The sequence below is a fragment of the Burkholderia sp. AU45388 genome, assembly GCF_030481585.1.
Classification (GTDB): domain Bacteria; phylum Pseudomonadota; class Gammaproteobacteria; order Burkholderiales; family Burkholderiaceae; genus Burkholderia; species Burkholderia sola.
On sequence record NZ_JAUJPV010000004.1, the window covers coordinates 115344 to 171894 of the forward strand.

50 protein-coding genes and 1 other RNA gene (2 of these 51 only partly in view) are annotated in these 56551 nt (G+C 67.7%); 25 read left to right on the top strand and 26 right to left on the bottom strand.

Annotated features, from left to right (window positions below):
- Window positions 1-143 carry the 3' portion of a CopD family protein gene (locus tag QZM72_RS10240; protein ID WP_301737999.1) on the top strand. 280 nt of this gene lie to the left of the window's left edge, so the window shows 143 of its 423 coding nt (coding positions 281-423); the start codon falls outside the window, past its left edge; its stop codon occupies window positions 141-143.
- A 93-nt stretch (window positions 144-236) separates the two neighbouring features.
- Here QZM72_RS10240 and QZM72_RS10245 read toward each other — a convergent pair whose 3' ends face one another.
- Complete coding sequence (locus QZM72_RS10245) at window positions 237-1085, bottom strand: MurR/RpiR family transcriptional regulator (protein ID WP_006753811.1); 849 nt, start codon at window positions 1083-1085, stop codon at window positions 237-239.
- 294 nt (window positions 1086-1379) lie between these two features.
- Between QZM72_RS10245 and edd the strand changes: the two genes are divergently transcribed.
- The 4 genes from edd to QZM72_RS10265 all read left to right on the top strand — a co-directional run bounded on the left by edd (window position 1380) and on the right by QZM72_RS10265 (window position 5977).
- Window positions 1380-3236, top strand: coding sequence for a phosphogluconate dehydratase (gene edd / locus QZM72_RS10250; protein ID WP_089466672.1), 1857 nt, complete (start codon window positions 1380-1382; stop codon window positions 3234-3236).
- Between the two features lie 19 nt (window positions 3237-3255).
- Entirely contained in the window at window positions 3256-3882 is a 627-nt protein-coding gene (gene eda, locus QZM72_RS10255) for a bifunctional 4-hydroxy-2-oxoglutarate aldolase/2-dehydro-3-deoxy-phosphogluconate aldolase (protein WP_301738000.1), read from the top strand.
- Between the two features lie 216 nt (window positions 3883-4098).
- Window positions 4099-5460, top strand: coding sequence for a GntP family permease (locus tag QZM72_RS10260; protein ID WP_089466674.1), 1362 nt, complete (start codon window positions 4099-4101; stop codon window positions 5458-5460).
- A gap of 13 nt (window positions 5461-5473) precedes the next feature.
- A complete protein-coding gene (locus tag QZM72_RS10265; protein WP_089466675.1) occupies window positions 5474-5977 on the top strand; it encodes a gluconokinase in 504 nt (167 codons plus the stop codon).
- A gap of 71 nt (window positions 5978-6048) precedes the next feature.
- Here the strand turns inward: QZM72_RS10265 and QZM72_RS10270 are convergent, their stop codons facing one another.
- Window positions 6049-6696: a TetR/AcrR family transcriptional regulator gene (locus tag QZM72_RS10270; RefSeq protein ID WP_089466676.1), complete on the bottom strand. Its 648-nt coding sequence runs from the start codon at window positions 6694-6696 to the stop codon at window positions 6049-6051.
- 276 nt (window positions 6697-6972) lie between these two features.
- On the opposite strand from QZM72_RS10270, the gene QZM72_RS10275 reads away from it, so the two are divergent.
- Entirely contained in the window at window positions 6973-8394 is a 1422-nt protein-coding gene (locus tag QZM72_RS10275) for an FAD-binding oxidoreductase (protein ID WP_089466677.1), read from the top strand.
- Window positions 8395-8471: 77 nt separating this feature from the next.
- Here QZM72_RS10275 and purB read toward each other — a convergent pair whose 3' ends face one another.
- Window positions 8472-9860, bottom strand: coding sequence for an adenylosuccinate lyase (purB, locus tag QZM72_RS10280; RefSeq protein ID WP_301738001.1), 1389 nt, complete (start codon window positions 9858-9860; stop codon window positions 8472-8474).
- A 267-nt stretch (window positions 9861-10127) separates the two neighbouring features.
- On the opposite strand from purB, the gene QZM72_RS10285 reads away from it, so the two are divergent.
- The 6 genes from QZM72_RS10285 (at window position 10128) to QZM72_RS10310 (ending at window position 16035) form a co-directional block, all read left to right on the top strand.
- Window positions 10128-11093 (top strand): LysR substrate-binding domain-containing protein, encoded by a 966-nt coding sequence (locus QZM72_RS10285; RefSeq protein ID WP_089466679.1) that lies wholly within the window; start codon window positions 10128-10130, stop codon window positions 11091-11093.
- A 276-nt stretch (window positions 11094-11369) separates the two neighbouring features.
- A complete protein-coding gene (locus QZM72_RS10290; RefSeq protein WP_011544584.1) occupies window positions 11370-12656 on the top strand; it encodes a Glu/Leu/Phe/Val dehydrogenase in 1287 nt (428 codons plus the stop codon).
- Between the two features lie 261 nt (window positions 12657-12917).
- Window positions 12918-13811, top strand: a complete 894-nt coding sequence (locus QZM72_RS10295; RefSeq protein WP_179233368.1) for a glutamate/aspartate ABC transporter substrate-binding protein — start codon at window positions 12918-12920, stop codon at window positions 13809-13811.
- Between the two features lie 84 nt (window positions 13812-13895).
- A complete protein-coding gene (locus QZM72_RS10300; protein WP_077179112.1) occupies window positions 13896-14636 on the top strand; it encodes an amino acid ABC transporter permease in 741 nt (246 codons plus the stop codon).
- The gene (gltK, locus tag QZM72_RS10305; RefSeq protein ID WP_089466681.1) at window positions 14636-15313 is read left to right on the top strand and encodes a glutamate/aspartate ABC transporter permease GltK; all 678 of its coding nucleotides are present in this window, start codon (window positions 14636-14638) and stop codon (window positions 15311-15313) included. Before QZM72_RS10300 ends, gltK begins: the two co-directional genes overlap by 1 nt.
- Window positions 15310-16035 carry an amino acid ABC transporter ATP-binding protein gene (locus QZM72_RS10310; protein WP_175876519.1) on the top strand — a complete coding sequence of 242 codons (726 nt, stop codon included), beginning with the start codon at window positions 15310-15312 and terminating at the stop codon, window positions 16033-16035. Before gltK ends, QZM72_RS10310 begins: the two co-directional genes overlap by 4 nt.
- Window positions 16036-16120: 85 nt before the next feature.
- Here the strand turns inward: QZM72_RS10310 and QZM72_RS10315 are convergent, their stop codons facing one another.
- On the bottom strand, window positions 16121-21397 hold the full coding sequence (locus tag QZM72_RS10315) for an autotransporter outer membrane beta-barrel domain-containing protein (protein WP_301738002.1): 5277 nt from the start codon (window positions 21395-21397) through the stop codon (window positions 16121-16123).
- 606 nt (window positions 21398-22003) lie between these two features.
- The gene (locus QZM72_RS10320) at window positions 22004-22918 is read right to left on the bottom strand and encodes a class II glutamine amidotransferase (protein ID WP_089466682.1); all 915 of its coding nucleotides are present in this window, start codon (window positions 22916-22918) and stop codon (window positions 22004-22006) included.
- A gap of 203 nt (window positions 22919-23121) precedes the next feature.
- Between QZM72_RS10320 and pyrC the strand changes: the two genes are divergently transcribed.
- The gene (gene pyrC, locus QZM72_RS10325) at window positions 23122-24186 is read left to right on the top strand and encodes a dihydroorotase (RefSeq protein WP_089466683.1); all 1065 of its coding nucleotides are present in this window, start codon (window positions 23122-23124) and stop codon (window positions 24184-24186) included.
- A 107-nt stretch (window positions 24187-24293) separates the two neighbouring features.
- Window positions 24294-24705, top strand: an RNA gene (gene rnpB, locus QZM72_RS10330) — RNase P RNA component class A.
- 67 nt (window positions 24706-24772) lie between these two features.
- Here the strand turns inward: rnpB and QZM72_RS10335 are convergent.
- Both QZM72_RS10335 and QZM72_RS10340 read right to left on the bottom strand, forming a co-directional pair.
- The gene (locus QZM72_RS10335; RefSeq protein ID WP_074801272.1) at window positions 24773-25237 is read right to left on the bottom strand and encodes an OsmC family protein; all 465 of its coding nucleotides are present in this window, start codon (window positions 25235-25237) and stop codon (window positions 24773-24775) included.
- 410 nt (window positions 25238-25647) lie between these two features.
- Window positions 25648-25944, bottom strand: coding sequence for a DUF1090 family protein (locus QZM72_RS10340; RefSeq protein ID WP_089466684.1), 297 nt, complete (start codon window positions 25942-25944; stop codon window positions 25648-25650).
- Window positions 25945-26255: 311 nt separating this feature from the next.
- On the opposite strand from QZM72_RS10340, the gene rplM reads away from it, so the two are divergent.
- The 3 genes from rplM to erpA all read left to right on the top strand — a co-directional run bounded on the left by rplM (window position 26256) and on the right by erpA (window position 27675).
- Window positions 26256-26684: a 50S ribosomal protein L13 gene (gene rplM, locus QZM72_RS10345; protein WP_009687896.1), complete on the top strand. Its 429-nt coding sequence runs from the start codon at window positions 26256-26258 to the stop codon at window positions 26682-26684.
- Window positions 26685-26694: 10 nt separating this feature from the next.
- Complete coding sequence (gene rpsI, locus QZM72_RS10350) at window positions 26695-27087, top strand: 30S ribosomal protein S9 (RefSeq protein ID WP_006476904.1); 393 nt, start codon at window positions 26695-26697, stop codon at window positions 27085-27087.
- Between the two features lie 216 nt (window positions 27088-27303).
- Window positions 27304-27675 (top strand): iron-sulfur cluster insertion protein ErpA, encoded by a 372-nt coding sequence (erpA, locus tag QZM72_RS10355; protein WP_006759918.1) that lies wholly within the window; start codon window positions 27304-27306, stop codon window positions 27673-27675.
- Between the two features lie 108 nt (window positions 27676-27783).
- Here the strand turns inward: erpA and QZM72_RS10360 are convergent, their stop codons facing one another.
- Window positions 27784-28932: an anhydro-N-acetylmuramic acid kinase gene (locus QZM72_RS10360; RefSeq protein WP_301738003.1), complete on the bottom strand. Its 1149-nt coding sequence runs from the start codon at window positions 28930-28932 to the stop codon at window positions 27784-27786.
- A 142-nt stretch (window positions 28933-29074) separates the two neighbouring features.
- Between QZM72_RS10360 and tyrS the strand changes: the two genes are divergently transcribed.
- Genes tyrS through QZM72_RS10375 form a run of 3 tightly spaced genes read left to right on the top strand, consistent with a single transcriptional unit; the run spans window position 29075 to window position 31460 of the window.
- Window positions 29075-30316, top strand: a complete 1242-nt coding sequence (tyrS, locus tag QZM72_RS10365) for a tyrosine--tRNA ligase (protein ID WP_301738004.1) — start codon at window positions 29075-29077, stop codon at window positions 30314-30316.
- The gene (gene dtd / locus QZM72_RS10370; RefSeq protein WP_006483442.1) at window positions 30313-30771 is read left to right on the top strand and encodes a D-aminoacyl-tRNA deacylase; all 459 of its coding nucleotides are present in this window, start codon (window positions 30313-30315) and stop codon (window positions 30769-30771) included. Before tyrS ends, dtd begins: the two co-directional genes overlap by 4 nt.
- 23 nt (window positions 30772-30794) lie before the next feature.
- Entirely contained in the window at window positions 30795-31460 is a 666-nt protein-coding gene (locus QZM72_RS10375; protein ID WP_301738005.1) for a histidine phosphatase family protein, read from the top strand.
- Window positions 31461-31519: 59 nt separating this feature from the next.
- On the opposite strand, the gene QZM72_RS10380 is transcribed toward QZM72_RS10375, so the two are convergent.
- From QZM72_RS10380 to QZM72_RS10425, 10 genes are all read right to left on the bottom strand, one after another.
- On the bottom strand, window positions 31520-32632 hold the full coding sequence (locus tag QZM72_RS10380; protein ID WP_301738006.1) for a ParB/Srx family N-terminal domain-containing protein: 1113 nt from the start codon (window positions 32630-32632) through the stop codon (window positions 31520-31522).
- 143 nt (window positions 32633-32775) lie between these two features.
- Window positions 32776-33726 (bottom strand): oxygenase MpaB family protein, encoded by a 951-nt coding sequence (locus tag QZM72_RS10385; RefSeq protein WP_301738007.1) that lies wholly within the window; start codon window positions 33724-33726, stop codon window positions 32776-32778.
- A 24-nt stretch (window positions 33727-33750) separates the two neighbouring features.
- Window positions 33751-34821: a Holliday junction branch migration DNA helicase RuvB gene (gene ruvB, locus QZM72_RS10390; protein WP_301738008.1), complete on the bottom strand. Its 1071-nt coding sequence runs from the start codon at window positions 34819-34821 to the stop codon at window positions 33751-33753.
- A gap of 108 nt (window positions 34822-34929) precedes the next feature.
- On the bottom strand, window positions 34930-35511 hold the full coding sequence (gene ruvA, locus QZM72_RS10395; RefSeq protein ID WP_021162490.1) for a Holliday junction branch migration protein RuvA: 582 nt from the start codon (window positions 35509-35511) through the stop codon (window positions 34930-34932).
- Between the two features lie 201 nt (window positions 35512-35712).
- Window positions 35713-36255, bottom strand: coding sequence for a crossover junction endodeoxyribonuclease RuvC (gene ruvC, locus QZM72_RS10400; protein ID WP_006476894.1), 543 nt, complete (start codon window positions 36253-36255; stop codon window positions 35713-35715).
- Window positions 36256-36409: 154 nt separating this feature from the next.
- Entirely contained in the window at window positions 36410-37975 is a 1566-nt protein-coding gene (gene purH / locus QZM72_RS10405; protein WP_089466691.1) for a bifunctional phosphoribosylaminoimidazolecarboxamide formyltransferase/IMP cyclohydrolase, read from the bottom strand.
- A gap of 44 nt (window positions 37976-38019) precedes the next feature.
- Window positions 38020-38253, bottom strand: coding sequence for a Fis family transcriptional regulator (locus tag QZM72_RS10410; RefSeq protein ID WP_006476892.1), 234 nt, complete (start codon window positions 38251-38253; stop codon window positions 38020-38022).
- A complete protein-coding gene (gene dusB, locus QZM72_RS10415) occupies window positions 38250-39317 on the bottom strand; it encodes a tRNA dihydrouridine synthase DusB (protein ID WP_069616741.1) in 1068 nt (355 codons plus the stop codon). The genes QZM72_RS10410 and dusB overlap by 4 nt, the downstream gene beginning before the upstream one ends.
- A 144-nt stretch (window positions 39318-39461) precedes the next feature.
- The gene (locus tag QZM72_RS10420; protein ID WP_089466692.1) at window positions 39462-40649 is read right to left on the bottom strand and encodes a UbiH/UbiF/VisC/COQ6 family ubiquinone biosynthesis hydroxylase; all 1188 of its coding nucleotides are present in this window, start codon (window positions 40647-40649) and stop codon (window positions 39462-39464) included.
- Window positions 40650-40686: 37 nt separating this feature from the next.
- Window positions 40687-42072: an aminopeptidase P N-terminal domain-containing protein gene (locus tag QZM72_RS10425; protein ID WP_301738009.1), complete on the bottom strand. Its 1386-nt coding sequence runs from the start codon at window positions 42070-42072 to the stop codon at window positions 40687-40689.
- A 187-nt stretch (window positions 42073-42259) separates the two neighbouring features.
- On the opposite strand from QZM72_RS10425, the gene QZM72_RS10430 reads away from it, so the two are divergent.
- Window positions 42260-42871 (top strand): glutathione S-transferase family protein, encoded by a 612-nt coding sequence (locus QZM72_RS10430; RefSeq protein WP_089467889.1) that lies wholly within the window; start codon window positions 42260-42262, stop codon window positions 42869-42871.
- 110 nt (window positions 42872-42981) lie between these two features.
- Here the strand turns inward: QZM72_RS10430 and QZM72_RS10435 are convergent, their stop codons facing one another.
- From QZM72_RS10435 to QZM72_RS10445, 3 genes are all read right to left on the bottom strand, one after another.
- On the bottom strand, window positions 42982-44601 hold the full coding sequence (locus tag QZM72_RS10435) for an FMN-binding glutamate synthase family protein (protein ID WP_301738010.1): 1620 nt from the start codon (window positions 44599-44601) through the stop codon (window positions 42982-42984).
- A 120-nt stretch (window positions 44602-44721) separates the two neighbouring features.
- Window positions 44722-45897: a tRNA 2-thiouridine(34) synthase MnmA gene (mnmA, locus tag QZM72_RS10440; protein WP_301738011.1), complete on the bottom strand. Its 1176-nt coding sequence runs from the start codon at window positions 45895-45897 to the stop codon at window positions 44722-44724.
- A complete protein-coding gene (locus tag QZM72_RS10445) occupies window positions 45894-46403 on the bottom strand; it encodes an NUDIX hydrolase (RefSeq protein ID WP_089466696.1) in 510 nt (169 codons plus the stop codon). Before QZM72_RS10445 ends, mnmA begins: the two co-directional genes overlap by 4 nt.
- Window positions 46404-46679: 276 nt before the next feature.
- Between QZM72_RS10445 and QZM72_RS10450 the strand changes: the two genes are divergently transcribed.
- Genes QZM72_RS10450 through QZM72_RS10460 form a run of 3 tightly spaced genes read left to right on the top strand, consistent with a single transcriptional unit; the run spans window position 46680 to window position 49608 of the window.
- The gene (locus QZM72_RS10450; RefSeq protein WP_301738013.1) at window positions 46680-47819 is read left to right on the top strand and encodes a Re/Si-specific NAD(P)(+) transhydrogenase subunit alpha; all 1140 of its coding nucleotides are present in this window, start codon (window positions 46680-46682) and stop codon (window positions 47817-47819) included.
- Window positions 47820-47830: 11 nt separating this feature from the next.
- Entirely contained in the window at window positions 47831-48157 is a 327-nt protein-coding gene (locus QZM72_RS10455) for an NAD(P) transhydrogenase subunit alpha (protein ID WP_012327914.1), read from the top strand.
- Window positions 48154-49608, top strand: coding sequence for an NAD(P)(+) transhydrogenase (Re/Si-specific) subunit beta (locus QZM72_RS10460; RefSeq protein ID WP_301738014.1), 1455 nt, complete (start codon window positions 48154-48156; stop codon window positions 49606-49608). The genes QZM72_RS10455 and QZM72_RS10460 overlap by 4 nt, the downstream gene beginning before the upstream one ends.
- An 88-nt stretch (window positions 49609-49696) precedes the next feature.
- Here the strand turns inward: QZM72_RS10460 and QZM72_RS10465 are convergent, their stop codons facing one another.
- A complete protein-coding gene (locus QZM72_RS10465) occupies window positions 49697-50617 on the bottom strand; it encodes a LysR family transcriptional regulator (protein ID WP_301738015.1) in 921 nt (306 codons plus the stop codon).
- An 86-nt stretch (window positions 50618-50703) separates the two neighbouring features.
- Between QZM72_RS10465 and QZM72_RS10470 the strand changes: the two genes are divergently transcribed.
- Complete coding sequence (locus QZM72_RS10470) at window positions 50704-51627, top strand: carbon-nitrogen hydrolase family protein (RefSeq protein ID WP_301738016.1); 924 nt, start codon at window positions 50704-50706, stop codon at window positions 51625-51627.
- A 103-nt stretch (window positions 51628-51730) separates the two neighbouring features.
- Here the strand turns inward: QZM72_RS10470 and QZM72_RS10475 are convergent, their stop codons facing one another.
- The 4 genes from QZM72_RS10475 to QZM72_RS10490 all read right to left on the bottom strand — a co-directional run.
- Window positions 51731-52417 (bottom strand): YafY family protein, encoded by a 687-nt coding sequence (locus tag QZM72_RS10475; protein ID WP_011544611.1) that lies wholly within the window; start codon window positions 52415-52417, stop codon window positions 51731-51733.
- Between the two features lie 73 nt (window positions 52418-52490).
- Window positions 52491-52895 carry a VOC family protein gene (locus tag QZM72_RS10480; protein WP_089466700.1) on the bottom strand — a complete coding sequence of 135 codons (405 nt, stop codon included), beginning with the start codon at window positions 52893-52895 and terminating at the stop codon, window positions 52491-52493.
- A gap of 386 nt (window positions 52896-53281) precedes the next feature.
- Window positions 53282-54586, bottom strand: coding sequence for a class I SAM-dependent RNA methyltransferase (locus QZM72_RS10485; protein WP_301738018.1), 1305 nt, complete (start codon window positions 54584-54586; stop codon window positions 53282-53284).
- A 193-nt stretch (window positions 54587-54779) separates the two neighbouring features.
- Window positions 54780-56551, bottom strand: partial view of a site-specific recombinase gene (locus tag QZM72_RS10490; RefSeq protein ID WP_301738019.1) — the 3' portion only. The gene runs 358 nt beyond the window's last position; only the last 1772 of its 2130 coding nucleotides appear in the window; its start codon lies beyond the right edge, outside the window; it ends in the stop codon at window positions 54780-54782.

Here is a 56551-nt window from a genome sequence, read left to right on the forward strand (position 1 = left end):
ATCACGCGTATTGCGGGCACCTGCTGAAGGTGTTCGAGCGCGGCGAGAACCGCCGCTCCGACAAGTGGTATCGCGTGTTCAACGAGCTGCCGGTGCTCGGCATGCTCGCGGCGGTCGCGCTGGTCGTGATCAAGCCGTTCTGAGCGGCGCGGCCGGCGAGTACGCCGCCATCGAATCATGTGCAACGGCGCCCCTTGAGGCGCCGTCGTTCGTTTACGCGCGGCGTTCCGCGACGGCTAGTCCTTCGTCGGGTCGTCGATGCGGCGCCGCGTGATCGCTTCCTTCGCGCGACCGACGCGCTCCATCAGCGCGGGCCCGCGCGACAGCGCGACGCCGACCGCGAGAATGTCGCCGATCGCGAGATGCGACATCCGCGACGTCATCGGCGAGAACACGTCCGTTTCCTCGGCGACGTTCGATGCGAGGCTCACGGTTGCGAGCTTCGCCAGCGGCGAATGGCTCTGCGTGATCGCGACGACTTTCGCGCCGCACGCGAGCGCGGAGCGCGCGGCGTCGACGATGTCGCGCGTGCGGCCGGTGTTCGAGATCGCGACGACGACGTCGTGCGGCCCGAGTAGCGCCGACGACATCGAGAACGTATGCGGATCCGAATACGCGACGCTCGGCACGCCGAGCCGGAAGAACTTGTGCTGGATGTCCTGCGCGGCGATGCCCGAGCCGCCGGCGCCGTAGAACTCGATCCTCGACGCGTTCGACAGCAGCGCGATCGCGTCGGCGACGCTGCCGGCGGACAGGCTGTTGCGCACCTCGATCAGCGCGCCGATCGTGCGGTCGAACACCTTGCCGATGATGCCGGGCGCCGGTTCGTTCGGCTCGACGTCGCGGTACACCGACGACACGCCCGGCGCGACGCTCTGCGCGAGCCGGATCTTGAATTCGCGAAAGCCGCTGCAGCCGAGCGCCTGGCAGAAGCGCGCGATCGTCGGCTGGCTGACGCCCGCGCGGGTCGACAGCTCGGTCATCGCGAGGTCGAGCACCTCGCGCGGCGCGGCGAGAATGTAGTCGGCGAGCTTGCGCTCGGACGGGCGCAGCTCGGCGCGGATCGCTTCAATGCGAGGCAGCATGGGACGGCACGTGGAAATCGGGTTCGGATGAGCGAGTGTATCGCAATCGAATTGTAGAAAATCTACATGAAAATACTAGCGCAATCGCAACGGTTTCGACGCAAAGTAAGCCACGCTAATTAGGGTTTCCACTGATTAAACCCTTGCTGGTGGCGGGAATAAGGGTTGCGTACGAATCGATCTGCATTGCATGCTTGTAGTTTTTCTACTAGACTGGCTGCGTTCGATCGACGAAGCTCGACCGTCCCCACGATTCCAACCGCCGGTGTCGGCCGGCATACAGGAGCGCCCAGCATGACGTCGCTGCACCCTACTCTGGCGAAGGTCACCGAACGCGTGATCGCCCGCAGCCAATCGACCCGTTCCGCCTATCTGCAGCGCATCGACGGCGCGCAAGGCAAGTTCCCGGCACGCGGCGCGCTGTCGTGCGCGAACCTCGCGCACGGCTTCGCGGGCCTCGAGGGTAACGACAAGTTCTCGATCAAGGCGATTCGCGAGCCGAACATCGGCATCGTGTCTTCGTACAACGAGATGCTGTCCGCGCATGCGCCGTACAAGGATTTCCCCGAAATCATCAAGGCGGCCGCGCGCGAGAACGGCGGCGTCGCGCAATTCGCGGGCGGCGTGCCGGCGATGTGCGACGGCGTCACGCAGGGCAACCCGGGGATGGAGCTGTCGCTGTTCTCGCGCGAGGCGATCGCGATGGGCACGGCGATCGCGCTCACGCACAACATGTTCGATGCGGCGCTCTGCCTCGGCATCTGCGACAAGATCGTGCCGGGCCTCCTGATCGGCGCGCTGCAGTTCGGCCACCTGCCGACGATCTTCGTGCCGGCCGGCCCGATGACGAGCGGCCTGTCGAACGACGACAAGGCGAAGATCCGCCAGCAGTTCGCGACCGGGCAGGTCGGCCGCGACGCGCTGCTCGAAGCCGAATCGGCCGCGTATCACGGCCACGGCACCTGCACGTTCTACGGCACCGCGAACAGCAACCAGATGCTGATGGAGCTGATGGGGCTGCACCTGCCGGGCTCGGCATTCGTTCATCCGCACACGCCGTTGCGCACCGCGCTGACGGCCGAGGCCGCGCGCCGCGTGCTCGACCTGACCGTCGAGCGCGGCCAGTACACGCCGATCGGCCATGTGATCGACGAAAAGGCGATCGTCAACGGGATCGTCGCGCTGCTCGCGACGGGCGGCTCGACCAACCACACGCTGCACCTCGTCGCGATCGCGCGCGCGGCCGGCATCCTGATCGACTGGAACGACTTCGACGAGCTGTCGGCGGTCGTGCCGCTGCTCGCGAAGATCTACCCGAACGGCAAGGCCGACGTGAACCATTTCCACGCGGCGGGTGGTGTCGCGTTCCTGGTGCGCAACCTGCTCGAAGGCGGGCTGCTGCACGAGGACGTGACGACGGTCGCCGGCAAGGGGCTCGCGCACTACACGAAGGAGCCGAAGCTGATCGACGGCAAGCTGGCGTGGGTCGACGGCGCGGCCGAGAGCCACGACACGAAGGTGCTGCGCGGCATTCGCGACCCGTTCCAGCCGGACGGCGGGCTGCGCCTGATGCAGGGCCGGCTCGGCCGCGGCGTGATCAAGATCTCGGCGGTCGCGCCCGAGCACCGCAAGGTGAAGGCGCCCGCGATCGTGTTCGACTCGCAGGAAGCCGTGCAGGCAGCGTTCGATCGCGGCGAGCTGAAGCGCGATTTCGTCGCGGTGGTGCGCTTTCAGGGCGCGCGCGCGAACGGCATGCCCGAGCTGCACCGTTTGACGCCGCTGCTCGGCGTGCTGCAGGATCAGGGCTTCCACGTCGCGCTGGTGACCGACGGCCGCATGTCGGGCGCGTCGGGCAAGGTGCCGGCCGTGATCCACGTGTCGCCGGAAGCGCTGCTGGCCGGCCCGATCGGCAAGGTGCAGACGGGCGACGTGCTCGTGATCGACGCGGATGCCGGCGTGCTCGACCTCGAGGTCGACGACGCCGAGTGGCGCGCGCGCCCGGTCGCGCAGCCGCAGCATCAGGCCGAGAACGAAGTCGGTTTCGGGCGTGAACTGTTCGGCGTGTTCCGCGCGGCGGCCGCACCGGCCGAGCAGGGCGCATCGGTTTTCGGGGCGCTGGTCGGCGAAACGGCCGCCAGCGTCGCCGCATGAATTTCAAGGAGCCAATTCAATGAAGACGATTGCTGAAATCGTGAAGCTGGGCCCGGTCATTCCGGTGCTCGCATTCGACTCGGTCGAGCAGGGCGAAAACGTGTCGCGTGCATTGCACGCGGGCGGCGTGAAGGTGCTCGAGATCACGCTGCGCACGCCGGCCGGCATCGAGGCGATCCAGCGCGCGAGCCAGCTCGCGGACGACATCGTCGTCGGCGTCGGCACGATCACGAAGCCCGAGCACTGCGCGCAGGCGAAGCGCGCGGGCGCCAAGTTCGGCGTGTCGCCGGGTTTGACGAAGGAGCTGCACCTCGCGGCGCTCGACGCCGGCCTGCCGCTGCTGCCGGGCGTGATGACGCCGAGCGACATCATCCAGGCGCTCGAATTCGGCTACGACATCGTGAAATTCTTCCCCGCGCAGCAGGCAGGCGGCGTGCCGATGCTGCAGGCGTTCCACGGGCCGTTCCCGGCGCTGAAGTTCTGCCCGACCGGCGGCATCACGGTCGACACCGCGCCGAACTTCCTGAAACTGCCGAACGTCGTGTGCGTCGGCGGCTCGTGGCTCACGCCGAAGGCCGCGCTCGCCGCGCAGGACTGGGCCGAAGTCACGCGCCTCGCGCAAGCGGCGAGTCAGCTGCCCCGTTAAGACTTGCATGAAATGAAGATCGCGCCCTCGGAAAGCAAGCGTTAGTGCTTGTTTTACCGAGGGTTTTTGCTGATGGAACCGGTTCTATCCGCAGGCCGCAAAGATAAGTAAAATTCAGCGTCCTGACGGGGGGTACCCCCGTGTTTCGGAGACCCGCATAGCCGGGCATACTCGCAACGACTCGCCCGGTTCGAACAATTCTAGGAGGAGTGCCACATGGGGGCCGTCCAAGGCAGCATGCTGCTCGTATTCACGCTGATCGCGATTGCCGCGCTGATCCTGATGATCGCGCGCTACAAGATCTACCCGTTCCTGGTGCTGATCATCGTTTCGCTCGGCCTCGGCCTCGTCGTCGGCATGCCGATGGACAAGATCGTCAAGTCGTTCGAAACGGGCACCGGCGGCACGCTCGGCCACATCGCGATCGTCGTCGGCCTCGGCACGATGCTCGGCAAGATGATGGCCGAATCGGGCGGCGCCGAGCGGATCGCGACCACGCTGATCGACTGGTTCGGTGAGAAGAACATCCACTGGGCGATGATGTTCGTCGCGATCATCGTCGGCCTGCCGGTGTTCTTCGAAGTCGGCTTCGTGCTGCTGATCCCGATCGCGTTCAACGTCGCGAAGCGCACCGGCAAGTCGCTGCTCGTCGTCGGCCTGCCGATGGTGGCCGGCCTGTCGGTCGTGCACGGGCTGATCCCGCCGCACCCGGCCGCGCTGCTGGCCGTCCAGCAATATGGCGCCGATATCGGCAAGACGATCGCGTTCGGCCTCGTCGTCGGCGTGCCGACCGCGATCATCGCGGGCCCGCTGTTCGCGCTGATGATCTCGAAGTTCGTGAAGCTGCCGGAAAACAACCCGCTCGCGTCGCAATTCGTCGATTCGAACGCGGAGGGCCGCCAGCGCGAACTGCCGAGCTTCGGCATCACGCTGTTCACGATCCTGCTGCCCGTCGTGCTGATGCTCGTCGGCAGCTGGGCCGACCTGGTGTTCACGCCGAAGTCGCTGCCGAACAACCTGCTGCGTTTTGCCGGCAATTCCGACGTCGCGCTGCTGATTGCCGTGCTCGTGAGCTTCTGGACCTTCGGCGCGAAGCAGGGCTTCAACCGCGACCAGATCCAGAAGTTCTGCGGCGAGTGCCTCGCGCCGATCGCCGGCATCACGCTGATCGTCGGCGCGGGCGGCGGCTTCGGCGGCGTCCTGCGCGACAGCGGGATCTCGCAGCAGATCGTCGAGACCGCGAAGCACGCGCACCTGTCGCCGCTGCTGCTCGGCTGGTTCGTCGCGGCGCTGATGCGTCTCGCGACGGGTTCGGCGACGGTCGCGATGACGACGGCCTGCGGCATCGTCGCGCCGATCGCGGCGGCGGCCGGCACGACGGTCAGCCCGGAGCTGCTGGTGCTCGCGACGGGCTCGGGCTCGCTGATCTTCTCGCACGTGAACGACGGCGGCTTCTGGCTGATCAAGGAATACTTCGGGATGACGGTCGGCCAGACGTTCAAGACCTGGTCGCTGCTTGAAACCATCATCTCGGTGCTCGGTCTCAGTTTTACGCTGCTGCTGAGCATGGTTCTGTAACAAGGGGTAGTCAATGATTCTGATCGCAATGGGCGTGTCGGGCGCGGGCAAGTCGCTGATCGGCGAAATGCTGGCGGAACGCCTGTCGTGCAGCTATACCGACGGCGACGCGTTTCACAGCGCGGCGAACAAGGAAAAGATGCACCACGGCATTCCGCTGACCGATGAAGACCGCTGGCCGTGGCTGCGCACGATCCGCGCGGCCATCGAGGAAAAGCAGCGCGCGGGCGAAACGGCCGTGTTCACGTGCTCGTCGCTGAAGCGCTCTTACCGCGACGTGCTGCGCGGCACCGACACCGACGTGCGGTTCGTGTATCTGAAGGGTTCGTTCGAGGTGTTGCAGGAGCGTCTGAAGAGCCGCACCGGCCATTTCTTCGATCCGTCGCTACTGACGAGCCAGCTCGACACGCTCGAGGAACCGGGCCCGGACGAGGCGATCGAGGTCAGCATCGAACTGACGCCCGAGCAGATCGTCGATCAGGTCATGCTGAAGATCGGCCTCGCGCATCAGCACTGAGCGCGGTTCGCGGTCGTCGTCATCGACAAGGCGCCTTCGGGCGCCTTTTTCGTGGGCGGCGCGGCCGCCGGTCAGGCCGTGCGTGCGCGTTGCGCGATGCCGTCGAGCAGCACGTCGAGCATCGTGTCGTGCACGACCGCCGGATCGAGCTGCGCGTACAGCGGGGCGGCCGACTTGACGAGCGGATGCGCGGCGTCGGACAGCGCGTGCATTTCCGCGAGCTCGACGTCGTTCGCGGGGCGGGTGAGGCCGCCCGCCTCGGCGGCGGCGAGGCCGATCACGCTCGCGTACCAGCCGACGCATACCGACGGCAGCGCCGCGCGCGGGATGCCGGCGTCGGTCAGCGCGCGATGCACGGCCTCGATGTGCGCGAGATCGGCCGGGCCGGTGCTCATGTGCCGCTGCAGCAGCGCGAACGCGGCCGGATAGCGCAGCGCGAGCGCACGGTACTGGCGCGCGAGGTCGCGCAGCCGTTCGCGCCACGGCAGTGACGGATCGACCGGCACGAGCGAGCGCGACAGCGCATTCGCGATCGCGCGGCTCAGGCCCTCCTTCGACTTGAAGTGATACAGCACGCTCATCGGGTCGCAGCCGACCGATTGCGCGAGCTTGCGCACGCTGAACGCCGCTTCGCCTACGTCTTCGAGCAGCGCGAGCGCGGCCGCGACGAGTGCGTCCTTGTCGAGGCCGCGCGGCCCTTGGGCGGGTTTGTCTTTCATCGAGGCAGGCTGGTATGCCGGCACGGCGCCGACTGTAATCTTGACGAAAGCTTATTCTACACTGTAGAATTATTTCTGCGGTGTAGAAATTGGGTGTCCCGGCACCTTTCAATACGTGCTTTCGCACAGTCCGGGATCCAGGCGGCACGAGCGCGCCGCCGTCAACACGGGCCGTCGCGCCCCTTTTCTCGTTGACACCCATGTGGAACCGGCTGCCCCCACCCGCGAAGCCAGCAGGCTCTTCGACAGGCGGCCCAAGACCATGCAAGTGCAATCATGACGTCCAACAACAAGCCCTTGATCCAGGGCGAAGCGCGTTTCGAGCAAACGCAACTGAACATCGAAAAAGACAACTGGAACTGGTGCGATCCGGCCCGCTACGAAGGCGGGCGCCCGGCCAACTGGTACGAGGCGTCGTTGTCGCGCCATGAAAACAGCGCGCCGCTCGCGCACGACGCCGTCTGCGACGTGCTCGTGATCGGCGCCGGCTTGCTCGGCGCATCGGCCGCGCTGCATCTCGCGGAAGCGGGCGTCGACACGATCCTCGTCGACAAGCATCACGTCGGCTCGGCCGCGTCGGGCCGCAACGGCGGGCAACTGACGCCCGGCCTTGCGCGCTGGGAAGCCGCCGACATGATCGAGAACCTGTCGCACGACGATGCGAAGCGGCTGTGGCGCTTCGCGTCGGCCGAGTCGATGGACCTGATCGACGGGATCGGCGCGCGCTACGTGCTCGATCTCGACCGCAAGCGCGGCCACGTCACGGCGGCGGTCCACCCGGGCCACATGAGCGCGCTGCTCGACGGCGCGGATGCGCGCCGTCATCTCGGCGACGCCGGCGTGACGCTCGTCGGCCGCCATCAGCTGCACGACGAATACGTGCGCTCGGGGCTGTATCACGGCGCGGCGATCGACGCGCTCGGCGGGCAGATCCATCCGCTCGCGCTGGTGCGCGGCCTCGTGCACGGCTTCCGTTTGAACGGCGGCGCATTGTACGAGGGCACCGAGGTGCTCGAACTCGACGAGACGCCCGCGGGCGTCGTCGCGACCACGCCGGGCGGCACGATCACCGCGCGCCGCGGCGTCGTGCTCGCGCTGCACAACACGACGTTCCGGCTGCTCGACGACGGCGCGGCGACCACGGTGCCGTTCTTCACGTACGTGAGCGTGACGGCGCCGCTCGACGTCGACGTCGCGACGCTGATGCCGGCCGGCATGCCGGTGTACGACACGCAGTTCCAGATCGACTACTACCGGCCGGTGCGCGGCAACCGTCTGCTGTTCGGCGGGCAGGGCACCGGCAGCTGCTGGGCGCAGCCCGACGTCAACGCGTATCTGCTGACGCGGCTGAACACGGTGTTTGCGCAGCACGACGGCCGCTTCGCGCTCGACTACTGCTGGAGCGGCGTCAGCGACTTCACGCTGAACGGCGCGACCGACAGCCGCAAGACCGACGGCCGCGTGCCGATGTACATGGTGCAGGGCTGGAGCGGGCACGGCGTCGCGCAGACGGTGCGGATCGGCAAGGCGATCTGCGACGATTTCGTCGGCCGCAACGACGATTTCTCGATGCTCACGAGCATCGACCATCGCGCGATTCCGCTCGGCCGGCAGTTGTCGCCGATCGCGATTCCCGCCGCGAAGGCCGCGATGAGCGTGATGAGCGCACTGAACCCGGGGCGGATGATCTCGTTCTGACCGGCTGCGTCAGGCAACAAAAAGCCCGATGCGAATCGCTTCGCATCGGGCTTTTTTGCGTCAGGCGACGGCGGCGCTTACGCGATCCGCTTCGCGAGTTCGACGGCCTTGCCGATGTACGACGCCGGCGTCATCGCGAGCAGGCGATCCTTCGCATCCTGCGGGATCGCGAGCGTGCCGACGAATTCCTGCAGCGCTTCGCGCGTGATGCCCTTGCCGCGCGTCAGTTCCTTCAACTGCTCGTACGGGTTCTCGATGCCGTAGCGGCGCATCACCGTCTGCACCGGCTCCGCGAGCACTTCCCAGCAGTTGTCGAGATCTTCGTTCAGGCGCTGCGGGTTTACTTCGAGCTTGTCGAGGCCGCGGATCAGCGAGTCGTACGCGAGCAGCGAGTAGCCGAGCGCGACGCCCATGTTGCGCAGCACCGTCGAGTCGGTCAGGTCGCGCTGCCAGCGCGACACCGGCAGCTTGTCGGCGAGGTGGCGCAGCGTAGCGTTCGCGAGGCCGAGGTTGCCTTCCGAGTTCTCGAAGTCGATCGGGTTGACCTTGTGCGGCATCGTCGACGAGCCGATTTCGCCGGCCTTCGTCTTCTGCTTGAAGTAGCCGACCGAGATGTAGCCCCACACGTCGCGGTCGAGGTCGAGCAGGATCGTGTTCGCGCGCGCCACGGCGTCGAACAGTTCGGCCATGTAGTCGTGCGGCTCGATCTGGATCGTGTACGGGTTGAACGTGAGCTTCAGGCGGTTCTCGATCACGTCGCGCGAGAACGCTTCCCAGTCGAATTCCGGATACGCGGACAGATGCGCGTTGAAGTTGCCGACCGCGCCGTTCATCTTGCCGAGGATCTCGACCTTCTCGATGCGCGCGATCGCGCGGGCGAGGCGCGCGGCGACGTTCGCGAGTTCCTTGCCGAGCGTCGTCGGGCTGGCCGGCTGGCCGTGCGTGCGCGACAGCATCGGCTGGTCGGCGTGCGCGTGCGACAGCGCGACGAGGCGCTGGTAGACCGTGCGCAGTGCCGGCAGGATCACGTGTTCGCGCGCGCCGGCGAGCATCATCCCGTGCGACGTGTTGTTGATGTCCTCGGACGTGCACGCGAAGTGGATGAATTCGCTCGCCTTCTCGAGTTCGGCCTGGCCCTTCACCGATTCCTTCAGCCAGTATTCGACGGCCTTCACGTCGTGGTTCGTCACGCGCTCGATTTCCTTGATGCGCGCGGCGTCGTGCGCGGTGAAGCGTTCGGCGAGCTGCAGCAGGAATTGCTCGGAGGCTTCCGAGAAGCGCGGGACTTCCGCGAAGCCGGCGCGCGACAGCGCGATCAGCCAGTGCACCTCGACGGTGACGCGGTGGCGCATGAAGGCGGCTTCGGAGAGCCAGTCGCGCAGCGCTTCGGTCTTGCTGGCGTAGCGGCCGTCGATGGGCGAGAGCGCGGTGAGGGCGAAAAGCGTATCGGGACGAGTGTCGGACATGATCGGGCAGGGCCTTTTGGGGCCGGGGCGAACGAGGGGAGGAGAATCCGGCATTTTACCATCGGCGCGCGTCGGTTCCGGCCGAACCGGTCCAGCCGCGCTTGCCGCGGGCACACGACGTCCGGGCGGTGCCGGGGCGGCGCGCGAACGGCGTGCCGGCGCTCGTCCACACAGGCGCTCCGGCCCGCGCGCCAAGCCGCCGGCCGGGCCCGCCCGCCGGTAGAATGCTGGCTTCTTTCCCGACCGCCGCCCGCCGCGCCCGCCTGCATGGAACTGAAATGGCTCGAAGACTTCGTCTCGCTCGCGGAAACGCGCAGCTTTAGCCGGTCTGCCGAGTTGCGGCACGTGTCGCAGCCGGCGTTTTCGCGGCGCATCCAGGCGCTCGAGGCGTGGCTCGCGACCGAGCTGATCGATCGTTCGGTGTATCCGACGCGGCTCACGCAGGCCGGACAGATCTTCTACGAGCAGGCACTGACGATGCTGTCGCAGGCGCACGAGGCGCGCACGCTGCTGCGCGGCCACGTCGGCGCGCCGGTGCCGACGATCGAATTCGCGGTGCCGCACACGCTGTCGCTCACGTATTTTCCGCGCTGGCTCGAGCGGATCGAGGCGAAGATGGGCCAGGTCCACACGCGCCTGCGTGCGCTGAACGTGCACGACGCGGTGCTGTCGCTCGTCGAGGGCGGCTGCGATCTCGTGATGGGCTATCACCACCCGAGCCACCCGGTCGCGCTCGACCCGGCCCGCTACGACATGCTGGTTCTCGGCAGCGAGCCGATTAGCCCGTTCTCGGCGCCCGGCCGCGCGGGCCGGCCGCGCCACACGCTGCCGGGCGCGGCCGACGCGCGCGTGCCGTACCTGTCGTATACGCCGAACGCGTATCTCGGCCGGATGACCGAAGTCATCATCGCGAACGCGCCGACGCGGCTGTTCCTCGATCGCGTGTACGAAACCGACATGGCCGAAGGGCTGAAGGCGATGGCGCTCGCGGGCCACGGCGTCGCGTTCCTGCCGCACAGCGCGGTCGACGATGCGGTCGCGGGCGGCCGGCTGATCCGCCTCGACCGGTCGGCGCGCGGCGGCGCGCATCCGTTCACGCTGACGATGGAGATCCGGCTGTACTGCGACAAGCTCGCGCTGCAGGGCGACGATCCGCGACAGAAGCTCGTGCGCGCGCTATGGGACGTCGTGCGCGACGAACTGCGCGAGACCGCCGGCGACACCGCCGGTTAACCGCCGGCGGTTAATCCGGCCGATCGGCTCACTCAACTGACGGCGAGCTTGCAACTTCTGTCGGACGGCTGTCCGGCGGCTGGTCCGCATCCACGCAATCGGATTTTTCACGAACGCGATGCGGGCCCGATCGCGGGCGTTCTTGCGCAAATCGACCGCCGATTTGCAAAAAATCGCGATCATGCAAGAAACGCATAATCGAATAAACAAACGGCATTGGATAAAAAAAACGGGTTTTTCGACAATGTGCGCAATCCGTTGAACGTTGGAGCTTCCATGTCTTCGCAACAGCAGTCCATCCCGTCCTACCTGCACGCCGACGATCTCGGCCCGTGGGGCAACTACCTTCAGCAGGTCGATCGCGTCGCGCCGTACCTCGGTTCGCTGTCGCGCTGGCTCGAAACGCTGAAGCGTCCGAAGCGCATCCTGATCGTCGACTGCCCGATCGAGCTCGACAACGGCACCGTCGCGCACTTCGAGGGCTATCGCGTGCAGCACAACGTGTCGCGCGGCCCGGGCAAGGGCGGCGTGCGCTACCACCAGGACGTGACGCTGTCGGAAGTGATGGCGCTGTCGGCATGGATGTCGGTGAAGAACGCGGCCGTGAACGTGCCGTATGGCGGTGCGAAGGGCGGCATCCGCGTCGACCCGCGCAAGCTGTCGCGTGGCGAGCTCGAGCGCGTGACGCGCCGCTACACCAGCGAAATCGGCATCATCATCGGGCCGAACACCGACATTCCGGCGCCGGACGTCAACACCAACGAACAGGTGATGGCGTGGATGATGGACACGTACTCGATGAACCAGGGCCAGACGTCGACCGGCGTCGTGACCGGCAAGCCGATCGCGCTCGGCGGTTCGCTCGGCCGCAAGGAAGCGACGGGCCGCGGCGTGTTCGTCGTCGGCTCCGAAGCGGCGAAGAAGAAGGGCCTGGAAATCGAAGGCGCGCGCATCGCGGTGCAGGGCTTCGGCAACGTCGGCGGCATCGCGGCGAAGCTGTTCCAGGAAGCGGGCGCGAAGGTGATCGCGGTGCAGGATCACACGGGCACGATCTACCAGCCGGCCGGCCTCGATTCGAACAAGCTGCTCGACCACGTCGCACGCACGGGCGGCGTCGCGGGCTTCGAAGGCGCGGAACCGATGCCGAACGACGAGTTCTGGACGGTCGAGACCGACATCCTGATCCCGGCGGCGCTGGAAAACCAGATCACCGAGAAGAACGCGGCGAAGATCCGCACGAAGATCGTCGTCGAAGGCGCGAACGGCCCGACGACGACGGCGGCGGACGACATCCTGAGCGCGAACGGCGTGCTCGTGATCCCCGACGTGATCGCGAATGCGGGCGGCGTGACCGTGTCGTACTTCGAGTGGGTGCAGGATTTCTCGAGCTTCTTCTGGACGGAAGACGAGATCAACCATCGTCTCGAGCGCGTGATGCGCGAAGCGTTCGCCGGCGTGTGGGCGGTCGCGGAAGAGCACAAGGTGACGGTGCGCACGGCGGCGTTCATCGTCGCGTGCAAGCGCATCCTGATGGCGCGCGAAATGCGCGGCCTCTACCCCTGATCGGACGTCCCTGGCCGGGCGCCCCTGACCGGGCGTCCCAGATCATCGATCATGAAAGATTCATGACGCAATCCACCCGATTGCGGATGTGAACCCTCGCGGGCGGTGCCGAATCCGGCACCGCCCGCGCGTGCATTTGGAGCGCCCGGAGCCGGGAGGACGGCTTCGCACAGGGCGATTCGTAGTGCGGTAAACAACCAGTACTTTCAAAAATATTACTTTGATACACTGGCGCGGGTTTTAGCCAAGGAGATGACCAAAATGAAATACCACAAGGCAGTCCTGATGGCCGCGGCGCTTTGCGCGTTCGCAAGCGGCGCGCATGCTCAGGAGACTGGCACGCTGAAGAAGATCAAGGATACGGGCGTGATCGCGCTGGGCCACCGCGAATCGTCGATTCCGTTCTCCTACTACGACCAGAACCAGCAGGTGGTCGGCTATTCGCGCGACTTCCAGATGAAGATCGTGGACGCGGTGAAGAAGAAGCTGAACCTGCCGAACCTGCAGGTGAAGAACATCCCCGTCACGTCGCAGAACCGCATCCCGCTCGTGCAGAACGGCACGGTCGACATCGAGTGCGGCTCGACGACCAACAACCTCGAGCGTCAGCAGCAAGCCGCGTTCTCCGACACGATCTTCGTGATCGGCACGCGCCTGATGACGAAGAAGGATTCGGGCGTCAAGGATTTCGCCGACCTGAAGGGCAAGACGGTCGTGACGACGGCCGGCACGACGTCGGAGCGCCTGCTGCGCAAGATGAACAACGACAAGCAGCTCGGCATGAACATCATCAGCGCGAAGGATCACGGCGATTCGTTCAACACGCTGGAATCGGGCCGCGCGGTCGCGTTCATGATGGATGACGCGCTGCTCGCGGGCGAGCGCGCGAAGGCGAAGCAGCCGGGCGAATGGGTGATCGTCGGCACGCCGCAATCGGAAGAGGCTTACGGCTGCATGATGCGCAAGGGCGACACCGACTTCAAGAAGGTCGTCGACGACGCGATCTCGCAAGTCGAGAAGTCGGGCGAAGCCGCGAAGATTTACGCGAAGTGGTTCGAGAACCCGATCCCGCCGAAGGGGCTGAACCTGAACTTCCCGCTGTCCGAGTCGATGAAGAAGCTGTACGCGAACCCGAACGACAAGGCGCTCGACTGACCGCACGGCCGTTGATGCAGAAATGACGCTCATGAAACGGAAGAGGCCACGCTTCTTCCGTTTCTTTTTGCTGGAGTCTTGCCCATGTCTTACCACTGGAACTGGGGCATCTTTCTGAGCCCCGTGTCGACCGGCGAGCCGACGACTTATTTCGGATGGCTGATGTCCGGCTTCTGGGTGACGATCGAAGTGTCGCTCGTCGCCTGGGTCATCGCGCTGATCGTCGGGTCGCTGTTCGGCGTGCTGCGCACCGTGCCGAACAAGTGGCTCGCCGCGATCGGCACCGTGTACGTGTCGATCTTCCGGAACATCCCGCTGATCGTGCAGTTCTTCGTCTGGTATCTCGTGATACCCGAGTTGCTGCCCGCGTCGATCGGCACCTGGATCAAGCAGTTGCCGCCCGGCACGCAGTTCTTTACCGCGTCGATCATCTGTCTCGGCCTGTTCACCGGCGCGCGCGTGTGCGAACAGGTGCGCTCGGGCATCAACGCGCTGCCGAAGGGCCAGCGCGCGGCCGGCCTCGCGATGGGCTTCACGCAATGGCAGACGTATCGCTACGTGCTGCTGCCCGTCGCGTACCGGATCATCGTGCCGCCGCTCACGTCGGAATTCCTGAACATCTTCAAGAACTCCGCCGTCGCGTCGACGATCGGCCTGCTCGATCTTTCCGCGCAGGCGCGCCAGCTCGTCGACTACACCGCGCAGACCTACGAGTCGTTCATCGCCGTGACGCTCGCGTACGTGCTGATCAACCTCGTCGTGATGGCGTTCATGCGCTGGATCGAAGGCCGTACGCGGCTGCCCGGCTACATCGGAGGCAAGTGATGCATCAGTTCGACTGGAGTAGTATTCCCGGCGCGCTGCCGACGCTGTGGTCGGGTGCGATCGTCACGTTCAAGATCACGCTGATCGCGATCGTGATCGGCATCGTCTGGGGCACGCTGCTGGCGCTGCTGCGGCTGTCCGGCGTGAAGCCGCTCGCGTGGTTCGCGAAAGCGTACGTGACGGTGTTCCGCTCGATCCCGCTCGTGATGGTGCTGCTGTGGTTCTTCCTGATCGTGCCGCAATTGCTGCAGGGCGTGCTCGGGCTGTCGCCGACGATCGACATCCGCCTCGCCTCGGCGATGGTCGCGTTCTCGTTGTTCGAGGCCGCGTATTATTCCGAGATCATCCGCGCCGGCATCCAGGCGGTGCCGCGCGGGCAGGTGAATGCCGCGTTCGCGCTCGGTATGAACTACGCGCAGGCGATGCGCCTCGTGATCCTGCCGCAGGCGTTCCGCGCGATGGTTCCGCTGCTGCTCACGCAGGCGATCGTCCTGTTCCAGGATACGTCGCTCGTGTACGTGATCAGTCTCGCGGACTTCTTCCGCACGGCCGCCAACGTCGGCGATCGCGACGGCACGACCGTCGAGATGGTCCTGTTCGCCGGCGCATGCTATTTCGTGATTTGCTCGTTGGCGTCTGCTCTCGTCAAGGGTCTCCAGAAAAAGGTCACAAGATGATTTCCATCAAGAACGTTTCGAAGTGGTACGGCCAGTTTCAGGTCCTCACCGAATGCACGACCGAGGTGAAGAAAGGCGAAGTGGTCGTCGTGTGCGGCCCGTCGGGCTCGGGCAAGTCGACGCTGATCAAGACCGTGAACGGCCTGGAGCCGTTCCAGCAGGGCGAGATCCTCGTGAACGGGCAGTCGGTCGGCGACAAGAAGACGAACCTGTCGAAGCTGCGCTCGAAGGTCGGGATGGTGTTCCAGCATTTCGAGCTGTTCCCGCACCTGTCGATCACCGAGAACCTGACGCTCGCGCAGATCAAGGTGCTCGGCCGCGGCAAGGACGAAGCGAACGAGAAGGGCATGAAGCTGCTCGATCGCGTCGGCCTGAAGGCGCATGCGCACAAGTATCCGGGCCAGTTGTCGGGCGGCCAGCAGCAGCGTGTCGCGATCGCGCGCGCGCTGTCGATGGACCCGATCGCGATGCTGTTCGACGAGCCGACGTCCGCGCTCGATCCCGAGATGATCAACGAAGTGCTCGACGTGATGGTCGAACTCGCGCAGGAAGGGATGACGATGATGGTCGTCACGCACGAGATGGGCTTCGCGAAGAAGGTCGCGCATCGCGTGATCTTCATGGACAAGGGCGCGATCGTCGAGGACGACCGCAAGGACGATTTCTTCTCGAATCCGAAATCGGACCGCGCGAAGGACTTCCTCGCGAAAATCCTGCACTGACGAGCGTTCGCGCGTTTTTTCGCGCGGCCATGCGAAAACCGCCCGGCATGCCGCCGGGCGGTTTTTTTTCGTCCGCCGCCGGGCGCTACCAGCTGTACCGGTAGCCGACCTGACCGACGATCCCGCGCCGGTAGTCGCCGCCGATGTTGCGCGCGATCTTCGCATTCGCGTACAGCTCGCCCGACTTGCCGAAGCCGGCGGTCACGCCGACGCCGAGCTCGTACCAGGTGCGCCCGAGATGCGTCGCGAACGGCGTGCCGCCGACGACGGTCTGCCCCGGCGACAGGAAGTCGTGCAGCACGTCGGCCGTGAAGTACGGCGTCGCGGCACTGCCGCCCGTGCTCGACTGGAGGTTCGGCCGGAAGATGCGCACGCCGACGCGGCCGCGCAGCGCATTGGTCGTCGTGCCCGATACGGCCGACACGTTGTCGTTGAACCCGTTCAGCTTCAGGTACTGATACATCAGTTGCGCCTGCGGCTCGACCGCGACCGGCAACGTGCCGATCGCGAACGGCTTGCCGACTTCCTGCGACAGCGCGACGCCGAAGCCGTTCTGCGATGCCTCGTTGCCGTAGCTGTCGCGATAGCGGTTGCCGTAGTGCGTGACCTGCCCGACGCTGTCGAAGTAGGTGCCGTCGGACAGGTAGCGGGTCCAGTAGCCGCCCACGCTCTGCGCGTGCATCTCGACCGAGCCGGTCGACGTCGACAGGTCGGGCGAGCCCGCGCGCGCCATGTCGTTGAAGCTCGCATTAGACACGCCGATGCTGGCCGTCACGCCCGCGTGCGTGCTGCCGGCGCCGTTCGGCGCCTGGTCGAGGGTCCAGTCCTTGCCGAACTGCGCGAAGAACGTGCGTTCGTCGGCCGAGAAGCGGCCTGCGTTCGCATCGAGGCTCTGGCCGCCGATGCGCCCCCACACGCCGTCGCGATTGCCGGGCTGCTGCTTCTCGACGTTGTAGATGTCGCCGACGCGCTCGTGCAGCTTGCCGAGCGTCGAGAAGCCGTAGTCGGCGTTCAGCAGCGGTGTCATCGCATAGCCGGAAACACCCGGACGATACGCGAGCGTGCCGCCGTTGCCATTCCCGTTGGTGCCGCCGTCGCCGCCGCCGGACGGGTGGATCGGGTCGCCGGGGTCGGTCTGGTCGAGCTGCGAACGCAGGTACCAGCCGTTCGCATCGCCTTGCCCGCCGCGATAGAGGCGGTACTCGTACGCGCCGGCTTGCACCGGGCCCGCGAGATGGAACGCCGACGCGGCGGTCGTGCCGCCGTTGGCCGTGACGACCACCGGAATCCCGTCGCCGGTCGTCTGCGCGCCGGTGCCGGCCGTGTTGGCGATCTTCAGGCCGGTCGTGCCGCTTGCCGTGCCGCCGTTCACGATCAGCCGGTCGGTCGGCGACGCGTCGGCGCCGAGATACGTGTTCAGCGCGATCGTGCCGCCGTTGCCGACGTAGCCGCCCGTCGTCAGCGTCTTGTAGCTGCCGGTCAGCGTCGGCGAGCCGGTCGGCGCGGCGAATGCGACGAGGCCCGCGTTGTTCAGGCTGCTCAGCACCGAGCTGCCCGTCATGCGCCACGTGCTCGTGCCGTCGACGCTCAGCGCGACCGGGTCGATCTTGCCGGTCAGCGTCGTGCCGTTCGCGAGGAACACGTTGCCGGTGCTCGATGCGTCGGAAACGATGTCGCCCGCGAGGTTCACCGCCGATGCGTCGAACGTCACGTTGCTGCCGTTGGCGAGGTCCAGCAGCGTGCCATTGCCGGCCGTCACGACCGTGCCGTTGCGCACCGCGATGTCGGCCGTGCCGCCGCGCGCGGCAAAGGCCGGCCCGGTCGCGGACGTCACGCTGCCGCCGTCGACGAGCACCGAACTGGTCGCGCCGTTCGCGAGCGTATCGGACGTCAGCACGCCGGCCGTCGCGCCCGCGAGCGTCGTGCCGGTCAAGGCGAGCACGCCGCCGCTGTTGGCGGTGGCGCCGTTGCCGGCCGCGCTGGCGAGCGACGAACCCGTATCGGCGATGCGGCCGCCGTTTTGCGCGACGACGCCGTCGGCCGCGGCGCCCGATGCGGAAATCTTCGCGCCTGACAGCAGCGCCGTCGCGCCGCCGTCCATGACGATTGCAGGGGCGTTCGTGCCGGTCGTCGCGACGGTCGTTCCGTTGGCCGCGAGCGTGGAATCGGCCCCCGACACGAACAGGCCGCGTGCGTCGGCGCCGCTGGTGCGGACGACCGTGGCCGCATCGGCCGCGATGCGCGCGCCCGCGCCGGTCGACGTGACGCCGGCGGCGCCGTTGCCGGTCGTGCCGATCTGCGTGCCGGACAGCGCGATCGTTGCATTCGCACCGAGGTTGTGAATCCCGCTGCCCGAGCCGCCGACCGCGATCGACGTCGCGCCTGCCGCGATGCCGCCGCCGGCGACCGTCGAGTCGATCAGCACGCCGTCGGCGCTGCCGTTCGCGATGACGGTGCCGGCGCCCGACAGCGCGACCGATGCGCCGGCGCCCGTCAGGCGTACGCCCGCGAGGCCGTCGTCGGCTTCGATGGAACCCGCATTGGCGAGCGTGGCCGACGCGCCCTGCACGAGCGCCCCCGTGCCGTTGGCGACGCGGATCGTCGACGCGTTGTTCACCGTGCCGAGCGTGCCGGCCACGACGCCCGTCGAGCCCGCGCCGGTCAGCAGCACCGTGCTGCGGTTCTCGAGCGTGCCGAGGTTCTGCGCGACGAAACCGGTCACGCCGGCGGTCGACGACGTGACGGCGGCATCGTTGGTCAGCGTCGTCGCGACCGGCGCGCCGGCGTTCGCACCGGCGAGGTCGTGCGCCTGGCCGTCCACCACGCCCGCGGTCGCGCCGGCCGCGTTCAGGTTGATCGTCGCGCCCGCGTCGATCGTGGCCGTCGCGCCGCCTTCCACGGCGATCGCGATGCCATTCGCGCCATTGACGTTGTAGATCGCGTTGCCGGTCGACAACGTGGTGCCGGCGTCGGTCGCGAGTACGCCGCGCGAGCGCTGGCCGTTGACGTCGGTCGTCAGCGTGCCGGCCGCCGACGCGCCCGTGTAGGTCGCGCCGCCCGCGACGCGGAACAGCGTCGATTCGTCGGTGTCGACGCTCAGATGCTGCGCGGCGACGTTGATTTTCGAGCCCGCGCCGTATGCATAGAAGCCGATCTGGTTCGTGCCGGACATGAAGGCCGGCACCGCGTTCGCGCCGACGTCGATCGTCGCGCCCGAGCGTGCGTGCACGCCGATCGCGCCGGTGCCGGTCAGGTTCAGCGCGCCGTCGAGCGTGGCCTTCGCGAGCGGCCCTTCGGCCCAGACGCCGTAGTTGCGCGTGTCCGACGCGGGGTCGAGGCCGCCGGCCACGTCGATCGTGCCGGTCGACGTCGCGGCCGCCGCGTTCGCGCCGGTGCCGACGACCATGATGCCGATGCCGTTCACGCCATTCAGCGTGATCGTGCCCGTGTTGGTCACGGTCGCGGCGGTGTCGGCCGCGAGCATGCCGACGTTGGCGAGCGGCGTGCCGGGCGCGGCGCCGTTGACGACGATCGCGCCCGCGTTGGTCAGCGTGCCGGCGCTCGAGCCGATGCTCGCCAGCGCGGCGCCGTTCTGCGTCTGCGAGCCGATCACGATCGTGCCAAGGTTGCTCGCGGTGCCCGACGCGCCGAGCAGGATGCCGTACGCGTGCGCGGACAGCGCGACGTCGTTCGCGGCTTCGGGGGAGGTGGGGGCGTACTGCGCGGCGCGGCCGAGATAGATCGTGCCGCCGGCTTCGTTCGTGAAGCTGCCGCCGGCCGCGAGGCCGCCGATCACCTGGCTGTCGAGCGTCGTCGCGTTGACGCCGACGTTGATCGTGCCGGCGTTCGACGCGCGCGCGCCGTCCGTCGCGGCCACCGCGTAGTTCTGCAGGTCGGGGCGGTTGCCGTCGAGCGTCCATGCGCCGACGTTCATCACGCCGTGGTTCACGAACGTGGTGCCCGCGCCGCCCGCATACACGCCGTTGCCCTCGGTGTACGCGTGGAAGCCGAAATTGTCGGGTGGCGTGCTGCCGCTCGTGTCGACGTTGTCGCCGGACGCGTAGCCGGACGAAATCACGCCGTTGTTGACGCCGCTCGCGCCGCTCAGAAGGCGTACCAGCGTGAAGTCGCCCGACAAACGGCCGTCGTTGACGAAGTGCGCGCCGTTTTCCGCGAGCACGGCCGAGCTCGAGTCGATCGTGTTGGTGCCGCGGAAGTCGATCTGGCCGTCCTTGCCGATGTGCAGCGTCGCGTTCGCGCCCGTGCCGTGCATCACCGACAGGTGATCGATCGGCAGCGTGTTCTTGTCGCCGGCGGATACGTTGTTCGCGTACTGGAAGGTTTGCTGCGAGAACGTGACGGCCTGGCCGAACGCGGTGTCGTACGCGGCCTGCGAGCCGAGCGCGCCGCTCTGGACCGAGCGCACGAGAAAGTCGTTGTAGGCGGCGAGCGATGCGGCGTCGGTGACGGTCCAGCGACTGCCGTCGAACGCGGTGAAGGTGCCTGCGTAGGCCGGCACGTCGAGCTGGAGCTGGCCGACCGGGCCGCCGCTGGCGAGATAGTCGCCGGTGCCGAGCCAGATCCGGTTGCGGGAATTCCAGTTGACGACGCTTTTTGCCGCACCGGTGCCGTCCGCGAAGGTCAGGTCGGTCTGCTTCGGTGCGATCGAGATCGCGTTGCCGGTCGCGTCGGGCGCATTCGCGGCATTGCCGATCGACACGTTCAGCGTGCCGCCGGTGCTGTCGACGGTGCCGATTCGCGTATTCACGTACTGGCCGCCGTTCACGTCGTGGTAAACGGGCACGGTGGTCGAGCCGGCCGTCGATGCGGTGAATTCGGCGGAGTTGTAGGTGGCGACCGACGTGTGGGCGGCCGTGATCGAGTCGGGCGTGCTGACGCTTTGCGTCTTGCCGCTGAGCGAGACCAGCGGCTGGTTCGGGTCGCCCGACACGATGGTCGCGCTGCCGAGCGGCGTCAGCGTATAGCCCGGGTCGCCGGGGACGCCCGTCCATGCGCCTGCCACGCCGACCGTTTCGCCGCCCGACACGGTCGTGGCGCCGGCCAGGTTGTCGTTGACGGTCGGGCTGAAACTGCCGAGTGCGCAGGTACCGCCACTCGCGACGGTCGCGCCGTCGCCGCACGTGGACGCGTGCGCCACGCCGGTCGACAGCGCGGCCAGCGCGGCCCCGAGCGCCGCGACGCGCAGCGGCGAGCGGCGTGCCGCGTGGTGCGCCCCCTTGCGCGCGGTGCGACTCGAGCCCGATTCGCTGCCCGAGCGCTTGCCGCGCGCCCGAGCCGTTTCCGCCACCGCGACCCAGCAGCCGGCGGCGTCGCTCCATATCGATCGAAATGAGTGATTCACGACATACCCCTCTTTCTTCTTTTGACGTGGCATTCGCCGCGATTCGGCGAATTCGCATTCCGCGGTGGGGAAATGATCCGAAGGGGCGTGCGGCGGCTATGGCAGCATGTCGCGCCAATCGTGTTTCGTTACACCGAGGATGGGGCGAGTCTACTGATTCGGGCGGCCGTCGATTATCGAGAAGCGGGAAACTGTAATGATGCGAACCGTAATGCGTGGTATTTTTGATTTGTGTGGTTGATCGAACCGAAAGCCTTGGTGGTGGCGGGCTTGAGGGGCTTTCGTTCAAAACCGGCAGAACTGCTGGAATCGGTGGGATAGCGCACGGTTCCGGCGGGTGAGGCGCGATAAAATGCGGACCCGGGATTTTCGTTTTAATTGACGGTTATTTTGTTCGCTTCGCCTTTTACTTATTTTCATTTGTAAATTAATAAAATCAAGCGAATGTTGCGTGGCGTCGATTCGTTGCGCCGGGCGGTGGGCGAAATGAAACCGTATTGGCCGGCGCGAGGCGATTTGCGTTGATGATGGGCCTCGTCGTCGCATCGTGCGACGCGCGCGGCAAGCAGAAAGCAAGCAGGAAGCGGACGCGGCCGATGCCGCGCGTCAGAAATCGATCGCGTCGTCGGAATCGACGTCGGCCGCGGTGGCGAGCGCTTCGCGCACCGCCGTGCGCGGCGCGGACGCCGACGCGTCGAGCGACGGGTTGCGCAGCTTCTCGAGCACGCGTTCGGGCACCGGAATCCGCATCCGCGCGGCGACGTCGCCGCACTGGAACATGATCAGCTCGCCCGGCTCGAATGCGGTCCAGACTTCGTTGTCGGTGAGCGGCTGCGTCGCGATCACCGCGACGCGATCCTCGGGCGTCGTGTATTTCGCGAAGTCGATCGACAGGTCTTCGTCGACGAGATGCGCGGTCGAGAACGGCCAGCGCCGCACGAGATAGTGCAGCCGCGTCGAGCAGTGCGCGAAGAGCGCCTGGCCGTTCGACATCAGGAAATTGAACACGCCGTGATCGGTGATGCCGCGCGTCAGTTCGCCGACCCGCTCGAACAGTTCGGGCAGCGGCGGCTGCGCACCCGGAAAGGCTTGACGCAGCCCCTGCATCAGCACGCAGAACGCCTGTTCGCTGTCGGTCGTGCCGACCGGATGGTAGACGCTGCCGTCCATGTCCGGCGCGTAGTCCTGCAGGTCGCCGTTATGCGCGAAGATCCAGTGCCGTCCCCACAGCTCGCGCATGAACGGATGGCTGTTCTCGAGGAGGATGTGCCCTTGCGTCGCCTTGCGGATGTGCGCGATCGTGTTCTTGGACTTGATGGGGTAGCGCTTCACCATTTCGGCGAGCGGCGACGTGGCCGATGCCTGGTGATCGACGAAGAGGCGACAGGCCTTGTCCTCGAAGAACGCGATGCCCCAGCCGTCGGCATGGTGATCGGTGAGCCCGCCCCGGGCCGCGAAACCTGTGAAGGAGAATGTGACGTCCGTCGGCGCGGCGCAGTTCATTCCAAGGAGTTGGCACATTTTACGTGGGGCGGCAGGCTGAAGCAGGGTAACGAACCGGGCGAACCCCGGTACAATGCGGCTTCTAGCATATCACCGAGCCCAGAGCGGTAAAAAGCGGATTCCGCTGGCCAAAGGCCCCGTGTTGCGGTTTGCCGTCAATCGGCCCGCGCACGCGCGTTCCGGCCCCGCCGTTCGCAAGCCCGTTCCTCACGACGCCTCCTATGACTGCCTCGAACGCTTCTTCCCCGGCGACGCTTTCGCTCGCCCGTCCCGACGACTGGCACCTGCACCTGCGCGACGGCGACATGCTCGCTGCCGTGCTGCCGCACACGGCCCGCCAGTTCGGCCGCGCCATCGTCATGCCGAACCTGAAGCCGCCGGTCACGACCACCGCGCAGGCGCAGGCCTATCGCGAGCGCATCCTCGCCGCGTTGCCGGCCGGGATGACGTTCGAACCGCTGATGACGCTGTACCTGACCGACAACACGCCGCCCGACGAAATCCGCCGCGCTCGCGAAAGCGGCTTCGTGCACGGCGTGAAGCTGTACCCGGCAGGCGCTACGACGAATTCCGACCACGGCGTCACCGATCTCGCGAAATGCGCGAAGACGCTCGAGGCGATGCAGGAAACCGGCATGCCGCTGCTCGTGCACGGCGAGGTGACCGATGCGTCGATCGACCTGTTCGACCGCGAAAAGGTGTTCATCGACCGCGTGATGACGCCGCTGCGCCGCGACTTCCCCGGCCTGAAGGTCGTGTTCGAACACATCACGACGAAGGACGCGGCCGACTACGTGCGCGATGCCGACGCGGCGCCCGGCCTGCTCGGCGCGACGATCACCGCGCATCACCTGCTGTACAACCGCAATGCGCTGTTCGTCGGCGGGATTCGCCCGCATTACTACTGCCTGCCGGTGCTCAAGCGCGAGACGCATCGCGTGGCGCTGGTCGAGGCCGCGACGTCGGGCAACCCGCGCTTCTTCCTCGGCACCGACAGCGCGCCGCATGCGCGCGGCGCGAAGGAAACCGCGTGCGGCTGCGCGGGCTGCTACACGGCGCTGCACGCGCTCGAACTGTACGCGGAAGCATTCGACACCGCCGGCGCGCTCGACAAGCTGGAAGGGTTCGCGAGCTTCTTCGGCGCCGATTTCTACGGGCTGCCGCGCAGCGCCGAGACGGTCACGCTGCGCCGCGAGGCGTGGGAACTGCCGCGCGAGATCTTCGCGGGCGATACGCCGGTCGTGCCGCTGCGCGGCGGCGAGACGATCGGCTGGAAACTCGCGTGAGCGGCGCGCCGCCGCGCGAACCCGGTCGCGTCGATCCGGCCGTGTTTCGCCGTGGCGGCGGCTCGCGCGCTGCCGACCGCGGCGCGCGGTGCTAGAATGCGCGTCGCAAAGCAGGCTAGGCAGTCGCGGCTTCGCCGCCTTCGGGCGCGCGGGGGCGAGGAAAGTCCGGACTCCACAGGGCAGGGTGATGGCTAACGGCCATCCGTGGCGACACGCGGAACAGGGCAACAGAAAGCAAACCGCCGATGGCCCGGCGCAAGCCGGGATCAGGTAAGGGTGAAACGGTGCGGTAAGAGCGCACCGCGGCGACGGCGACGTTCGCCGGCACGGTAACCTCCACCCGGAGCAATTCCAAGTAGGCAGGCGCGCATTTTCGGATGCAGGACGGGGCCCCCGTCTCGTCTGCGGGTAGGAAGCTTGAGCGCGTCAGCAATGGCGCGCCTAGAGGAATGACTGCCACGCGTTGCGCGCTTCGGCGCGCGGCGTGCACAGAATCCGGCTTATCGGCCTGCTTTGCCGTTCGAATGCGAAAGGGCCGGCGCTCCCTGCGGAGCGCCGGCCCTTTTTCAATGCGCGCGCCGTGCGGTCAGGCGGCGACGATGTCGAACGAATGCGTGAGTTCGGCCGTCTTCGCGATCATGATCGACGCGGAGCAATACTTGTCGTGCGACAGGTTGATCGCGCGCTCGACCGTGGCCGGGTTCAGATTGCGGCCGGTGACCGTGAAGTGGAAGTGCACCTTCGTGAACACCTTCGGATCTTCGCTCGCGCGCTCGGCCTTCAGCGTGACCGAGCAGCCGCTCACTTCCTGGCGGCTCTTCTTCAGGATCAGCACGACGTCATAAGCCGTGCAGCCGCCGGTGCCGAGCAGCACCATCTCCATCGGACGCGGCGCGAGGTTGTGGCCGCCGCCTTCGGGCGCGCCGTCCATCGTGACGAGATGCCCGCTGCCGGTCTCGGCGGAAAACGCCATGCCGTCCTGGCCCATCCAGCTTACTTTGCATTCCATGCTTGCACTCCAGCGTTGCCTGATTCGGATTCGATCCGGCATTGTAGCCCGCGGCGCAACGGTCGGCTGATGCGCTGCACGACGTGCAATGCCGGCGCCGCGCGAGCGGGGCGGCGAGCGGCGATTTCCTTGTTGAATTTAGGGGTTTTGCTCTAGGTGTGGGAGATTCCAGGTCGTGTGAGGCTTGCTTATGTAATTGATTTTAAATAGAAATTCAATCCTGTAAGCTCGCTCGCGGAGATCCCGTATCGTGGGATATGATTTCGCAATGCAAATTTTCTTGTGGAGTCGGTCGGGCATTCGTATAATGAGCCTCATTGGTTGTCGCGCTGCGGCAACCTCCGAATGTCTCCTCCACCCTCCTCCTAAGGTGGATTAAGCCCGAACCAGCCGTTCGGGCTTTTTTTCGTCCCATGCAAGCATCGGCGCGCGGCTTGCGCGCGCCGGCACCGTCACGCGGGCTGTCGCGCGGCCGGCTGAGAGCTCGCGTCCGGCGGCGTGCCGCGCGAGTCGGCCTCCGCAGCCGGTGCCTGGGCGGCCGGCGCGTGGCCGCGTGCGCAGAAGTGGCGGACGCGTTCGCGCACCGCGCGCAGGCGCACGATACGGTCTTCGGCATGGGCGGTTCGGGCTTCGGCGATGCGTGCATCGAGCGCGTCGAGCTTGGCTTCGCAGCCGGAGGCGGCGACGGCGGGCGCCGCGGCGGCCAGCAGGGCGGCCGCGAGGAAGGGCGTAAGTCGTTGTTTCATCATGCTGGTTTGTTGTTTTTCGGGTTCGGCCGGTCTGGCGCGGCAAGGTCATGTGCCGCGCGTCGAGGGGTGCCGCCTCAGGCGCTCGGTTCGCCTGGTTTGTCGGAGCACGACCGGATTTTGGCCCATTTCGGCCGCCGCGAACACGGGGCGTGGATTCTCTTTGACCACGCAGCCGTATTTCCTTTATAATTCAGGGCTTTTCCGCATTCATGCCCACGGAAAAAGAACAGGGAGAGCCTGCACCGCGCCTCGAAGCGCACACAGACAAGCAGGAAGAACACATCGGGCAAAGCATTTTTTTTGGATCGATCATGAAGACGTTTTCCGCAAAAGCCCATGAGGTGACGCGCGAATGGTACGTGATTGACGCGACGGATAAGGTTCTCGGCCGTGTTGCCAGCGAAGTGGCACGCCGTCTGCGCGGCAAGCACAAGCCTGAGTTCACCCCGCACGTCGACACTGGTGATTTCATCATCATCATCAACGCGAGCAAGTTGAAGGTCACGGGCAACAAGACGCTGGACAAGAAGTACTACCGTCACTCGGGCTACCCGGGCGGTATCTATGAAACGACGTTCGGCAAGATGCAGGAACGCTTCCCGGGCCGCGCGCTCGAGAAGGCGGTCAAGGGCATGCTGCCGAAGGGCCCGCTCGGTTACGCGATGATCAAGAAGCTGAAGGTCTACGCAGAAGCGACGCATCCGCACTCGGCTCAACAGCCGAAGGCGCTCGAGATCTAAGGGGACCCACATGATCGGTAACTGGAACTACGGTACGGGCCGCCGCAAGAGCGCAGTCGCACGTGTCTTCATCAAGGCTGGCAAGGGCGACATCATCGTCAACGGCAAGCCCATCGCTGACTACTTCTCGCGCGAAACGTCGCTGATGATCGTGCGTCAACCGCTGGAACTCACGAACCACGGCCAGACGTTCGACATCAAGGTGAACGTCAACGGCGGCGGCGAAACGGGTCAGGCAGGCGCAGTGCGCCACGGCATCACCCGTGCACTGATCGACTACGATGCGACGCTGAAGCCGTCGCTGTCGAGCGCAGGCTTCGTCACGCGCGATGCGCGTGAAGTCGAGCGTAAGAAAGTCGGTCTGCGCAAGGCACGCCGCGCAAAGCAGTTCTCGAAGCGTTAATTCCGCTTCATGGCCTCGCCGCTTCCGGGCGGCGTCCGCCGGAAAAACCGCCAGCTTTCACGCTGGCGGTTTTTTTATGCCCGCTTCCGGGCCGCCGCAGCGGCCCCGGCGCGGGCGCGTTTGATGAAATCGACAAGAACCTATTGATTTCATGGACTTCAGCACGATCTTCTGATCGGCCCTACAATAGCGGCTAAAGCTTTTTGGAGAGTTCGAATGAACGCTGTTACCGAATCCGCAGCAACGACGACCGATATGCCGCTGCCGTTCGTCTTCACCGACGCCGCGGCCGACAAGGTCAAGCAACTGATCGACGAAGAGGGCAATCCCGACCTCAAGCTGCGCGTGTTCGTGCAGGGTGGCGGCTGCTCCGGCTTCCAGTATGGCTTCACGTTCGACGAGGAAGTCAACGAGGACGACACCGTGATGAACAAGAACGGCGTCCAGCTCCTGATCGACTCGATGAGCTACCAGTACCTGGTCGGCGCCGAGATCGACTACAAGGACGACCTCAACGGCGCCCAGTTCGTGATCAAGAACCCGAACGCGACCACCACCTGCGGGTGCGGCTCGTCGTTCTCGGTCTGAGCGCACGGCAGATCCGCGCCGGTTCGCCGGCATGAAAAACGGGGCTTCATGCCCCGTTTTTTTTATGCGCGCTCGCGCGACGGCGCCCGTCGCGCGGCGCGTATCGCATCAGCGCGGATAGAGCGCGCCGAGCACGCGGTTGCCGGCTGCGCCGGTGACCGTCGCGAGATTGCCGGGCTGGCGCGCGGTGAAGCGGTACGCGAGCCACGCGAACGCGAGCGCTTCGACCTGCTGCGGCGGCACGCCGAGCGCGGCCGTCGTGTCGACGGTGGCCGGCACGCCGGCCTCGCGCAGTGCGTGCCGGAGCGCATCGAGCAGCACAGGATTGCGTGCGCCGCCGCCGCATACGAACACGGCCTTGCAGCCTGGCGCGTGCTGCGCGATTTCGCGTGCGACCGACACGGCGGTCAGCGCGGTGAGCGTCGCTTGCACATCCTCCGGCGCAACCTGCGGGAACGCGGCGAGCTTTGCATCGAGCCACGCGGGATTGAACAGGTCGCGTCCGGTGCTTTTCGGCGGCGGCGCGGTGAAATACGGTTCGTCGAGCAGCGCGTCGAGCAGCGGCGCGTGGACGGTGCCGCGTGCGGCGAACTTGCCGCCGTCGTCGTACGGCTTGCCCAGATGGCGGGTGGCCCAGGCGTCGATCAGCGCATTCGCGGGGCCGCAGTCGAAGCCGCGCACGTCGCCGTCCCCGCCGGGCAGGATCGTGATGTTGCTGATCCCGCCGAGATTGCAGACGACCCGCGTTTCGCCCGGCGCGCCGAACACCGTCGCGTGGAAGGCCGGCGCGAGCGGCGCGCCGTGGCCGCCGGCGGCGACGTCGCGGCTGCGGAAATCGGCGATCACGTCGACCTGGGTCAGCTCGGCGAGCAGCGCCGGATTGTTGAGCTGGCGCGTATAGCCGCGCTCGGGGCGATGGCGCACCGTCTGGCCGTGCACGCCGATCGCGCGGATCTCGTCGCGCGACAGCCCGGCCGTGCGCTGCAGTTCATGGCAGCACACCGCATAGCGCGTGACGAGCGCATTCGCCGCGAGCGATTCGCGGTCGATCTCGTCGTCGCCGGGCTGCTGCAGCGCGAACAGCGCGTCGCGCAGCGATTGCGCGAAGCCGACGAACGCTTCCGCGAGCACGACCGGCGCGCGGCCGGCCTCGAAACGCACGGCGACGCCGTCGACGCCGTCCATGCTGGTTCCCGACATCAGCCCGAAGTAGATGCCGTCTGCCGGATGGGCATTCTGCGGCGGTCGTTGCGGCACGTTGGGTTCTCCTGGATCGTGCGGCGCGGGCCGGTGCCGCGCGCCTTGCGCCCGATTATCCGCGCAACGTGACGCGTCGTTAAGCGATGCGCGCGCAAGTTATGGGAAAATCCCTGTTTTTGCGACATTCTTCCTGGCCCCGATGAGCACCGAACCCAGTTCCAAGCCCGTTTTCCCGATCACCGATGAAGTCCGGCATGCGCTCGCCGTCACGAAGCGCGGCGTCGACGAGCTGCTGATCGAGGAAGAGTTCGCGCAGAAGCTCGCGCGCAGCGCAGCCACCGGCAAGCCGCTTCGCATCAAGCTCGGCCTCGATCCGACCGCGCCGGACATCCACATCGGCCATACGGTCGTGCTGAACAAGATGCGCCAGCTGCAGGACCTCGGCCATACGGTGATCTTCCTGATCGGCGATTTCACGTCGCTGATCGGCGATCCGTCGGGCCGCAACGCGACGCGTCCGCCGCTCACGCGCGAGCAGATCGAATCGAACGCGAAGACCTACTTCGAGCAGGCCGCGCTCGTGCTCGACCGCGACAAGACCGAGATCCGCTACAACAGCGAATGGTCGATGCCGCTCGGCGCGGACGGAATGATCAAGCTCGCGTCGCGCTACACGGTCGCGCGGATCCTCGAGCGCGAGGATTTCACGAAGCGCTTCCAGAGCGGCGTGCCGATCTCGATCCACGAATTCCTGTACCCGCTGATGCAGGGCTACGATTCGGTCGCGCTGAACGCCGATCTCGAACTCGGCGGCACCGACCAGAAGTTCAACCTGCTGGTCGGCCGCGAACTGCAGAAGCAGTACGGCCAGGAACAGCAGTGCATCCTGACGATGCCACTGCTCGAAGGCCTCGACGGCGTCGAGAAGATGTCGAAGTCGAAGGGCAACTACGTCGGCATCAGCGAGAAGCCGACCGACATGTTCGGCAAGCTGATGAGCATCTCGGACACGCTGATGTGGCGTTACTTCGAGTTGCTGTCGTTCCGCAGCCTCGATGAAATCGCCGGCTTCAAGCGCGAGGCCGAGGGCGGCCGCAATCCGCGCGACTTCAAGGTGCTGCTCGCGCAGGAAATCGTCGCGCGCTTTCACTCGCAGGCCGACGCCGAGCGCGCGCTCGACGACTTCAACCACCGCGCGAAGGGCGGCGTGCCGGACGACATTCCGTCGGTCACGCTGGCCGGCGCGCCGCTGGCGATCGGTCAGTTGCTGAAGCAGGCCGGTCTCGTGCCGTCGACGAGCGAAGCGCTGCGCAACATCGAGCAGGGCGGCGTGAAGATCGATGGCACGATCGTGTCCGACAAGGGCCTGAAGGTCGAGGCCGGCGAGTTCGTCGTGCAGGTCGGCAAGCGCCGCTTCGCACGCGTCACGCTGACCGCATGATCGCGCTGATCCAGCGCGTGACGCGCGCCGACGTACGCGTCGGCGGCCGGACGACGGGCGAGATCGGCGCGGGCCTGCTCGCGCTGGTCTGCGCGGAGCGCGGCGATACCGAGGCCGCGGCCGACAAGCTTCTCGCGAAGCTGCTCGGCTACCGCGTGTTCAGCGACGCAGCCGGCAAGATGAACCTGCCGGTATCGAACATCGACGGCGAAGGCCGTGCCGGCGGCCTGCTGCTCGTGTCGCAGTTCACGCTCGCGGCCGATACCAACAGCGGGCTGCGTCCGAGCTTCACGCCGGCCGCGCCGCCCGACGAAGGCGCGCGGCTGTTCGACTATTTCGTCGCGGCCGCGCGGGCGCGCCATCCCGTCGTCGAGACGGGCGAGTTCGGCGCCGACATGCAGGTGTCGCTCGTCAACGACGGCCCCGTGACGTTCTGGCTGCAAGTGCGGCCCTGATTCTTTCCCGGAGACGCGCCGCGATGGCCACCACGCAGATTCTTTTCATCCGCCATGGCGAGACGGCCTGGAATCGCATCAAGCGTATCCAGGGGCATATCGACATCCCGCTGGCCGACACGGGGCTCGCGCAGGCGCAGCGGCTCGCGGCGCGGCTCGGGCGCGAGGCGCGCGACGGCACGCGGATCGACGCGGTGTATTCGAGCGACCTGATGCGCGCGCAACAGACCGCCCAACCGTTTGCCGATGTGCTCGGGTTGTCGCTGCTGCTGCGAGAAGGGCTGCGCGAACGCTCGTACGGCGCATTCCAGGGGCACGACAGCACCGAAATCGAGGCGCTGTTTCCGGACGCATATGCGGCGTGGCAGACGCGCGATCCGGGCTTCGCGCCGGAGGGCGGCGAGTCGCAGCGTGCGTTCTATCACCGCGTGCTGCATGCGCTCGAACCGATCGTCGCCGCGCATCCGGGCGGCCGGATCGCATGCGTCGCGCACGGCGGCGTGCTCGATTGCGTGTATCGCTTCGCGAACGGGATCGAGCTGTCGGCGCCGCGCAACTATCAGCTGCTCAACACCAGCATCAACGTCGTCGATTACGTGGATGGCCGCGCGCAGGTCGTGCGATGGGCCGACGTGTCGCATCTCGAAGCCGCGAGCGCCGATGACGACGGGTACCGCAAGGTGCTCTGAGCATGCCAACCCGGCCCGGCATGGCTCGCCCGGGAGGGCGCTTTCTTCCGGCGTGACGCTTACCGCGGCAGCCCGTGATGCGCCTTGTAGTCGAGCGCGTACGCGATCTTGCCGGGCTTGTCGGCCGTGATCGGCTGGCGCAGCTTGTCGAATTCCCCCTTGCTGTATTTCTTCCCGCCGTTGATCGCATCGGCGCGCCTGAGGTCGGCGCCTGTCTTGCCGTCGATCACCGGGTCCGTGGCCGCGACCATCCGCGTCGACGCATTCCAGACTGCATTCAGGTAGCCCGTGTCGGCCTTCGCCGGATCGGGATCGGTCGCGCCGGGCCGCGTCAGATCGTAGCCGGCCAGCGCGAACGTGCCCGGCTGCGCGCGCAGCCAGTCGGCCCAGTAGAACTCGAGGTAGTCGGTCGCTTGCGCGGGCTTGCCGTAGCCGATGTCGCGCGTGAAATAGACGAGCGACCGATAGCGGTCGTTCGTCATCCCGAGTGTCAGGCCGAGGCCGGTCGGCAGTTGCGCGGTCGTGATCGGCTTGCCTTCGCCGTTCTTCAGGCGCAGATAGCCGCGGCTTTGCATCTGCTGCCAGAACGCATCGCCCGAGTAGTCGCTGAGGTTGTCCTTGACGACGACGTGCACGTGCAGCACCGGGCCGCCGTCGGGCGTCTCGTAATAGGTCGACAGGCCGTGGTGGCCGTCGGTCAAATATAGCGCACCGCCGTTCGGGCCAATCACGACGGGTTTCAGCACCGAACGGTCGCGGGCGTTCGGGTCGGTCGTCGCGCACGTGTAGCTGGCCGGTTCGCGCAGCGACGATCGGGCCGTGTAGCCGCTCGATGCGACGCCGCCGAGGCCTTCGTCCGCGCAGAAGTCGTCGAACTTCTTGTCGGGCTGCCGTTCGTAGCGGTCGAGCTTGTAGTAGATCTGGTCGTAGCCGATCGCACCCTGCGTCGGATGGAGATCGCCGAGCGTCACGTCGATCAGGTCGCCGGCGCGGGCGGCTTTCCACTTGCCCGGTTGCGGCGTGGGAGCCGGCGTCGTCGACGTGCCTCCGGACGGCGATTGCGCGTCCATGCGCGCGACGGCGGCGACCTCGTCGCCTCCGCACGCGGCGAGGACGGTGAACAGGCTGACGGCAAGGGCGAAACGGATCGGCAGGCGTGGCATCGCGGGCATCGGGCGTCGGTCGGGTGGGAAGGGCACCGCGCGGGTCACGGGCGTGCTGGACGAGCAGGACGTGCGAACGCGCGCGGGGGCAAGCCTTTCAGCTTGTCACAGGGATTTGACAGCAAATTGAAATGATACGAGGGAACGGGTCGTCAGGCAGGCGGGGCGCCGTCGGACGGGGCGGCCATCGCGCGGCGGCGCGCACGCTTCGACGCGCCGTTCACGAGCGCCCAGCGCAACACGGGCGCGATCGCGCGTATGCCGGGCCGGACCACCGCGCGCCGCAACGGCGCGAACGTCGACACACGGAGCATGCGCTGCGCCCACGGCGGCAGCAGGTCGATCCCGGCATGCATCACCAGCGACGCGGCAGGGCGCAGCGCCGGCTTCGCGACTGGCACATTCAGCAGGATGGACATCACGTCGAACGTACGCGGCCCGGCTTCGAGTTCGGGCCGCATGCGCGCGAGATAGGCAGCCACCTCGGCGCGCGAACGCGGTACTCCGCGGGCGCCGAGCAGCTCGGCGACCAGCGCCGTCTCCGCGTAATAGCGGTCCTGCAGCTCGCCTGACAGCGCCGGATTCACGTAACGCAGATGCGCGCCGAGGAAACTCGATACTTCGGCGACATGCACCCAGGTCAGCAAGGCCGGATCGTCGGCGCGGTACGGCCGGCCGTCCGGCGCGCTGCCCGAGATGTGCGCATGGATCGCTTTCACGCGCTCGATCAGCGCGATTGCGTCCGCGCGGCTGCCGAACGTCGTCCCCGTGATGAACGTGGCGGTGCGCCGCAAGCGGCCGAAGATGTCGGTGCGGAACGACGAATGATCCCAGACGCCCGCGAGCGCGAGCGGGTGGAGCGCCTGCAGCAGCAGCGCGGCGATGCCGCCCGTCATCATCGACGTGAAATCCGCATGCACGCGCCAGCACACGGCGTCGGGACCGAACAGCCCCGGGTCGCCAGGCGGTGACGAGAGATCGATCGACGGGCCGCCGCCGCCGGCCGTCAGGTGCGTGATGCCCGCCACGAGCCGCTTGCGGATCGGCTCCGCCCAGCGCGGGCCCGGCACGGTGGTGGGGTGGCGGCTGGGCGGCGTCGTCATGGCGGGTGCGGCTCGGGCGACGGATTACTTCCCGTCCGGGGTATCCCACTCGTCGCGTTCGGTGCGGCGGGCATCGGGCACCGACAGCCCGAAGTGGCGATACGTGAGCAGCGTCGCGACGCGACCGCGTGGCGTGCGCTGCAGGAAGCCCTGCTGGATCAGGTACGGTTCGAGCACGTCCTCGATCGTGTCGCGCTCCTCGCCGATCGCCGCCGCGAGGTTGTCGATGCCGACCGGGCCGCCGTCGAACTTGTACAGGATCGCTTCGAGCAGCTTGCGGTCCATCAGGTCGAAGCCGACCGGATCGACGTCGAGCATCGCGAGCGCGGCATCGGCAACGGCCGCGGTGATCTGGCCGTCGGCCTTCACTTCCGCGAAGTCGCGCACGCGGCGCAGCAGCCGGTTCGCGATCCGTGGCGTGCCGCGCGCGCGCTTCGCGATTTCCAGCGCGCCGCTCGGGTCGATCTGCGCGTTCAGCAGCGACGCCGAGCGCCGCACGATGCGCGACAGTTGACCGGCGTCGTAGAACTCGAGGCGCGCGACGATCCCGAACCGATCGCGCAGCGGGTTGGTCAGCATCCCGGCGCGGGTGGTCGCGCCGACCAGCGTGAACGGCTGCAGGTCGAGCTTCACGCTGCGCGCGGCCGGGCCTTCGCCGATCATGATGTCGATCTGGTAATCCTCGAGCGCCGGATACAGGATTTCCTCGACGACCGGCGACAGCCGGTGGATCTCGTCGATGAACAGCACGTCGTTCGCTTCGAGGTTCGTCAGCAGCGCGGCGAGATCGCCCGCGCGCTCGAGCACGGGGCCCGACGTCTGACGCAGATTCACGCCCATCTCGCGCGCGATGATGTGTGCGAGCGTCGTCTTGCCGAGACCCGGCGGCCCGAACAGCAGCACGTGATCGAGCGGCTCGGCGCGGCGCTTCGCGGCTTCGATGAAGATCTCGAGCTGGCCGCGCACCTTTTCCTGGCCGACGTAGTCGTCGAGCTGGCGCGGCCGCAACGCACGTTCGAACACCTCCTCGTGCGACGAGGCGGGCGTGGCGGCGATGATCCGCTGCTCGGTGGCGAGTTTGTCGGTTTCAATCATGCGGCCATTGTACCGCGCGACGGCACCCGGACCACCTGGCCGAACGGCTGACTGGCGCGTGCCGCGCGGCGGCGCGACACTGGTTTCGACGGCCGGATCGACCGCGCGTTACGCCTTCGACAGCGCCTTCAGCGCGAGCTTGATGCCTTCGGACACGCCGGTGCCGGCCGGCACGTTCTTGATCGCGGCCAGGCCTTCCTTCTCGGAGTAGCCGAGCGCCAGCAGCGCGTTGAGGATGTCGGTCGCGTGGTCGGACGGCGACGCGGCGCCGGCGAGCGCGCCGAGGTCGGCGCCGAGCTTGCCCTTCAGCTCGAGCAGCAGGCGCTCGGCCGTCTTCTTGCCGATGCCGGGCAGGCGCGTGAGGCGGGCGGCGTCCTGCATCGTCACGGCCTGCGCGAGCTCCTGCACGCTCATGCCGGACAGCACGGCGAGCGCCATGCGCGCGCCGATGCCGGTGATCTTCAGCAGCTCGCGGAAGGTCGTGCGCTCCTGCGGCGTCAGGAAGCCGTACAGCAGATGCGCGTCCTCGCGGACGATCTGCTGCGTGAGCAACACGACGCGTTCGCCCGTTTGGGGCAGGTTGTAGAAGGTGCTCATCGGCACGTCGATTTCGTAGCCGACGCCGTTGCAGTCGACGAGCAGATGAGGCGGGTTCTTTTCGAGCAGGATGCCGGCGATGCGACCGATCATGGAGGACGGGATGCGAGGAAGAAAGCGCGAGTGTAGCGCACGCGCGGCGCAATGCCGATGGGCGCGGCCGTCAGGCCGAAGCGGCGCGTGTCGCGGGCGTGTCGGGCGCGGGTAAAGCGGTCAAGACGGTCAAGGCGGCCCACGCGGCCAAGACGGCCAACCCAGTCGAGCCGACCTACCGGGCCGCGATGCGCGCCGGCATCAGCCGACCAGCCGGCCGCGCCGCACGCGCAGCCCTTTCTGCGCGAGCGCCGGCGCGAGGCCGCCGAGCGTGCTGAGCGTGTTGCCGCCGTGCGCATGGCAGATCGCCATGCCGAGCGCGTCGGCGGCGTCCGAGCCCGGCTGGCCGGACAGGTTGAGTAGACGCGTGACCATTTCCTGCATCTGCGTCTTGGTCGCGCGGCCGTAGCCGACCACGGCCTGCTTGAGCTGCAGCGCCGTGTATTCGGCGACCGGCAGCCCGCCCGCGACGAGCCCGCAGATCGCGGCGCCGCGCGCCTGGCCGAGCAGCAGCGTCGACTGCGGGTTCACGTTGACGAACACCTTTTCGATCGCGGCCTGATCGGGTGCGTGTTCGCGCACGATCGTCGAGACGCCCTGGAAGATCGTGCCGAGCCGGGTGGCGAGGTCGGCCGTCGGCGTGCGGATCACGCCGCTCGTGACATAGGCGAGCCGGTGGCCGCTGACGTCGATGACGCCGAAGCCGGTGACGCGCAGGCCGGGGTCGATGCCGAGAATTCGCATGAGTGAGGAGGATGGCGTGATGCAGCGATACTACAACGAATGGTGCGGCAAGCCGGTCGCGCGGTCATGCGCGAAGGCGCCGCGCAATAAAAAACCCGGCGGAGGTGATGCCGCCGGGTTCTCGTGCTGCGGCCGCGCGGGCCGCATGCCGCGATCAGTGACGGAAGTGGCGTACGCCCGTCAGGATCATCGCGATGCCGTGCTCGTCGGCCGCCGCGATCACTTCGTCGTCGCGCATCGAGCCGCCCGGCTGGATCACGCAGGTCGCGCCGGCCGCCACGACGACATCGAGGCCATCGCGGAACGGGAAGAACGCATCCGACGCGACAGCCGAACCGGCGAGCGTGAGGCCCGCGTTCTGCGCCTTGATGCTCGCGATGCGCGCGGAATCGACGCGGCTCATCTGGCCGGCGCCGACGCCGAGCGTCATGCCGTTGCCGCAGAACACGATCGCGTTCGACTTCACGTATTTCGCGACGCGCCATGCGAACAGCAGGTCGTCCATTTCCTTCGCGGTCGGCTGGCGCTTCGTGACGACGCGCAGCTCGCTCGGCTGCACGTTCTTCGAATCGAGCGATTGCACGAGCAGGCCGCCGCCGACGCGCTTCAGGTCGAATGCGTTGTGGCCGTCGCCGAGTGCGATCTCCAGCAGGCGCACGTTCTGCTTCGCGGCGAACACCTGCTTCGCGGCGTCCGTGAACGACGGTGCGATCAGCACTTCGACGAACTGCTTCGCCACCGCTTGAGCGGCCGCTTCGTCGACTTCGCGGTTGAACGCGATGATGCCGCCGAACGCGGAGGTCGGGTCGGTCTGGAACGCCTTCGCATACGCGTCGGCCGAGTCGTTGCCGACCGCGACGCCGCACGGGTTCGCATGCTTGATGATCACGCAGGCCGGCGCGTCGAACGTCTTCACGCATTCCCACGCGGCGTCCGAATCCGCGATGTTGTTGTACGACAGTTCCTTGCCCTGCAGCTGGCGATAGTTCGCCAGCGCGCCGGCCGGCGTCGCGAGGTCGCGGTAGAACGCCGCGCTCTGGTGCGGGTTCTCGCCGTAGCGCAGGTCCTGCACCTTGTCGAACGCCATGTTGAGCGTGGCCGGGTATGCGCTGCGCGATGCGTGCTGCAGCTCGTCGGTCAGGCTCGTCAGGTAGTTCGTGATCGCGCCGTCGTATTGCGCGGTGTGCGCGAACACCTTCGTCGCGAGGCGGAAGTTGGTCGGGTAGCCGATCGCGTTGCCGTTCGCCTTCATTTCGTCAAGCACGACCGCATAGTCGGCCGGGTCGACCACGACCGTCACGTCGCGGTGGTTCTTCGCGGCCGAGCGCAGCATCGTCGGGCCGCCGATGTCGATGTTCTCGATCGCGTCGGCGAGCGTGCAGTCGTCCTTCGCGATCGTCGCGACGAACGGGTACAGGTTCACGACCAGCAGGTCGATCGTCGGGATGCCGTGCTGTTCCAGCGCCTGCATGTGCTCGGGCAGGTCGCGGCGCGCGAGGATGCCGCCGTGCACCTTCGGGTGCAGCGTCTTCACGCGCCCATCGAGCATTTCCGGGAAGCCGGTGTAATCGGCCACTTCGGTCACGGGCAGACCGGCGTCGGCGAGGAGTTTCGCGGTGCCGCCCGTCGACAGCAGCTTGACGCCGAGGTCGGACAGCGACTTCGCGAAGTCGACGATGCCGGTCTTGTCGGAAACGGAAATGAGCGCTTGCTTGATCATGATGGAACCACCAATAGCCAGGGAAACGGGGACGGGACGGCCGCCTACAGCAGGCCGTGCTGCTGCAGCTTCTTGCGCAGCGTATTGCGATTGATGCCGAGGTACTCGGCGGCGAGCGACTGGTTGCCGCCGGCCTGTACGAGCACGACCTCGAGCATCGGCTTTTCGACGCAGGACATCACCATTTCATAGACGTCGTGCGGATTGGAGCCGTCTAGATCCCGGAAATACACGTCCAGGCTCTCGCGGACACATTGTTCGATGTTGTGCTTGCTCATGCTGCTAACTGGTTATGGTCGTCCGACTCGCCCTGGCTGTTTTCCGCATCGTCATCGACGTAGACGAGGTGGTCCGACAGCGCCTTTTGCGCCTCGAAGAATGCATTGACGGCGGCGAGCTGCTCGCGGGTGGAATCGAGCGTGTTCATTCGGTGCCGGAACCCGTTGGCACCGGAAAGGCCGCGAGTGTACCAGCCGATGTGCTTGCGCGCAGTACGGACCCCCGTGAATTCACCGTAGAACGCGTAGTGGTCTTCCAGGTGTTCGTTCATCACGTGCTGGATCTCGTCGATCCGCGGCGGGGGCAGCAGCTCGCCGGTTTGCAGGAAATGATCGATTTCGCGGAACAGCCACGGCCGGCCTTGCGCGGCACGACCGATCATCAGCGCGTCGGCGCCGGTTGCATCGAGCACGGCCTTCGCCTTGGCGGGCGACGTGATGTCGCCGTTCGCGACGACCGGAATGCGCACGGCCGCCTTCACGGCCGCGATGGTGTCGTATTCGGCGTCGCCGCGGTACAGGTCGGCGCGCGTGCGGCCATGCACGGTGAGCATCGAGATGCCGGCTGCTTCGGCCAGGCGCGCGACCGTGATCGCGTTCTTGTGCTCGCGATCCCAGCCGGTGCGGATCTTCAGCGTGACGGGCACCGCATCGGGCCCGGTGCCGACCGCCGCGACGACGGCCTCGACGATCCGCTGCACGAGCGGCTCGTTCTGCAGCAGCGCGGAGCCGGCCGCGACGTTGCAGACCTTCTTCGCGGGGCAGCCCATGTTGATGTCGATGATCTGCGCGCCGTTGTCGACGTTGTAGCGGGCCGCTTCGGCCATCATCGCCGGATCGGCGCCGGCGATCTGCACCGCGATCGGCTCGACTTCGCCTTCGTGGTTCGCGCGCCGCATCGTCTTCGCGCTTTTCCACAGCTGCGCGTTGGACGCGACCATCTCGGACACGGCGTAGCCGGCCCCCAGCCGTTTGCACAGCTGGCGGAACGGACGATCCGTCACCCCGGCCATCGGGGCGACGAACAGGTTGTTACGCAATACGTGAGGGCCGATAACGGGCATCGCAATGGCGCCGCCCGCGAGCGCCGGGCGTCGCGGGCCAAAAAGGGCGGAGGGAAAACGCGCATTTTACCGTATTCCCATGCCCCGCCGATTTGACCCGGTTTGCCTGGATGGCCCGAAGAGGCTGTCGCGGTGCGCCGCGCGTCAGTTGCGCTGGCCGAACATCATCTGGCGCGCGATCGCCTTCTTCAGCGGCGGCACGAATTCGAGCGCGGTAAGCGCGGCGCCGCGCAGCAGCGGAAGCGGGCCCGAGTCGATCGTAAACAGCCGCGCCAGCGTGTCGGTCGCGCCGATCGTGAAGCGCCGGTCGAGCGCGCGGCGCGCGTTGAAGGTGGCGAGCGCGGTCGCCTCGAAGCCTTGCGCGGACAGCGCGTCGACGAGCGTGTGCGCATCGCGCAGCCCGAGGTTGAGCCCCTGGCCCGCCACCGGGTGCAGCGTCTGCGCGGCATTGCCGACGACCGCGACGCGGCCGCTGACGAGCGTCTGCGCGGCGTTCAGGCCCAGCGGGAACGACGCGCGCCCGGCGATCGCGACGAACGCGCCCATGCGTTCGCCGAACACGCCGCCGAGCTCGCGCAGGAACGCGTCGTCCGGCAGCGCGGCACGTCGCGCGGCTTCGTCGGGCGCGCAGCACCACACGAGCGAATACTCGGCCTGACGCGGCCCGCCGAGCGGCAGCAGCGCGAGCGGGCCTTCGTGCGTGAAGCGTTCCCACGCGACGTTCGGGCGCGGCGCCGAGACCGTGACCGTGCCGACGAGCGCGGTCTGCCCGTAGTCGCGGCGATGCTTGCCGGCGTCGGCCTGCTGTTCGTGGAACAGCCCGCCTTCGGCATTGATGACGATGCGCGCGCGCAGCGTGCGCTCGCCTTGCGGGCCGTCGAGCGTCAGCGTGACGCCGTCGGCGTCCTGCTGCGGCGCGCGTGCGGTGGTCGACGTGAGCCAGTCGACGCGCATGCCGCGCACGGCGCCCGCGAGCGCCTGCACGATCGAGCCGTAGCGCACCACGTAGCCGAGCGCGGCGAGCGCGTGTTCGTCGCGGTCGATCAGCGTGCGGCCGAAATGGCCGCGCTGCGACACGTGGATATGTTCGATCGGCGTGGCGTCGGCGGGCCACGCGAGCGTGTCGAGCAGCACGCGGCTGCCGTGCGACACGGCGATCGCGCGCGGGTCGTTCGCGCTCGCGGCCGGTTCGCGCGCATCGATCAGCGCGATCGATGCATGCTGCGTCGCGCTGCGGCGCGCGAGCCAGCCGGCGAGCGCGAGCCCGACGGGGCCCGCGCCGACGATGGCGAGGTCGTAATCCGGCGTGGCCGGCGAGGAAGCGGTCGTCATCTTGATTCGTGAAACGGAGGGAACGGTCGGCGGCCGGTCATGCGCCCGCGCGCATCAGCGCCTCGATCTCGTCGGCCGCGACCGGCACGCCGCGCGTGATCAGTTCGCAGCCGTGCTCGCGCACGATCGCGTCGTCCTCGATGCGGATGCCGATGTTCCAGTACTCGGGCGGCACGTCGTCAGCCGCGCGCACGTACAGGCCGGGCTCGACGGTCAGCGTCATGCCGGGCTTCAGCGTGCGCCACGGCAGCGCGCCGTTCGCGTCGCGCGCGGCGAGCCGCTCGCGGTAGTCGCCGCAGTCGTGCACGTCCATCCCGAGCCAGTGGCCGGTGCGGTGCATGTAGAAGCGCGTGTACGCGCGCTCGGCGATCACGTCGTCGACGTTCGAGAAGCGCGTTTTGGGGAGGATGCCGGTGTCGAGCAGCCCTTGCGCGAGCACGCGCACGGCCGCATCGTGCGGCGCCTCGAACGGCACGCCCGCGCGCGTCGCGTCGATCGCGGCCTGCTGCGCGGCGAGCACGATGTCGTACAGCGTGCGCTGCGCGGGCGAGAAGCGGCCGTTGGCCGGGAACGTGCGGGTGATGTCCGATGCATAGCCGTCGAGTTCGCACGCGGCGTCGATCAGGATCAGGTCGCCGTCCCGCGCGGCCGCGTTGCCGGCCGGGTAGTGCAGCACGCACGCGTTCGCGCCGGCCGCGACGATCGACCCGTACGCGGGCGCCTGCGCGCCGTGCTTGCGGAACAGGTACAGCAGCTCGGCCTCGAGCTCGTATTCGCGGATGCCGGGGCGGCACACCTGCATCGCGCGACGGTGCGCGAGCGCCGAGATGTGCGCGGCGCGCGTCATGATCGCGAGTTCGTGTTCGTCCTTCACGAGCCGCATGTCGTCGAGCAGCGGCGTGAGGTCGAGCAGCGCGTCCGGCGCGGCGACGCCCGTGCGTGCCTGCGCGCGCACCGCGTCGATCCATCCGGCGAGCTGGCGCTCGAACTCGGTCGATGCGCCGAACCGGTAGTGCACGGTGCCCGCATCGGCGAGCAGGCGCGGCATTTCGGTGTCGATCACGTCGGTCGCGAACGCCGCATCGAAGCCGAATGCATCGCGCGCGGCGTCGGGACCGTAGTGAAAGCCTTCCCAGATCTCGCGGTCGACGTTCTTGGCGCGGCAGAACAGGATCGATTCCGGCGCGCCGTGCGGCGCGGCCGCGTTCAGCACGAGCACGGCATCCGGCTCGGCGAAGCCCGTCAGGTAATGGAAGTAGCTGTCGAACCGGTACGGGTAGGCCGTATCGCGGTTGCGCAGCATTTCCGGCGCGGTGGGGACGATGGCGACGCCGCCGCCCGCGGCACGCAGTGCGGCAAGCACGCGTTCACGGCGCTGGCGGTAGACGTCGACGGCGATGGCGGTATCGAGGGGCGCATTCATCGTGCGATTGTAGCGCCGCCGGACGCGGCGCGTCAGGGCGGCGGCTGCAAGGCACGCCCGGCGGGGCTCGGCGGCGGCTGTTGCAAACCTTCCACAGGCCGGACCGGCGATTTTCTGCCCGGCCGCGCGGGCCGGTTATGATCGACGACAACGTATACTCTCGGCAGTTCCCTTAAAAAGGCAGATGATGAAATTAATCGGTTCGCTCAGCAGCCCGTACGTCCGAAAGGCGCGGATCGTGCTTGCTGAAAAGAAGATCGACTACAAGCTGGAGCTCGAGAACGTGTGGGCATCGGACACGAACATCCATGCATCGAACCCGCTCGGCAAGGTCCCCTGCCTCGTGATGGAGGATGGTGCCGCGGTGTTCGATTCCCGCGTGATCTGCGAATACGTCGACACGCTGTCGCCGGTCGGCAAGCTGATTCCGCCGTCGGGCCGCGAGCGCGTCGAAGTGCGCTGCTGGGAGGCACTGGGCGACGGCGTGCTCGACGCAGCCGTCGCGATTCGTCTCGAACACACGATGCGCGACGAAGCGCAGCGCAGCGCGAGCTGGATCGCGCGCCAGCAACGCAAGATCGACGACGCGCTCGTCGCGATGTCGCAGGGCCTCGGCGGCAAGACGTGGTGCGTCGGCAATCATTACACGCTCGCCGACATCGCACTCGGCTGCGCGCTCGGCTATCTCGACTTCCGGGTGCCCGAGCTCAACTGGCGCGATCGCCACCCGAACCTCGACAAGCACTTCGTGAAGCTGCAGCAGCGGCAGTCGTTCGCCGATACGCTGCCGCAGGGTTGAGCCGCGGCCCGGCCTTCACGCATTCGGCAGACGAAAGAGAAGCGCCCGCGGGGCGCTTTTCTTTTGGCCGCACGGGCCCGCCGCAGCAGCGAGCGGCGCGGCCGCGCGCGTCACTCGATCGATGCGTACACCGCTTCGCCGAGCGTGAACGAATCGCTGCGCGCGATCGGCCACCACTTGTCGTACAGCGAGAAACCGCAGGTCTGGCCTTCGAGCAGCGCGCCGGGTTTCAGGTACTTCAGCAACTGCGACATCAGCCGCACCTCGTGCGGCGCCACGCGCTGCACGATGTGATGCGCGCGCAGCTCGGACGGATGCGCGAGGCCGGCCGCCTGCACGAGTTCCTGCAGCGCATGAAGCGTATTGCGGTGAAAGTTGTATACGCGCTCGGCCTTGTCGGGTACGACGAGCGCGCGCTGGCGCACCGGGTCCTGCGTCGCGACGCCGGTCGGGCAGCGGTCGGTGTGGCAGTGCTGCGCCTGGATGCAGCCGACCGCGAACATGAAGCCGCGCGCGGAGTTCACCCAGTCGGCGCCGATCGCGAGCGTGCGCGCGATGTCGAACGCGGTGATGATCTTGCCGCTCGCGCCGAGCTTCACGCGGTCGCGCACGCCGATCCCGACGAGCGTGTTGTGCACGAGCAGCAGCCCTTCCTGCAGCGGCACGCCGACGTGGTCGGTGAATTCGAGCGGCGCCGCCCCCGTGCCGCCCTCCGCGCCGTCGACGACGACGAAGTCGGGCACGATGCCCGTCTCGAGCATCGCTTTCGCGATCCCGAAGAATTCCCACGGATGGCCGATGCACAGCTTGAAGCCGGTCGGCTTGCCGCCGGATAGCGTGCGCAGCCGCTCGACGAATTCGAGCAAGCCGCGCGGCGTCGAGAATTCCGAGTGCGTCGCGGGCGAGATGCAGTCCTTGCCCATCGGCACGCCGCGCGTCTCGGCGATTTCCGGCGTGATCTTCGCGGCCGGCAGCACGCCGCCGTGGCCGGGCTTCGCGCCCTGCGACAGCTTCACCTCGATCATCTTGACCTGCGGATCGGCGGCCTGCTTCGCGAACTTGTCGGGGTTGAACGTGCCGTCGTCGTTGCGGCAGCCGAAGTAGCCGGACGCGATTTCCCAGATGATGTCGCCGCCGTTCTCGCGGTGGTACTTCGACAGCGAGCCTTCGCCGGTATCGTGCGCGAAGCCGCCTTTCTTCGCGCCGAGGTTCAGCGAGCGGATCGCGTTCGCGGATAGCGAGCCGAAGCTCATCGCCGAGATGTTGAAGATCGAAATGTCGTATGGTTGCGCGCGATTCGCGCCGACGCGGATGCGGAAATCGTGGTTCGGCAGCTTCGTCGGCGCGAGCGAGTGGCTGATCCATTCGTGCGCGACGGCCTTCACGTTCAGCTCGGTGCCGTACGGACGATTGTCGGCGACGTTCTTCGCGCGCTGGTAGACGAGGCTGCGCTGCGCGCGCGAGAACGGCTTTTCGTCGGTGTCGTCCTCGACGAAGTACTGGCGTATTTCAGGTCGGATGAATTCGAACAGGAAGCGGAAGTGGCCCCAGAGCGGGTAGTTCCGCAGGATCGCGTGGCGGTCCTGGTTCAGGTCGTACAGGCCGAGCGCGACGAGGGCGATGGGGATGGCGATCCACAGCCAGGAGAGGAGGTGGACCGACGCGAGCGCGGCCGCCGCGACGAGCAGCAGCACGGCGCACCACATCGCGAGGTAGCGTCTTGAAAGCATGGGGAACTCCGTAAGCATTCTGAGGTGCCGCCATGCGTACGCTGCGAAGGCGGCGCGCCGGCCGCGACGGAATCGTGTTCCGCCGGGCGCGGCGTGCCGCAAGTCTAAACCGAATGGATGTCAGCGTGCTTCGGCGAACGCCGGCGCGTGGCCTGCCGCCGCAGCCTGCCCGGGCTGGCCGGTGGCCGCGGATTCGATGATGCCGCCGCCGAGGCAGATTTCGCCGTCGTACAGCACGGCCGATTGGCCGGGCGTGACCGCCCACTGCGCGTCGTCGAACGCGAGCGAGAAGCGCGCTTCGCCTGCCGGGCCGGCGGCCGCGGCGCCTGTCGCGGCCCGACCGAACACGCACGCCGCATCGGCCTGCCGGTAGCGCGTCTTCGCGCCGCACGCGAAGCCGTCCGCCGGCGGCTCGCCCGCGACCCAGCTCACGTTGCCGGCGACGAGCTCGCGCGACAGCAGCCACGGATGGTCGTGGCCCTGCACGACGTACAGCGTGTTCGACGCGATGTCCTTCGCGGCGACGAACCACGGATCGCCGTTGCCGCTCTTGCTGCCGCCGAGGCCGATGCCCTTGCGCTGGCCGAACGTGTAGAACGCGAGGCCGATGTGCTCGCCGACCACCTTGCCGTCGGGCGTCTTCATCGGGCCGGGTTTGGTCGGGAGATAGCGGTTCAGGAAATCGCGGAACGGCCGTTCGCCGATGAAGCAGATGCCGGTCGAATCCTTCTTCTTCGCGTTCGGCAGCCCGATCTGCGCGGCGATCTCGCGCACCTTCGTCTTCGGGATCTCGCCGAGCGGGAACATCGTCTTCGACAGTTGCGCCTGGTTCAGCCGGTGCAGGAAGTACGACTGGTCTTTCGTATGATCGAACGCCTTCAGCAGTTCGAAACGCCCGTCGCGCTCGCGCACGCGCGCATAGTGGCCGGTCGCGATCATTTCCGCGTCGAGCGACATCGCGTGGTCGAGGAACGCCTTGAACTTGATCTCGGCGTTGCACAGCACGTCGGGGTTCGGCGTGCGGCCGGCCGAGTATTCGCGCAGGAACTCGGCGAACACGCGGTCCTTGTATTCCGCCGCGAAGTTGACGGCTTCGACGTCGATGCCGATCAGATCGGCCACCGACACGACGTCGATCCAGTCCTGGCGCGTCGAGCAGTACTCGCCGTCGTCGTCGTCTTCCCAGTTCTTCATGAACAGGCCGACCACGTCGTAGCCCTGTTCCTTCAGCAGCCAAGCGGTCACCGACGAATCGACGCCGCCCGACATGCCCACCACGACACGACGCTTGCTCATTTGCCGACCGCCTGACGTTCGAATGCCTCGGGGCGCGGAGCGACCGAATGCGTGTGCACGAAATCGAGCGGCACGCGCCGCCCGGCGAGGTAATCGTCGACGCAGCGCATCACCGCGGGCGAACGATGGCGTTCGCTGCATGCGCGCAGTTCGTCGGCCGTCATCCACAGCGTCCGGACGATGCCGTCGTCGAGCACGTGGCCCGCGACCGGTTCGCCGGCCGTGCCGCAGAACGTGAAGCGCAGGTAGGTCGCGCCGGCGTTGCCGGGGCGGTCGTAGTGCGCGAGATAGACGCCGACGAGCGCGTCGGGCGTGAACGGGTGCGCGGTTTCCTCGAGCGTTTCGCGGATCACGGCGTCGGCGAGCGTCTCGCCGGCTTCGAGATGACCGGCCGGCTGGTTGATGCGCAGGCCCGTCGAGGTTTCTTCCTCGATCACGAGAAAGCGGCCGGCGCGCTCGACGAGCGCGGCGACCGTCACATGCGGGGTCCAGATTTCGGGTTTCATGGTTCGGCATTTTACCGGTTGCGCCCGAACGCTGCCGGCCGTTCCGCTAGACGAATCCGACCCTTGCAAGGCGGCCGTCCCCGCAGGGCGTGACGGGACGGGTCAAGCGCATGTCGCATTCGAGCACGGTCGTGCGCAAAGTGCTGGCGGGGCCATCGCTTTCGGTTAAAGTGCGTGAAAGCCGTTGCTCGTGAGCCGGTAAGTCAGCCTGTCCGGCTCGTTGTGCAGTAAAGATCGCAAGAAAAGAAATACTGACAATGACTGGAGGAACCGACGATGCATATTGGAGTGCCTGCTGAAACGCGGGCCAACGAGGCGCGCGTGGCCGCGACGCCGGAAACCGTGAAGAAGTACGCGGCGGCCGGCCATCGGGTCAGTATCGCGAAAGGGGCCGGCAGCGCCGCCAGCTATCCCGACGAAGCCTATGTGGCCGCCGGCGCCGAATTGACCGACCAGTCGGCCGCTTTTGGCGCCGACCTCGTGCTGAAGGTCCAGGCGCCCACCGACGCCGAACTGCCGTTGCTCAAGCGCGGCACGGTGCTGGTCGGGATGCTCGAGCCGTTCAACGGCGAGCAGGCGGCGCAACTCGCCGCGGCCGGCGTCACCGGTTTCGCGCTCGAGGCCGCGCCGCGCACCACGCGCGCGCAGAGTCTCGACGTGCTGTCGTCGCAGGCGAACATCGCCGGCTACAAGGCCGTGCTGGTGGCCGCGTCGCTGTATCCGCGCTTCATGCCGATGCTGATGACGGCCGCGGGCACCGTGAAGGCGGCGCGCGTGCTGATTCTCGGCGCGGGCGTCGCGGGCCTGCAGGCGATCGCGACCGCGAAGCGCCTCGGCGCGGTGATCGAGGCGTCCGACGTGCGGCCGGCCGTGAAGGAGCAGATCGAGTCGCTCGGCGCGAAATTCCTCGACGTCCCGTTCGAAACCGACGAAGAGCGCGAAGCCGCGCAGGGTGTCGGCGGCTATGCGCGCCCGATGCCGCCGTCGTGGCTGGGCCGCCAGGCCGCGCTCGTGCACGAACGCGCGAAGCAGGCCGACATCGTGATCACGACCGCGCTGATTCCCGGCCGTCCGGCGCCGACGCTGATCTCGGTCGAAACGGCGCAATCGATGAAGCCCGGCTCGGTGCTCGTCGATCTCGCGGCCGGCCGCGGCCCGGAAATCGACGGCCGCAAGGGCGGCAACTGCCCGCTGACCGTCGCCGACCAGGTGATCGTGCACAACGGCGTGACGATCGCCGGCTACACGAACCTGGCGTCGATGGTCGCGTCGGACGCGTCGGCGCTGTATGCGCGCAACCTGCTCGACTTCATGAAGCTGATCGTCACGAAGGAAGGCACGCTGAACATCGACCTGACCGACGACATCGTCGCCGCGACGCTGCTGTGCCGCGACGGCGAAGTGACGCGCAAATAACGGAGGAGACCATGGAAGTCATCAATCACACGGTGATCAACGTGATCATCTTCGTGCTGGCGGTGTACGTCGGCTACCACGTCGTCTGGAACGTCACGCCGGCGCTGCATACGCCGCTGATGGCCGTGACCAACGCGATCTCGGCGATCGTGATCGTCGGCGCGATGCTCGCGGCGGCGCTGACCGTCGGCGCGACCGGCAAGTTCTTCGGCACGCTCGCGGTCGCGCTCGCGGCCGTCAACGTGTTCGGCGGCTTTCTCGTGACGAGGCGAATGCTCGAAATGTTCCGCAAGAAGGAGCCCAAGCGTATCGAGGGCGGCAAGGAGGGCGCGCGATGAGCATGAACGTCGTCACGCTGTTGTACCTCGTCGCGTCGGTGTGCTTCATCCAGGCGCTGAAGGGGCTGTCGAACCCGAAGAGCGCGCGGCGCGGCAACCTGTTCGGGATGGTCGGGATGGCCATCGCGATCCTCACGACGATCGCGCTGATCGTCAAGCAGGCCGCGTGGCTCGGCGCGAACCTGCCGCTCGGCCTCGCGCTCGTGCTCGGCGCGCTGATCGTCGGCGGGGGCGTCGGGGCATTCGTCGCCGCGCGCGTCGAGATGACGAAGATGCCGGAACTCGTCGCGGCGATGCACTCGCTGATCGGTCTCGCGGCCGTGTGCATCGCGTATGCGGTCGTGTCGGAGCCGGAAGCGTTCGGCCTCGTGCCGCAGGATGCGGTGTCGTCGAGCTTCATCCCGTACGGCAACCGCGTCGAGCTGTTCATCGGCACGTTCGTCGGCGCGATCACGTTCTCCGGTTCGGTGATCGCGTTCGGCAAGCTGTCGGGCAAGTACAAGTTCCGGCTGTTCCAGGGCGCGCCGGTCGTATACGCGGGCCAGCACCTGATCAACCTGATGCTCGCGATCGCGATGCTCGGCTTCGGCATCCTGTTCTTCATCACGCAGGCGTGGCTGCCGTTCATCATCATGACGGCGATCGCGTTCGTGCTCGGCGTGCTGATCATCATCCCGATCGGCGGCGCGGACATGCCGGTGGTCGTGTCGATGCTGAACTCGTACTCGGGCTGGGCCGCGGCCGGCATCGGCTTCTCGCTGAACAACGCGATGCTGATCATCGCCGGTTCGCTGGTCGGCTCGTCGGGCGCGATCCTGTCGTACATCATGTGCCACGCGATGAACCGCTCGTTCTTCAACGTGATCCTCGGCGGGTTCGGCGGCGAGGCGTCGGCCGGCGGCGCGGCGGGCGCGCAGGAGCAGCGGCCGGTGAAGTCGGGTTCGGCCGACGACGCGGCGTTTATGCTCGGCAACGCGGAATCGGTCGTGATCGTGCCGGGTTACGGGCTCGCCGTCGCCCGCGCGCAGCACGCGCTGAAGGAACTGACCGACAAGCTGGTCGAGAAGGGCATCGACGTGAAGTACGCGATCCACCCGGTCGCCGGGCGGATGCCGGGGCACATGAACGTGCTGCTCGCGGAAGCGGAGGTGCCGTACGAGATCGTGCACGAGATGGAGGACATCAACGGCGAATTCGGCCAGGTGGACGTGGTGCTCGTGCTCGGCGCGAACGACGTCGTGAACCCGGCCGCGAAGAACGATCCGAAATCGCCGATCGCGGGGATGCCGATCATCGAGGCGTACAAGGCGCGCACGGTGATCGTCAACAAGCGCTCGATGGCGGCCGGCTACGCGGGCCTCGACAACGACCTGTTCTACATGGACAAGACGATGATGGTGTTCGGCGATGCGAAGAAGGTGATCGAGGACATGGTGAAGGCCGTCGAGTAACGCACGCTCTGGCTACGCGGTGCCCGCTGCGATGCGCGGGCGCCGCGCGCCGGACAGGCCCGACCGGCGCAAGCCGGCCGGGCTTTTTTCATGGTGTGACGAGGCGTGCGACGCAGGCGGCGATCGTGTCGCGCACGCGTACGATCGCCGGGTCGCGCTGCGTGCTCGTGCGCCAGCCGATTTCGACCGGATAGCGGGGCAGGTCGACCGGGCACGCGAGCGCGCGCAGCGACGTCGCTTGCGCGATCGCATGCGCCGCATGCGCGGGGATCGTCGCGATCGCGTCGGAGCCGGCGAGCAGGTACGGCAGCGCGGCGAAATGCGTGGTCGACGCCGCGACGCGCCGCTTGTGGCCCAGCGCGGCCAGCGCTTCGTCGACGATCCCGATCACGCCGCCCGACGACACGAGCAGGTGGTCGCGCCGCAGGAATTCGGCGAGCGTCAGCGTGCGCGGCGCCCGCGCGCGGCCGGCCGGGTCGATCAGGCACGCGTAGCCGCCGGTGGCGACCGCGCGCCGGCTGAGCCCGTTCGCCGAGAACCCGCCCGACGCGATCGCGACGTCGACGCCGTGCCGCAGCAGCGCGTCCCCGGCGATGCCGCTGTGCGTTTGCCGGAAGATCAGCCGGATCCCGGCCGCTTCGCGCGCGACCGCCTCGATCAGCGCACGGCCGAGCGCGATCTCGAAATCGTCGGACAGCCCGATCGAGATCGTGCGGCCGACGCGGTCGCCGCCGTCGGCCGCGATCGCGAGGCTTTCGCGGCAGCGGTCGAGCGCGTCGGACAGGATCGGCTTCAGTTCGTCCGCGCGCGGCGTCGGCGCGAGCCCGCGGCCGGTGCGCACGAACAGCGGATCGGCATAGATCACGCGCAACCGGCCAAGCGCCGCGCTGACCGCCGACTGCGTGAGATCGAGCCGCAGCGCCGCGCGGCTCGCGCCGCCTTCCTCGTACAGCGCCTCGAACACCTTCAGCAGGTTCAGGTCGAGCGCGGCGATATCATCCACATTCATGTCAGTTATCGTTGTATCGATTTGATCGATGAAATGATATCGACAAAGATGACGTCCCATTCACCGCATTCACCGGAGACGCCTTCATGTCCACTTCAGTCATCGCCGCGCTGCAGATCGGCGCATCGCCCGCCGGCACGCGCGCCACGCTCGACACGATCCTCGGCTACGAAACCGCGATCCGCGACAGCGGCGCGTCGCTGGTCGTGCTGCCCGAGGCCGTGCTCGGCGGCTATCCGAAAGGCGAGATCTTCGGCACGCGGCTCGGCTACCGGCTGCCTGAAGGCCGCGACGCGTATGCGCGCTACGCCGCGCAGGCGATCGACGTGCCGGGGCCGGAAACCGACGAGCTGGCCGCGCTGTCGCAGCGCACGGGCGCGAGCCTCGTGGTCGGCGTGATCGAGCGCGGCGGCAGCACGCTGTACTGCACCGCGCTGTTCTTCGATCCGCGCGACGGGCTCGTCGCGAAGCACCGCAAGCTGATGCCGACCGGCACCGAGCGGCTGATCTGGGGGCAGGGCGACGGCTCGACGCTGCCGGTGGTCGACACGGCCGCCGGCCGCGCGGGCGCCGCGATCTGCTGGGAGAACCACATGCCGCTGCTGCGCTGCGCGATGTACGCGAAAGGCGTGCAGATCTGGTGTGCGCCGACGGTCGACGAGCGTGACGTATGGCAGAGCTCGATGCGGCACATCGCGCACGAGGGGCGCTGCTTCGTCGTGAGCGCGTGCCAGGTGCAGCCGTCGCCGCGCGCGCTCGGCATCGACGTGCCGGGCTGGGACCCCGAGCGGCCGCTGATCCGCGGCGGCAGCGTGATCGTCGGGCCGCTCGGCGACCTGCTGACGGAGCCGCTGATCGGCGAGGCGGGGCTCGTGACCGCGCGGATCGACACCGACGCGCTCGTGAAGGCGCGCTACGATTTCGACGTCGTCGGCCACTACGCGCGTGCGGACGTGTTCTCGCTGCACGTCGACGAGCGGCCGAAGCGGCCGGTGGTGTTCGGCGGGTAACGCAAGCAGGGCGGCGCGCCCCATGGCGCCCGCGACATGAAGGGCGGCGGCGTACGCTTGCCGCTGCGCTGCGCTGCGCAGCGCTGCGCCGCGCCGCGCCGCGTCAGCGCATCGGCGCTTCCGCGATCCGCATGTAGTCGGCGATCCGCCGGCCTTCCATGTCCGGAAACTGCTCGTGCACGGTGATGTCGCCCATCCGGGCGATGTCGAAGGTGCGGAAATCGCCGCGCAGTTCGCACCACGCGCCGATCGTCCAGCGCCCGCCCCAGTAGACGAGCCCGAGGGGCCACACGCGGCGCTGCGAATGCGCGCCGAGCCGGTCGCGATAGTCGAAGCTGACGATATGGCGCGTGTCGATCGCCTGGTGGATCGCGTCGACCTTCGCGCAAAACGTCTCGTCGATGTGAAACGACGGCGCGAACACGGGCAGCCGGTCGAGCGCCGTGCGCTTGTCGGCCGGCATCGCCGACGCGATCTTCGCGAGCGCCGAGCGCGCGCCGCTCGCGAAGCGCGCACCGCCCCAGGTCTCGAGCATGCGCGCGCCGGTGGCGAGCGCCGCCAGTTCCTCGGCCGTGAACGTGAGCGGCGGCAGGCTCGCGTTGCGGTTCAGCCGGTAGCCGATGCCGGCTTCGCCTTCGATCGGCACCCCTGACAGTTGCAGGTCGCGCACGTCGCGATAGACCGTGCGCGGCGACACCGACAGCCAGTCGGCCAGTTGCTGCGCGGTCGTGAGACGACGCCCGCGCAACAGCTCGGCGATCTGGAACAGGCGGTCGGCGCGGCGGGTCATGACGGCACCTCGATTCCTCTGGCGACGGGGACTTCGCGATGATAGCGCCGCGCCGGCCCGCCGGCCGCCGCGCTCAGTGGCATTTCGGCGCGTGCAGGCCGACGCGGTTGCCTTCCGTGTCGATCAGGTAGCCGACGTAGCCGTAGTTGTTCGGCAGCTCGACGACGGCGCCCTGCACGACGCCACCCGCGCGCTTCGCGCGTTCGAGCGCCGCGACGACCGATTCGCCGGCGTTCAGGTAGACGAGCACGCCGTTCGCGCTCGGCTTGATCTGCTGCGGATCGAACACGATGCTGCCGCCCGTGCTCGACGCGTCGCGATCGAACGTCGCCATCGGCACGCCGCCGATGACCGCGCGCTGCAACGTGGTTTGCAGCACGGTTTCGTAGAAGCGGATCGCGCGGTCGAAATCGAGGGACGGAATGTCGAACCACGCGATCGCGCGGTCCGGGGTGGCAGTGGCGGTTGCTGACGTCATGACGAGCTCCTTGTTACGTTGTTTGCGTTGTTATTCGGATTCGGTGCGGAAACCAGCCTGCATTGCGCCGGGATTGCAGTGTGAGCGCGGGCTGCTGACACCGTATTGTCAGTAGAGTTGTCATCTATCGGGTCGAGCCGCAGGCCGGCGTCGGGGAGCTGACCGTCACGCAGGAGGGGCTCGTGCCCGGTTCGAAGAAGGAGGGCGGGAGGCGCGGCGGCTGGCCGGCCGTGCTGTCGAGCGTGAAGACGCGGATCGAGACGCGGCATGCGCTGCCATCACGATGGCGCGCGGGTCGCAGTCGAAGCACCGACCGGCCGCGGAAAAGCACAGGGGCCGCGATGGCGGCCCCTGGAAGTCGTTGCTCGTGGAAGCGAACGGCCGGCTTACGCGTCGTCGCCTTCCGCTGCCGCCGGGCGTGCCTTCACGCTGCCGGCGATCAGGTCGAAGCGGAACAGCCGGCATTCGAGCGCGCCGTTGAACAGCGGCGTCTTGGCCGATTCGCGCAGGCGCAACTGGCCGGGCAGCGAACGGTCGGACGTCAGCAGGAACGCCTGCCAGCCGGTGAAGCGCTGCTTCAGCGCATCGCCGAGCGCGTTGAAGAACTCGCTGTCCGGCGCGTCGGTGTGCGTGCGGCGGAATGCGTCGTCGTTGCCGCGGTTGCGGCCGGTTTCGCGCACCTCGCCGCGCGCGCTGCGCCCGCGCACTTCGATCCGCTCGCCGTACGGCGGGTTCGCGAGGAGGATGCCCGGCCCGTCGCACGGCGGCGTCATCCCGCGTGCGTCGACCTGCTTGAGCCACACCGACGGCACGCCCGCGCGCTCGAGGTTCGCGCGCGCCTTCTCGAGCATGTCGCCGGAAATGTCGCTGCCGTACACGCCGAGCGCGTCGCCGCGCTTGGCGCGCGCCGCGCGCTTCGCGTCGAGCGCCGGCACCTTCAGCCCCTGCCACGCGGTGATGTCGTACTGCTTGAGCTTTTCGAAGCCGAACCGGCGTTCGACACCGGGCGCCACGCCGAGCGCGATCTGCGCGGCTTCCGCGAGGAACGTGCCGCTGCCGCACATCGGGTCGTACAGCGCGGTGCCGGGCGTCCAGCCCGTCAGGCGCAGGATGCCGGCCGCGAGATTCTCGCGCAGCGGCGCCGCGCCCTTGTCGAGACGCCAGCCGCGCTTGAACAGCGGCTCGCCCGACGTGTCGAGGTACAGCGTGCACTCGTTGACGGTCAGGAACGCGAACACGCGCACGTCCGGCGCACCGGTGTCGATGCTCGGGCGCGAGCCGGTTTTCTCGCGCATCCGGTCGCAGATCGCATCCTTCACGCGCAGCGTCGTGAATTCGAGGCTTTTCAGCGGCGACTTGATCGCCGTGATGTCGATGCGCAGCGTCTGCGTCGACGCGAACCAGCGCTCCCACGGCTGCTCGAACGCGAGCGCGTAGACGTCCTGTTCGTTGCGGTACGGGCCGTGCGCGATCTTCAGCAGGATCCGGCTCGCGATCCGCGAATGGAGGTTCGCGGCCATGCCGGCGGCCCAGCCGCCGCTGAAATGGACGCCGCCCGGCACCTGCGCGCCCGCGGTGAACGGCGCGCCGTTCAGGTGGCGGCCGGCGATTTCGGCCAGCTCGGCGGCAAGCGCCGCTTCGAGGCCGCGCGGGCAGGGAGCGAAGAATTCGAACAGGGTGGGCGAGGACATAAGGCGGGCGAGGACGTGCAAAAGTCCACTATTGTACGCGGCGCGGGCGACCCGGGCCGGCGTTTCGGCGCGGCGGCCCCGGCGCGGCCGCCGCTCGCGCGTGCGGGGCGTGCCGGGAGGACGGGAGGGCGGGAGGGCGGGAGGACGGGGAGGGCGGGGCCGGGCGGCCGGGCAGGCGCCGCCGCGCCGCCGGTCAGTGCGTGCCCGGCTGGCCGGCGCGCGCGGCGGGGTTGGCCGCCGGCCAGAACAGCGCGAGCGGATTCGACAGCACCGTGCGGACGATCGCGGCGACGAGCGCGCGCACCTTGGTCGGGCGCAGGCTGCGCGAGCGCACGGCCATCGTGAACGCAAGCGCGAAGCTCACGAGCACGTTGAGGATCGCCATGCTGAGGACGCCCGCGCCGGCCCACCACAGCTCGGGCGTGCCGAGCGCACCCTTGCCCAGCACGCCGAGCGCGACCCCGATCGAGCCGGCCGACAGCGTCACGTGCCGCACCTCGAACGGGAACATGAACACGGTGACGATCGCCGGGACGAGGCCGAGCATCAGGCCGAGGCCGACGTTCGCGACCACGCCCGCGACGTTCGACCGGCAGAAGTGCGCGAGCTTCGCGGCGCCGGCCGCGCCGAGCGTCAGGCGCAACCGCCGGTTGTAGGTGAGCGCGTCGCCGACCCGGTGCAGCACGAACCAGTTGTCGGCCCAGCCCGCGAGCAGGCTCGACGCCCACAGCAGCACGCCGGTGAGCGCCGCATAGAACGGCGTCGGGCCCAGCAGCGAGAACGAGTGCAGCGTCGCATGAGCCTTCTCCGGCGAGATCAGGTTCGCATGCAGCACGTTGCTCGCGAACAGCTGCACGAGCAGGCACACCGGCAGCACGACGAGCACGTTGCCGGAAATCGCGGCCGCCTGCGTGCGGATCAGCGCGATCACCGATCCGACGAACGCCTTCACGCCTTCGTCGTGGCCGGTGTCGTCGAGTTCGCGCGCGAGCGTCGGCGCGGTCATCGCGGGCTGCTTGGTCGCGAGCGTGAAGTGCAGGAAGTGCATCAGCATGAAGCTGGCCGCGTAGTTGACGCCCGCGAGCAGCCCTTCGAGCATCGACTGCAGGTGCGCACCCGTGATCGCGAACTTCACGCACACGGTCACGACGGTGACGAGGCCGCCGCCGGCGGCCATCCGCAGCATCTTCAGGTACTCGGCGCGGCCGCGCGAGATGTAGTGCTCGCCGGTGTCCGCGTTGGTCTCGACGAGCTTGCGTGCGAACAGCGAGAAGTTGCTGCGCACCAGGTGCGCGACGCTCTGGCTGCTCTGGTTCGCGTCGACGAGTTCGGCGGTCAGCTGCGCCATGCCGCGCAGGTCGTCGCGCGCCATCCACGCGTTGAGCAGCATTTCCGCGCGCAGGATGCGCATGCGCATCCGCTCGACCTGGAACACGATGTCCACCGACACGCCGTTGCGGTACAGGTGCGCGAACACGTCGTCGACGGCGATCCGGCATTCGTCGAGCAGCACGCGCAGGTAGTTCACCTCGTGCAGCAGCTTGCTCGGGTCGCCGCCGTCCTCGACGGCCGCATGCGCGGTCTCGACCGCGAGCATCGCGCGCGTGAGGCGGTAGAACGGCTGCGATTCGAGCGGCTGGCGTTCCAGCGGCTTGCGCGCGTCGTCGTCGGACAGCCGGCTGCGCACCGTCTGCGACAGGCCGGTCGAGCTGATCTGGCAGGTCAGGTTGTGCAGCGCGGCCAGCAAGTCGCGCGAGAACGAGCCGGGCTCGTGGCGCTCTTCGTCGGTGACGTCGAACGAGATCAGCTCGGCGACGCGCGCGAGCAGGTCGTCGGGCAGCGCGTCGATCCATTTCGCGTCCTCGGGCGTCGGGAACATCAGCGTGAACAGCGCCGACAGCTCGCGGCGGTTCGGCGCGGGCGGGATCAGCGACGAGTCGATCCGCTCGAACAGCGCGCCGAAGA

Bases quoted from the DNA above. Each gene is read 5' to 3' on its own strand.
- gltK (WP_089466681.1), top strand. From the start codon at position 14,636: ATGCATCAGTTCGACTGGAGTAGTATTCCCGGCGCGCTGCCGACGCTG.
- QZM72_RS10480 (WP_089466700.1), bottom strand. From the start codon at position 52,895: ATGACGTCAGCAACCGCCACTGCCACCCCGGACCGCGCGATCGCGTGG.
- QZM72_RS10430 (WP_089467889.1), top strand. From the start codon at position 42,260: ATGAAATTAATCGGTTCGCTCAGCAGCCCGTACGTCCGAAAGGCGCGG.
- QZM72_RS10300 (WP_077179112.1), top strand. From the start codon at position 13,896: ATGTCTTACCACTGGAACTGGGGCATCTTTCTGAGCCCCGTGTCGACC.
- ruvB (WP_301738008.1), bottom strand. From the start codon at position 34,821: ATGATTGAAACCGACAAACTCGCCACCGAGCAGCGGATCATCGCCGCC.
- erpA (WP_006759918.1), top strand. From the start codon at position 27,304: ATGAACGCTGTTACCGAATCCGCAGCAACGACGACCGATATGCCGCTG.
- QZM72_RS10420 (WP_089466692.1), bottom strand. From the start codon at position 40,649: ATGACGACCGCTTCCTCGCCGGCCACGCCGGATTACGACCTCGCCATC.
- QZM72_RS10485 (WP_301738018.1), bottom strand. From the start codon at position 54,586: ATGTCCTCGCCCACCCTGTTCGAATTCTTCGCTCCCTGCCCGCGCGGC.
- purH (WP_089466691.1), bottom strand. From the start codon at position 37,975: ATGATCAAGCAAGCGCTCATTTCCGTTTCCGACAAGACCGGCATCGTC.
- QZM72_RS10435 (WP_301738010.1), bottom strand. From the start codon at position 44,601: ATGCTTTCAAGACGCTACCTCGCGATGTGGTGCGCCGTGCTGCTGCTC.
- QZM72_RS10385 (WP_301738007.1), bottom strand. From the start codon at position 33,726: ATGACGACGCCGCCCAGCCGCCACCCCACCACCGTGCCGGGCCCGCGC.
- eda (WP_301738000.1), top strand. From the start codon at position 3,256: ATGAAGACGATTGCTGAAATCGTGAAGCTGGGCCCGGTCATTCCGGTG.
- QZM72_RS10290 (WP_011544584.1), top strand. From the start codon at position 11,370: ATGTCTTCGCAACAGCAGTCCATCCCGTCCTACCTGCACGCCGACGAT.
- dtd (WP_006483442.1), top strand. From the start codon at position 30,313: ATGATCGCGCTGATCCAGCGCGTGACGCGCGCCGACGTACGCGTCGGC.
- ruvC (WP_006476894.1), bottom strand. From the start codon at position 36,255: ATGCGAATTCTCGGCATCGACCCCGGCCTGCGCGTCACCGGCTTCGGC.
- QZM72_RS10460 (WP_301738014.1), top strand. From the start codon at position 48,154: ATGAGCATGAACGTCGTCACGCTGTTGTACCTCGTCGCGTCGGTGTGC.
- QZM72_RS10465 (WP_301738015.1), bottom strand. From the start codon at position 50,617: ATGAATGTGGATGATATCGCCGCGCTCGACCTGAACCTGCTGAAGGTG.
- QZM72_RS10475 (WP_011544611.1), bottom strand. From the start codon at position 52,417: ATGACCCGCCGCGCCGACCGCCTGTTCCAGATCGCCGAGCTGTTGCGC.
- QZM72_RS10265 (WP_089466675.1), top strand. From the start codon at position 5,474: ATGATTCTGATCGCAATGGGCGTGTCGGGCGCGGGCAAGTCGCTGATC.
- dusB (WP_069616741.1), bottom strand. From the start codon at position 39,317: ATGCCCGTTATCGGCCCTCACGTATTGCGTAACAACCTGTTCGTCGCC.
- ruvA (WP_021162490.1), bottom strand. From the start codon at position 35,511: ATGATCGGTCGCATCGCCGGCATCCTGCTCGAAAAGAACCCGCCTCAT.
- purB (WP_301738001.1), bottom strand. From the start codon at position 9,860: ATGTCCGACACTCGTCCCGATACGCTTTTCGCCCTCACCGCGCTCTCG.
- QZM72_RS10380 (WP_301738006.1), bottom strand. From the start codon at position 32,632: ATGCCCGCGATGCCACGCCTGCCGATCCGTTTCGCCCTTGCCGTCAGC.
- QZM72_RS10425 (WP_301738009.1), bottom strand. From the start codon at position 42,072: ATGAATGCGCCCCTCGATACCGCCATCGCCGTCGACGTCTACCGCCAG.
- QZM72_RS10310 (WP_175876519.1), top strand. From the start codon at position 15,310: ATGATTTCCATCAAGAACGTTTCGAAGTGGTACGGCCAGTTTCAGGTC.
- QZM72_RS10340 (WP_089466684.1), bottom strand. From the start codon at position 25,944: ATGATGAAACAACGACTTACGCCCTTCCTCGCGGCCGCCCTGCTGGCC.
- tyrS (WP_301738004.1), top strand. From the start codon at position 29,075: ATGAGCACCGAACCCAGTTCCAAGCCCGTTTTCCCGATCACCGATGAA.
- pyrC (WP_089466683.1), top strand. From the start codon at position 23,122: ATGACTGCCTCGAACGCTTCTTCCCCGGCGACGCTTTCGCTCGCCCGT.
- QZM72_RS10260 (WP_089466674.1), top strand. From the start codon at position 4,099: ATGGGGGCCGTCCAAGGCAGCATGCTGCTCGTATTCACGCTGATCGCG.
- QZM72_RS10375 (WP_301738005.1), top strand. From the start codon at position 30,795: ATGGCCACCACGCAGATTCTTTTCATCCGCCATGGCGAGACGGCCTGG.
- rplM (WP_009687896.1), top strand. From the start codon at position 26,256: ATGAAGACGTTTTCCGCAAAAGCCCATGAGGTGACGCGCGAATGGTAC.
- QZM72_RS10275 (WP_089466677.1), top strand. From the start codon at position 6,973: ATGACGTCCAACAACAAGCCCTTGATCCAGGGCGAAGCGCGTTTCGAG.
- QZM72_RS10285 (WP_089466679.1), top strand. From the start codon at position 10,128: ATGGAACTGAAATGGCTCGAAGACTTCGTCTCGCTCGCGGAAACGCGC.
- QZM72_RS10410 (WP_006476892.1), bottom strand. From the start codon at position 38,253: ATGAGCAAGCACAACATCGAACAATGTGTCCGCGAGAGCCTGGACGTG.
- QZM72_RS10320 (WP_089466682.1), bottom strand. From the start codon at position 22,918: ATGTGCCAACTCCTTGGAATGAACTGCGCCGCGCCGACGGACGTCACA.
- QZM72_RS10455 (WP_012327914.1), top strand. From the start codon at position 47,831: ATGGAAGTCATCAATCACACGGTGATCAACGTGATCATCTTCGTGCTG.
- mnmA (WP_301738011.1), bottom strand. From the start codon at position 45,897: ATGAGCAAGCGTCGTGTCGTGGTGGGCATGTCGGGCGGCGTCGATTCG.
- QZM72_RS10245 (WP_006753811.1), bottom strand. From the start codon at position 1,085: ATGCTGCCTCGCATTGAAGCGATCCGCGCCGAGCTGCGCCCGTCCGAG.
- edd (WP_089466672.1), top strand. From the start codon at position 1,380: ATGACGTCGCTGCACCCTACTCTGGCGAAGGTCACCGAACGCGTGATC.
- QZM72_RS10445 (WP_089466696.1), bottom strand. From the start codon at position 46,403: ATGAAACCCGAAATCTGGACCCCGCATGTGACGGTCGCCGCGCTCGTC.
- QZM72_RS10335 (WP_074801272.1), bottom strand. From the start codon at position 25,237: ATGCCGGATCGAATCCGAATCAGGCAACGCTGGAGTGCAAGCATGGAA.
- QZM72_RS10270 (WP_089466676.1), bottom strand. From the start codon at position 6,696: ATGAAAGACAAACCCGCCCAAGGGCCGCGCGGCCTCGACAAGGACGCA.
- QZM72_RS10470 (WP_301738016.1), top strand. From the start codon at position 50,704: ATGTCCACTTCAGTCATCGCCGCGCTGCAGATCGGCGCATCGCCCGCC.
- QZM72_RS10450 (WP_301738013.1), top strand. From the start codon at position 46,680: ATGCATATTGGAGTGCCTGCTGAAACGCGGGCCAACGAGGCGCGCGTG.
- rpsI (WP_006476904.1), top strand. From the start codon at position 26,695: ATGATCGGTAACTGGAACTACGGTACGGGCCGCCGCAAGAGCGCAGTC.
- QZM72_RS10295 (WP_179233368.1), top strand. From the start codon at position 12,918: ATGAAATACCACAAGGCAGTCCTGATGGCCGCGGCGCTTTGCGCGTTC.